This window comes from Mycetocola reblochoni REB411 (genome assembly GCF_900163835.1).
In the GTDB taxonomy this organism is placed as follows: Bacteria; Actinomycetota; Actinomycetes; order Actinomycetales; family Microbacteriaceae; genus Mycetocola_B; species Mycetocola_B reblochoni.
On the sequence record NZ_FUKR01000036.1, the window covers coordinates 169,431 to 225,319 of the forward strand.

Sequence of the window (55,889 nt, forward strand, 5' to 3'; positions counted from 1 at the left end):
AGCCATCCCGCACCGAGTCCTCCGCCGTGCCCTCTCCCTCCGACACCGGCGAGGCGGATCCCGAGGCGCTCGCACGTGCGGACGTGCGGGTGGGGGAGCTCACCGAGCGCATCGTGTCGCTCAGGGACGCCTACTACAACCACGACTCCTCGCTCGTCGCCGACGCCGACTACGACGCCCTCGTCGTCGAGCTGGAGGAGCTGGAGGACCGTTTTCCCCTGCTGAGACGTCAGGACAGCCCCACTCAGACCGTCGGGGGGCAGGCCCAGCAGCTGTTCGCCCCGGTTCGCCACGCCGAGCGGATGCTCAGCCTCGACAACGTGTTCGGCCCCGAGGAGTTCCTCGCCTGGGCGGCGCGCACCCGCGAGGCCGTCGGCGGCCCGCTCCGCTGGCTCTGCGAGCTCAAGATCGACGGGCTCGCGATCAACCTCCGCTACGAGCGCGGCGTCCTGGTGAGCGCGGCGACGCGCGGCGACGGCGTCGTCGGGGAAGACGTCACCGAGAACGTCCGCCTCATCCCGTCGATCCCCGCAGTCCTGCACGGCGAGGGCCTGCCCGAGCTCGTCGAGGTCAGGGGCGAGATCTTCTTCCCCGTTGCCGCCTTCACCGAGCTGAACGCGCAGCAGCAGCGCGTCGGGGAGCGGGTGTTCGCCAACCCGCGCAACGCGGCGAGCGGGTCCCTGCGGCAGAAGGCCGAGTCGAAGACCCCCGCGCAGCTCGAGCAGATGCGCAGCCGGCTGGGGGCGCTGCAGATGCTCGTCCACGGGATCGGAGCCTGGCCCGACCCGCCCGTCGCCACCCAGTCCGAGGTCTACGGCTTGCTGCACGCCTGGGGTCTGCCGACCTCGACGCATACCGCCGTCCTCGAGAAGGACGATGACGTCGTCGCGTTCATCGAGCGCTACGGTCGCGAGCGAGGCAGCGTCGAGCACGAGATCGACGGGATCGTGATCAAGGTCGACTCGCTGGCGGCGCACGAGGAACTCGGTGCCACCAGCAGGGCACCGCGCTGGGCGATCGCCTACAAGTACCCGCCGGAGCAGGTGACGACGGTGCTCCGCGACATCGAGGTCGGCGTCGGCCGGACCGGCAGGGCCACGCCCTTCGCGATGATGGACCCGGTCCGCGTGGCCGGAAGCGTCGTGCGCCAGGCGACGCTGCACAATCGCGAGGTGGTGCAGGCCAAGGGCGTGCTGATCGGCGACACCATCATCATCCGCAAGGCCGGCGACGTGATCCCCGAGGTGCTCGGGCCGGTCGTGGAGCTGCGCACGGGCACGGAGCGCGCTTTCGTCATGCCGGAGGACTGCCCGGAGTGCGGCACGCCCCTGCGGGCGATGAAGGAGGGCGACATCGACCTCCGCTGCCCGAACGCGCGCAGCTGCCCCGCGCAGGTGCGCGGAAGGGTCGAGCACCTGGCGTCCCGCGGCGCGCTCGACATCGAGGGACTGGGCGAGGTGTCGGCCGCGGCACTGACCCAGCCCGAGGTCCCCGACACCCCTCCGCTGGTGACCGAGGCGCGCCTGTTCGAGCTGTCCATGGATGAGCTGCTGCCGATCGAGGTGATCGTCACTGACGCCGAGACGGGTCTCCCGCGCGAGGACGAGGACGGTGTGGTGCGCAGGCGCATGCCGTTCCAGCGCATCGTCAGGGAGTACCCGGCGGAGGCTGCCGGCCTGGACGCCGCTGAGCGCCGTGCCCGCGGGCTGACGAAGACCCATGCGGTGGCCTACCCCTCCCAGCTCGCCGTCAAGCTGCTCGAGAACATCGAGGCAGCCAAGACCTCGGAGCTCTGGCGGCTGCTCGTGGCGCTGAACATCCGCCACGTCGGCCCCGTCGCGGCTCGCTCGCTGGCGGGGTACTTCGGCTCCCTCGACGCGATCCGCTCGGCCGACCGTGAGGAGCTCGCGGCCGTCGACGGGGTCGGTCCCACGATCGCCGACTCGGTGCTCGAGTGGTTCGAGCACGACTGGCACAGGGAGATCGTCGACCGCTGGAGCACCGCGGGCGTCCGCTTCGCGACGCCGGGTCACCCGGGTCCCGGCGCGCGCAGCGAGGGAGGGGTGCTCAGCGGCCTGACGGTGGTCGCGACCGGGTCGCTCGACGGATTCACCCGCGAGGGCGCGCAGGAGGCCATCATCTCGGCCGGCGGCAAGGCGGCGTCGAGCGTGTCGAAGAAGACCGACTTCGTCGCCGCGGGTCCCGGCGCGGGGTCCAAGCTGGCGAAGGCGGAGCAGCTCGGCGTGCGGGTCATCGACGCCGAGCAGTTCGCCGTGCTCGTCAGCGTCGGCCCCGAAGGGCTCTCCGGCGACGGGCGCGACGATGAAGCGGAGTCCGCGGAGCCGTCCGCGTCCGCGGATCCCGCGGACGACCCGGCGGGGGCGTAGCCGAGCGGTCGGTGTCGTCCGCCCGGCCACCGCGCGCGGCGTCCGGTCGTCGCGGTCAGGACCTGCGCGCTGAGGACCGCAACGGTCACCGCCGTCGCGATCAGGGCCGTCGGCGTCGTCCGGCCACTCGCCGGCGGGCGGTTCCCCGCGTCACGAGCGCTCGAGCAGCTGCTCCCTGACGCGGCGCCGGAGCACCTTGCCGATCAGCGACAACGGGAGCTCGTCGACCACGACGACGCGCCGGGGCACCTTGTAGGGGGTGAGGCGTTCCCTGACGTAGGCGCGCAGCTCCTCGCCGTCGACGACCGCACCGGGGGCGGCGACGACGGCGGCGACGACGTCCTCGCCGGAGTGCTCGCTCGGCAGCCCGACGACGGCCGCGTTGTCGACCGACGGGTGGGACCTCAGCACGTCCTCGACCTCGCTCGGGGCAACGTTGAAGCCGCCGGTGATGATGAGCTCCTTGATGCGGTCGACGATCGTCACGAAGCCGCCGTCGAGGATGCGGGCGATGTCGCCGGTACGGAACCAGCCGTCGGCGGTGAACGCCGCCGCGGTCTCGTCCGGGTGGCCGACGTAGCCGGAGAACACCTGCGGGCCCCTCGCCTGCAGCTCGCCCTCCTCGCCGAGCGGGAGCACCCGCTCGGGGGACTCGGGGACGGCGATGCGCAGATCGGTCCCGGGCAGAGGCAGGCCGACGGTCCCGGCCCTGCGGTTCGGAGCGACCGGGTTGGCCATGAGGACGGGGGAGCACTCGCTCAGGCCGTAGCCCTCGACGAGGTAGCCGCCCGTCGCCTCCTCCCACGGCGTGACCAGGCTCTCTCGCAGTGGCATGGCACCGGAGATGGCGATCTCGATGTCGGCGAGCGACACGTGCTTCTCCGTGGCGGCGGCGAGCAGCCGTTCGGCGATGGGAGGCACGAGCGGCAGGAACGTCGGCGGGTGGGACCGGATCGCGGTGAGGACCAGCTCGGGGTCGAACTTGGGGAACAGCACCAGGCGCGCACCCATGCTCATGGCGAAGGTCAGGCACAGCGTCAGCCCGTAGGCGTGGAACATCGGCAGCACGGCGTAGACGACGCAGTCGCCGCGGGAGATGTCGGGGACCCAGGCCTGGGCCTGGTCCGCGTTGGCCAGCAGGTTGGCGTGCGTGAGGATCGCGCCCTTGGGGGCACCCGTCGTCCCCGAGGTGTACTGCAGAACGGCGACGTCGTCGCGGGAGGGGAGCGGGTGCGCGGGGTCGATGGCCCCCGACGACAGCAGGCGCTCCCACGTCAGCGTGCCGGACACGGGCGTGGTGAGCGCGGCGCGCCCCTCGCGGGCCCGGCGGACAGGCAGGCGGAGGGCGGCGCGCATGCGCAGCGGCAGGGCGGGGACGAGGTCGACGGAGACGAGGTGCTCGACGGCGAGGTCGGAGGGGAACTCCTGCACCGTCGAGACGACGTTGTTCCACACGATCGCGACGGTGGCTCCGTGGTCCTCGAACTGGTGACGGAGCTCCCGCGGCGTGTACAGCGGGTTGTGCTCGACGACGACGGCGCCCAGGCGGAGCACCGCGTAGAAGGCGACGATGTGCTGCGGGCAGTTGGGCAGCACGATCGCGACGACGTCCCCCGCCGTGACGCCGAGCCGGCGCAGCCCCTCGGCCGCACGGTCGATCTGCTCGGTCAGCTCCCGGTAGCGGGTCTCCCTGCCGAAGAAGTCGAGCGCGACGGACTCGGGGTGCGCCGCCGCCGTGTTCTGGACGATGGTGAGCAGGGAGCCGGTCACGGGGCCGAGCTCGAGCGGAACGCGGTCGGCGTAGCTGGCGAGCCAGGGACGGTCGGCTGGCGAGGGGCTCGGGTTTTCAGTCACGGCGACAGTCTAGGTGCGGCCCGTCGGGGCGCAGGCGACCCGCGCCGTCGGCGGGCGGCCGGGCCGTAGAATGGTCGCATCCCGCTAACGACCCACTGGAGTGATATGTCTGACATCACGCCGGAGCTGGTGCGCCACCTCGCGTCCCTGTCCCGGATCGACCTGCACGACGAGGAGGTCACCTCGCTGACGAGCGAACTCGGCCAGATCGTCGAGTCCATCGCCAAGGTGCAGGAGGTGGCCACCGACGACGTCGTCGCGACGAGCCACCCGATCCCGCTGCAGAACGTCTCCCGACCCGACGAGGTCGGCGAGACCCTGACGCAGGAGCAGGCGCTGAGCAACGCGCCCGACAGCGCGGACGGCCGGTTCCGTGTCCCCGCCATCCTGGGGGGAGAGCAGTGAGCGGCATCGTCGGCCTGACCGCCGCGCAGCTGGCGGAGCGTCTGGGCGCGGGCGAGGTCTCCTCGGTGGAGGCGACGAGCGCTCACCTGGACCGCATCGCGGCGGTCGACGGCGACGTCAACGCGTTCCTCCACGTCTCGGACCACGCCCTCGAGGTCGCCCGGTCCATCGACGACCGCCGGGCGGCGGGCGAGGAGCTGGGTCCGCTGGCCGGGGTCCCGCTCGCGATCAAGGACGTCCTGGTGACGACGGACATGCCCTCGACCTCGGGCAGCCGGATCCTGGAGGGCTACATGTCGCCCTACGACGCCACCGTCGTCGCACGGTCGCGGGCGGCCGGCCTGGTGCCGCTGGGCAAGACCAACATGGACGAGTTCGCCATGGGCTCCTCGACGGAGCACTCGGCCTTCGGCCCGACGCGCAACCCCTGGGACCTCAGCCGGATCCCCGGTGGCTCGGGCGGCGGCTCGGCGGCGGCGGTCGCCGCGTTCGAGGCGCCTCTCGCCCTCGGCTCCGACACGGGGGGCTCGATCCGACAGCCCGCGCACGTGACGGGCACCGTCGGCGTCAAGCCGACGTACGGTGCGGTCAGCCGCTACGGCTCGATCGCGCTGGCGTCGTCCCTCGACCAGGTGGGCCCGGTGAGCCGGACGGTGCTCGACGCCGGTCTCCTCCAGGACATCGTCCAGGGGCACGACCGCTTCGACTCGACGTCGTTGACCACCCAGTGGCCGTCGATGGCCGAGGCCGCGCGCGAGGGGGCACGGGGCGACGTGCTCGACGGCCTGCGTGTCGGCATCGTCCGCCAGCTCGGCGGCGAGGGCTTCCAGGCCGGTGTGCGGCAGCGTTTCACCGAGACGGTCGAGATGCTCCAGGCGGCGGGTGCCGAGGTCGTCGAGGTCGACGCCCCGCACTTCGAGTACGCGGTCGCGGCGTACTACCTGATCCTCCCCGCCGAGGCGTCAAGCAACCTGGCGAAGTTCGACTCGGTGCGCTTCGGCCTCCGCGTCGAGCCGGCGGGCGCCACGAGCGAGCAGATGATGTCGGCCACGCGCGAGGCCGGCTTCGGCCCCGAGGTCAAGCGTCGCATCATCCTGGGCACCTACGCGCTCAGCTCCGGCTACTACGCCGCGTACTACGGCAGCGCTCAGAAGGTCCGCACGCTGATCCAGCGGGACTTCTCGGCCGCGTTCGCCCAGGTTGATGTCCTGGTCAGCCCGACGGCTCCGACCACGGCGTTCCCGCTCGGCGAGCGGGTGAACGACCCGCTGGCGATGTACCTGAACGACGTGACGACGATCCCCGCGAACCTCGCGGGCATTCCCGGCATCAGCGTTCCGATCGGGCTCGCACCCGAGGACTCGCTGCCCGTCGGGCTGCAGATCATGGCCCCGGCCTACCGGGACGACAGACTGTACCGGGTCGGCGCCGCGGTCGAGGCGCTGGTCGAGAACGCACTGGGGGGCACGCTCATCTCGCGGGCGCCCGCGCTGGGAGGAGCACGCTGATGGCCGCGGACAAGCTGATGGACTACGACGCGGCCCTCGAGCTGTTCGAGCCGGTGCTCGGGTTCGAGGTGCACGTCGAGCTGGGGACGAAGACGAAGATGTTCTCGCACGCACCGAACGTCTTCGGCTCGGAGCCGAACACGAACGTCACCCCGGTGTGCCTGGGGCTGCCGGGCTCGCTGCCGGTGGTGAACGAGCAGGCCGTGCGCTACTCGATCAGCCTCGGGCTCGCGCTCGGCTGCCAGATCGCCGCGTCGAGCCGCTTCGCGCGGAAGAACTACTTCTACCCCGACAACCCGAAGAACTACCAGATCTCGCAGTACGACGAGCCGATCGCCTTCGAGGGCAGCGTCGAGATCGAGCTGCCGGACGGCTCGCTGCGCACGATCCCGATCGAGCGCGCGCACATGGAGGAGGACGCGGGCAAGCTCACCCACCTCGGCGGGTCGGGCGGCCGGATCCAGGGCGCCAGCTCCTCTCTCGTCGACTACAACAGGGCCGGCGTGCCGCTGGTGGAGATCGTCACCCACCCGATCTTCGGCACCGAGGCCCTCGCGCCGGAGGTCGGCCGCGCCTACGTCGGCGCGATCAGGGACATCGTGCTCTCGCTCGGCATCTCCGAGGCGAAGATGGAGCGTGGCAACCTCCGCTGCGACGCCAACGTCTCGCTCCGCCCGCGCGGTCAGGAGAAGCTCGGCACCCGCACGGAGACCAAGAACGTCAACTCGCTCCGCTCGGTCGAGCGCGCCGTGCGGTACGAGATCCAGCGCCAGGCCGCGATCCTCGCCGAGGGGGGGACCATCACGCAGGAGACGAGGCACTGGCACGAGGACACAGGGGTGACCTCCTCCGGCAGGCCGAAGTCGGATGCGGACGACTACCGCTACTTCCCCGAGCCGGACCTGCTGCCCGTCGTGCCGTCGGCCGAGCTGGTCGAGCAGTTGCGGAGCGAGCTGCCCGAGCAGCCGCTGGCGCGCCGCCGCCGGCTGAAGGCGGACTGGGGCTTCACCGACCTGGAGTTCCAGGACGTCGCCAACGGTGGTCTCGTCGACGTCGTCGAGGCGACCATCGCGGCGGGCTCGAGCCCCGCGGCGGCGCGCAAGTGGTGGACGGGCGAGATCAGCCGCAGGGCGAACGCCGACGGCGTCGAGGTCACCGAGGTCATCCAGCCGGAGCGGGTCGCGGAGATCGCCGCGCTCGTCGAGGCGGGAACCCTCACCGACAAGCTGGCCCGACAGGTCCTCGAGGGCGTCATCGCGGGTGAGGGGACCGCCCAGGAGGTCGTCGACGCCAGGGGGCTCGCCGTGGTCTCCGACGACGGGGCGCTCATCGCCGCGGTCGACGAGGCGCTCGCGGCGCAGCCGGACGTGCTCGCCAAGATCCGCGACGGCAAGGTCCAGGCGGCCGGAGCCATCATCGGATCCGTGATGAAGGCGATGCGCGGCCAGGCCGACGCTGCCCGTGTCCGTGAGCTCGTGCTGGAGCGCGCGGCCGCCGAGTGATCGACGGCTGTCGGCGGGGAGCCGGCCGACACCGCACGCAGGCCGCCCACCCGTCGAGGGTGGGCGGCCTGCGTCGTTGGTGGGGTGCGCCCTGACGGCGTCCCCGTGGTCGCGGAGCGCCGGTCCGGCCGGCCCGGCCCGAGCTCACCGCAGTGGTCGGGGGTCCCGTCCCGTCAGCGCCAGGATCCGGTCCTGCATGCCCGCGTCCTCGCCGAGCGGAACGGCGGCCGCGAACAGGCCCGACGCCTCGAGGGTCTCGCCGAGTGGCGCGAGCTGATCCCGGACGGCCTCGACGAGCTCCGGGGCGATCGTCTCGTCCGCCCCGATGGCCCTGGCCAGGTCCCAGCCGTGCACGGTGAGCTCGATGACCTGCCCGCCGAGGTACTCGGACATCGGCACCCGTCCCCTCCCCGTGTCGACGAGGGCCGTCGGGGGCGTGCGAGCGATGGCCGCCTCGGCGTCGGCGACGGCGTTCCGCCAGCGTGCGGCGAGGTCCGCCCCGGCGGGCCCGTCCGTGGCGGGCGCGGGGTCGCCGGTCGTCGCGCGCCGTTTGCGCTCGCTTGCCCTGTGCCCGGCGAGGGTCGGCGGCAGCGCCGTCTCGGAGGCGACGACGTGGGACACGAGCTCCGCGACGTTCCAGCCCTCGTCGGGCGTGGGTGCGCTCCAGTCGAGGACGGAGCCGATCAGGGCGTCCAGGTGCACGGCGGCCTGGCGGTGCAGCGTGATCCAGTCGTGGTCCATTCGGGGTCCTTCCGTGCGGGGGTGCCGGGCCCGTGCCGGCCGGTCCTGAACTCAACGCCCGGAGGTGCCCCGCATTCCCGTGAGGCGCGATGTCGGTGGCGGCGTGGACAATGGGAGAGTGTCACATCAGGACGGTCGATCCCGCCAGGTCAGCGACGCCGGCGTCGACGACCCCGGTGCGCACATCCTGCACGTCGACATGGATGCGTTCTACGTCAACGTCGAGCTGCTCGACAGGCCGGAGCTGCGGGGCCGGCCCGTGATCATCGGCCACGACACCGGGCGCTCGGTGGTGTCGAGCGCGAGCTACGAGGCGCGACGTTTCGGGGTCTCCAGCGCGATGCCGGTCGCCAGGGCGCTGTCGCTGTGCCCGTCCGCCGTCGTCATTCCGCCGCGGCACGAGCGCTATGCGGAGGAGTCGGCACGCGTCATGCGCGTCTTCGGCCAGTTCACCCCGCTGGTCGAGCCGCTGAGCATCGACGAGGCCTTCCTCGACGTCGCCGGCGCACGGCGACTGTGGGGCACGCCCGGCACGATCGCCCGGCGGGTGAAGACCGCGGTCGAATCCGAGACGGGGCTGCCCTGCTCGGTCGGCGCCGCCGGAACCAAGTTCGTCGCCAAGCTCGCCTCAGGACTGGCCAAGCCGAGCGGGGTGCTTCTCGTTCCGGTCGATGAGACCCTTGCCCTGCTCCGCCCCCTGCCGATCCGGCGGCTCTGGGGGGTCGGCCAGCGCACGGCCGAGCAGTTGGAGTCCCGCGCGATCAGGACCGTCGGCGACGTCGCGGCCGCCCCCGTCGAGGTGCTCAGCCGGATCGTCGGCCCGGCGGCGGCGCAGAAGCTCTCCGAGCTGGCACGGGGCATCGACCCGCGCCCGATCCAGCTGAGCCGGGAGGAGAAGAGCATCGGGCACGAGACGACCTTCGCCTCCGACGTCGCCGACCCCGCCGTCGTCCGACGAACCGTCCTCGGCCTCGCGGACAGGGTCGCCGCGCGGCTCCGCTCCGCGGGACTCTCCGCCGGAGGGGTCGCGGTCAAGCTGCGCTACGGCGACTTCCGCACCGTCAGCCGCTCCCGCGTCCTCGTCGAGCCGAGCGACGTCGCCCAGCGCATCGCCGACGTCGCCAGGGGGCTCGTCGACGAGTGCTGGGACAGCTCCCAGCCCGTGCGCCTGCTCGGCGTCAGGGCGGAACGGCTCGACGGCGCCGGCTCGACAATGCAGCTCTGGAACCCGGACGAGAGCTGGCGCGATACGGAGAGCACGATGGACGAGCTCCGCAGCCGCTTCGGCGCCTCGGCCATCTCCCGTGCCTCCCTGCTGCGCCCCCGCTCCGCCGAATGAGCCGCGCGTTCTCGCGCCGCCCTGGTGAACGGCGGCGGGGCCGACTACCGTTGGCCCCATGACTGAGCTGATTCTTCCCCTGGCCGACTCCATGCAGAAGGTCGGCGTGTCCACCGCCTACGGCGACCCCGTCGAGCTCGGCGACACCACCCTGATCCCCGTCGCGCTCGGCGGCTTCGGCTTCGGCGCGGGCGAGGGCGACGGCGCCAAGTCGGACGACGGGGAGGTCTCCGGCTCGGGCGGCGGCGGCGGAAGCTGGAGCGTTCCGCTCGGTGCGTACGTCTCGGACGAGCGCGGCGTGCGCTACGAGCCGAACATCATCGCCCTCGCCGCGGTCGCCATCCCGCTCGTGTGCGTCGCGGGCAAGGCCTTCTCCCGCATCATCCGCGCCCTCAAGCGCTGATCGTCTCGTCCGTGCCGGGGGCGGCGCCGTGACCCGCATGGCGGGTGACGGCGCCGCTTCGCTATAGTCGTGACATCACGGGAGTCCGGTGAACCGGACTGAGAGGAGGGCTTCGAGCCCTCGACCGTCTGAACCTGATCTGGGTCATGCCAGCGCAGGGAGACAGCATCATCTCAATACCCGTGCCCTCTATCCCACAACAGGAAGGGCACGAACAGTGCACACCACAGCCGCGCCGCAGAGCGCACCCGTCCGCAGCCGTTACAGCTGGCGCGTCGTCGACATCGTCGTCGCCGCCGTCCTCGGCGTCGCCTGCGGACTCATCTTCTGGATCTGGAACAGCATCGGAATGGTGTGGTTCACCGCCGCCGACGCGCTCACGCCAGGGCTCGGCGGCATGGCGACCGGCGTCTGGTTCCTCGGCGCCACGATCGGAGCGCTCGTGATCCGCAAGCCGGGGGCCGCGCTGTTCGTCGAGGTCGTCGCCGCGACGGTGTCCGCGCTCATCGGCAACGTCTGGGGGATCGAGACGCTGTACTCCGGCCTCGTGCAGGGGCTGGGGGCCGAGCTCGTCTTCGCGCTGCTGCTGTACCGTTCCTGGGGTCTCGGCGCCGCCGCCCTCGCGGGTGCGGGGGCGGGGCTCGGCGCCATCGTGTTCGAGTTTTTCACCGGCAACATCGCCAAGAGCGTCGAGTTCAACCTGATCTACACGGGAACCGTCGTCGCCTCCGGCGTGGTCCTGGCCGGCGTGCTCGGCTGGCTGCTCGTGCGTGCGCTCGCGGCGACCGGGGCGCTGTCGAGCTTCGCGGCGGGGCGCGAGGCGCGTAGGGAGGTCTAGTCGTGGCCTCCGGCGCACGGGTGACGGTTGAGGGGTGGGGCTGGCGGCACGCCGGACGTCGCCTCCCCGCCGTCAGCGACCTCGACCTGACCATCGAGCCGGGCCAGCGGGTTCTCCTCGTCGGGGCGTCCGGTGCGGGGAAGTCCACGACCCTCGCCGGGATCGCGGGCCTGCTCGGCGGCAGCGACGAGGGGGACCAGACCGGCCGCATCCTCGTGGACGGGCGGCCCCCCGAGCTCCAGCGCGGGCGGATCGGCATGGTCCTGCAAGACCCGGATGCGCAGCTCGTGATGTCCACGGTCGGGGACGACGCGGCCTTCGGCTGCGAGAACCTGGGCCTGCCGCGCGAGGAGATCTGGGCGCGGGTGCGGCGTGGCCTGGCGCAGGTCGGGCTCGAGCTGGGGCTGGACCACCCGACCACCCGGCTCTCCGGCGGTCAGAAGCAGCGCCTCGCCCTCGCCGGGGTACTCGCGATGGGCCCCGGCCTCATCATCCTCGACGAGCCGACGGCGAACCTCGACCCGGACGGCATTGCCGAGGTCAGGGCCGCCGTCGAGCACGTGCTCGAGGTGACGGGGGCCACGCTCATCGTCGTCGAGCACCGCACCACCGTGTGGAGCGGCCTGGTCGATCGCGTCGTCGCCCTCGGCGTGGGGGGCGAGGGAGTCGTCGCCGACGGTCCGCCCGCTCGCGTGTTCGCCGAGGACGGCGCGGCCCTCGAGGCCGCGGGGCTCTGGATCCCTGGCTCCGTCTCTCCGTGCCCCCGCGCCGACGCCGTCGACCTCGGCGGACCCGCTCTGCGGCTGGACGATCTGGCCGTCGCCCGCGAGCGCCGCGGACCCGTGGTCCGTTCGGGCATCACCCGGAGCGTGCGCTTCGGCGAGGCCGTTGGCATCACCGGGGCGAACGGCACGGGCAAGTCGACGCTCGCGCTCACCCTCGCCGGTCTCCTCCCTGAGGCCGCCGGGGCGGTCCTCGCCTCCGACGAGCTCAGGGCAGGGGCCGGCCCTCGCCCGTCACGGTGGCGATCGACCCAACTGCTCACCCGGATCGGCACGGTCTTCCAGGACCCCGAGCACCAGTTCGTGACGTCGAGGGTGCGCGACGAGCTCGCCGTCGGTCTGCGCGCGCTCGCGATCGACAGGGTGCGGGTCGACGAGAGGGTCGACGAGCTGCTCGCGCGGCTCCGGCTCGACGCCCTCGCCGACGCCAACCCCTTCACGCTGTCGGGCGGGCAGAAGCGGCGACTGTCGGTGGCGACGCTGCTGGCGACGTCGCCGCGGATCATCGTGCTCGACGAGCCGACGTTCGGGCAGGACCGGCGCAGCTGGGGCGACCTCGTGACGCTGCTTCAGCAGATGCGTGCCGAGGGGGGCACGATCGTCTCCGTCACCCACGATGCCGAGTACCTTCAGGCCCTCGGCGACACGGTGTGGCACCTGGGGTCCGTCTCGGAACGGAGTGCGGCGTGAGCGCGGGCGCGGGCGCGGGCGTCGGAGCGAACACGGACGCCGCCGCGGGTACCGCCGCGGACGCCGGCGCGCCGACCGCGGGGAGGGACGAGTCGGCGGCCGGCAGGCACGATCCGGCGCCTGCGCGCGTCGCGCCGCTGCGCAGGGTCAACCCGGTCACGCTCCTGGTGATCGCCGTGATCCTCTCCGTACCGATGCTGGCGACCCTCGACCCGGTCAGTGCGGGGGTGGCCGTCGCTCTGGAGCTCGCCCTCGTCCCCGCCACGGGCGTTCCGTGGCGGACCCTCGGACGTCGGCTGGTGCCCGTGGTCGTGTTCATCCCCGTCGCCGCGCTGAGCATGCTCCTGTACGGCACGCCGGGCGGTCAGGAGTACTGGCATTTCGGCATCGCGGTGGTGACCGAGAACTCGGTCAACCAGTCGGTGGCGATCTCCGTCAGGGTGCTCGCGCTCGGTCTGCCGACCATCCTGCTGTTCTCGGGCGTCGACCCCACCCGGCTGGCGGACGGGCTTGCGCAGGTCGCGCGGCTCCCGTCCCGTTTCGTCATCGGCGCCCTCGCCGGTGTGCGCATGATGTCGCTGTTCGTCGACGACTGGCGCAGCATGACGCTCGCGCGCAGGGCGAGAGGGCTCGGCGACCACGGCGTGCTTCGCCGGAGCCTGTCCATGGCCTTCGTTCTGCTCGTGTTCGCGGTCAGACGGGGGACGAAGCTGGCGACGGCGATGGAGGCCAGGGGGTTCGGCGCCTTCCCCACGCGGAGCTGGGCCCGCTCGTCACGGCTGGGGGTGGCCGATCCGGTGGCGGTGGCGGTGGCGCTGGCGATCATGGCCGTGTCCCTCGGCGCGTCGATCGCCCTCGGCACCTTCCGCTTCGTGGGATCGTGACGACACCGGGGGAGGAGTCGGCCCGTCGCCGCGCGCTCTGGCTCGTGGACCTCGTCCGGGAGACGCCCGTCACGCGGCGGTCGACTCCGCCGACGGTCCTCATCGACGGGCCGAGCGGGGCGGGCAAGAGCGGGCTGGCGCTGGCGCTCCACCGGCTGCTGCCCGGCGCCGAGCTCGTGCGACTGGACGATGTCTACCCCGGCTGGTCGGGCTTGAGCGCGGGCGTCGGTGCGATCGGCAGGGATCTGCTGCGGCCGCGCGCGGCGGGTGCGGCCGGCCGCTGGCGCCGGTGGGACTGGGCGGCGTCTGCACCGGCGGGGCTGGTCACGGTCCGGCCGGATCGTGCGCTCATCGTCGAGGGCTGCGGAACGCTCAGCGCCGACGGTGCGCCCCCTCACGCGGTGAGGGTGTGGCTCGACGCGGACGACGCGGTGCGGCGCGAGCGAGCGCTCCGACGTGATGCGGGCGCCTTCGACGCGCACTGGGACATGTGGGACGAGCAGTGGTCTCTGCTGCGGCGATCGCGGCGTCCCGAGCTGACCGCGACGGTCGTGATGGGGGAGCGGCTGCGCGTCCTGCGCTGACCCGGACCGTCCGCGGTCAGGCCCAGCCGAGCCGGTGGAGCTCCTCGTCGTCGATGCCGTAGTAGTGCGCGATCTCGTGGACGAGGGTGACGTGCACCTGGTCGTGGAGCTCCTCGATGCTCGCGCAGTAGTCGAGCAGGGGCTCGCGGTAGAGCGTGATGGTGTCGGGGAGCTCACCGAAGCCGTACTGGTCCCGGTCGGTCAGCGCGACGCCCTCGTAGAGGCCGAGCAGCGAGAGCGTGCCGTCCTCTGGCCGGTCCTCGACGCGGAAGTGCACGTTCTCCAGACCGTCGACCATGTCGTCGGGGAGGGCGTCGAGCTCGTCGACGACGAGGGCCTCGAACTCCTCGGCGGTCATCTGCAGAGAGAGGGCCTCCCCGTCGGCGGGGGGTTGTCCCTCTGGTGCTGCCGGGGCGGCCGTGTCGGGCCCGGCCGTCGGCGCGGGGTCGGGTTCGGTCTCGGGGAAGGGCGATACGGCCATGAGCCGATTATCGCGCGCGCCGCGCGGCACGCCCGTCGACGCACCGGCGAGTACTGCTCGCGGCCCGGCCGCGCCCGGACGCGCCCGCCGCCGCGTCACGTGACGGGGGTCGCGCTCCCGGAGACGACCTGCCACCGTCCGTCGATGATCGACCAGCTGCGGTCGTCGTCGAGCACCGCCTCGATCCGTGCACCGTTGTCGACCACGACGACCTCGGCGCGCGTGGACGTCCGGGCGTGTCCACCGGTGTCGTGCGTGAGATCCGGTTCGGCGCTTCGAAACTGGTCGTCCCCGAACGGTGCGTCGACCGCCGGTGCCCGGCCTCGGCGGCGGCAGCCTTCTTGGGGTGAGTAACGGGGCTTGAACCCGCGACCTCCTGGACCACAACCAGGCGCTCTACCGACTGAGCTATACCCACCATGCGCCTCGCGGACGAGGCAACTGCTCCAGTGTATTACACCTTCGGAGCAAAAATGTTCACCACCGCGTCAGAGGCCGCTTTCGCCTCCTCCGTCGACGGCCCCGGCTCGGGAACGAACACGATCGAGCGGTAGTACGCCAGCTCGCGGATCGACTCGAGGATGTCGGCGAGGGCGCGGTGCCCGCCGTTCTTCGCCGGGGCGTTGAAGTAGGCCCGCGGGTACCAGCGGCGCGCGAGCTCCTTGATCGACGACACGTCCACGTTGCGGTAGTGCAGGTACGCGTCGACACCCGGAAGGTCCTTGACGATGAAGCTGCGGTCGGTGCCGATGGTGTTGCCCGCGAGGGGCGCCTTGCCGGCCTCGGGCACGAAGCGGGCGATGTACTCGAGTGTGGCCGCCTCCGCCTCGGCGAGCGTTACACCGTCGTCGAGCTCCGTGATCAGCCCGGAGGTGGTGTGCATCTGGGTGACGAACTCGCCCATGTTCTTCCTAGCGGCGTCGCTCGGCCTGATGACGATCTGGAACCCGGGGTCCACAGGGACGAGGTCGTAGTCGGTGATGACGACGGCGACCTCGACGATCTCGTCGACCGACAGGTCCAGGCCGGTCATCTCGCAGTCGATCCAGACAAGTCGTTCGTTCTTCGCGCTCATACCCCGAGCCTATCGCTCGGCACGGGCGATAGAATCTCCCGGTGACCCTCGCTCTCAGCATCCTGCTTCTCTGCAACGCCGTCTGGAACGTGGTCGTGTGGCCCCGCTTCTTCGCCCGGGTCGCCGCCGACCCGCGTGCGCGAGCAGAGGACGGCTCGACGACCGCGTTCTGGCGCGTCCACGCCGTGCTCGTGGGGATCGCGTTGCTGCTCGCGGCCCTCTCCGCGGTCGCCGGCGTGTGGGGACTCGTCGCGGGCGCGTGAGCGTTCGACCGGAGGCCCAGGGGCCGGCGGGGGACTGGCGGTCAGGGCTCGAGGCGCTGCTCCGCGACGACGCCCCGCCCCGGACGGGGGCGGGCGCGGGGGCGGGGGACTCCGCACCGGCCGCGCGCCTGGCGCTGTCCTTCGAGCTGCGGGAGCTGACGCCGCGAACGAGTGAGCGCTGGAACGGGCCGACCTCCCGGCCGGCGGGCCGTGCCGACGGCGCGACGGGCCCGAAGGGGAACGGCGTCCTACGACTCGGCGTCCGTCCGGCGCAGGCGAGCACGGGCGGGTGGTCGCGGTCGGGGCTCGGCTGGTCGACGATCGCGCACCAGCTGCACCGACGCAACCTGTCACCGGCCCAGCACGGCTGGTTCGCTCGCTTCCAGGCGCTGCACCGCGCCGCGAATCCGCCGACCGCGGGCAGGGACGTCGACTGGATCTTCCTCGACGACATCGAGAGCCCCGTGCTGTGGCCCCTCCTGGACGAGGCCAGGGCGCTGGGGATCGCCTTCGTCGGTCCGCGGCGCGCGGCGGACGTCGTCCTCGCCGGAGGGGCGCTGCTCGGCATCGACCTCTCCCGCGACGCCGGCGCGCTCCACGTGCGTCCGCGCGCCGAGCTCGACGGAGAGGCCTTCCCGCTGTCGGAGCTCCATCCGATCGCCGGCCACGGTGTGTACGTCGTCTCGGGATCCCCCTCCGCCCCGCGGTACCTGCTCGCGCCCGTCTCCTCGGCGGAGGACGCGCGAAGGCTGCTGCGGAACGAGGGCGCGACTCTGCGGGCGCTCCGCATCCCTGCGGAGCAGGAGGCCGAGTTCGTCCGGGAGTACCTGCGCCCGCTCGCGCGGCGATTCGAGCTCACCAGCGACGACGGCAGTGTCGAGGTCCCGGCGCCGGAGCCGGTCCGCGCGCGTCTCGACGTCGTGCACGCGCGCGGACGCCGTCTGGAGCTGAACTGGTCCTGGGAACGGTCGACCCCCTCGCAGCAGGCCCCCGCGTTCGCGGACCGCGTGCCGGAGGGGCTGCTCCCGGACGCCCTCGCGCCCGGCGCCGGTGCGGAGCCGAGCGACTCCGGGCTGCCCGGCCGCGTCACGCTCACGGGTGAGGACGCCGCGGACTTCGTCCTCACGGTGCAGCCGAGGCTGCAGAGCCTGCCCGACGTCATCGTGCACATCACCGGTGCGGTGCCGCCGTACCGTCTGCTCGAGGGAGAGCCGACGCTGAGCGTCAGCGTCGTGCCCAGCCAGAGGACGGACTGGTTCGACCTCGGGGTCGAGGTGCGCGTCGGAGACGTGACGATCCCGTTCGAGCCGCTGTTTCGCGCCCTCGCGGCGGGCCGGACCCGTCTGCTCCTGGTCGACGGCAGCTACCTGTCCCTGCGGCAGCCGCTCTTCGCACCGCTCGCCGAGCTCATCGCCGAGGCGGCCGAGATGCCGGAGTGGGAGCCGGAGCACCCGACCCTGCGACCGGAGCAGCTCGCGCTGTGGCACGAGCTCGAGGAGCTCGCCGATGAGGCGACGGCCGCCGCGGAGTGGCGGAGCCTCGTCGACGCGCTCGGGGTCGAGCTCACGGACGAGGACCGCCGGCCGGCGGACGGCCTGACCGCGGCGCTGCGGCCGTACCAGGCAGACGGTGCGGCGTGGATGCTCCGGCACTGGCGGCACGGTGTCGGCGGGGTCCTCGCCGACGACATGGGGCTCGGCAAGACGCTGCAGTGCATCGCGTTCCTGCTCGCGGCCAGGGAGCGGCACGGCGCCGAGCGGATGCTCGTGGTCGCCCCGACGAGCGTCGTTCCCGTGTGGCTCGCCGAGGCGGAGCGCTTCGCCCCCGGTCTGGACGTCGAGGCGGTGACGACGTCGCGCACCGCCTCGGGCGAGGAGGCCGCACGTCGGCGACGCGCCCAGGTCATCGTCACGAGCTATGCGGTGTTGCGGCGCTCGCCTGAACTCTTCGATGCGCTGCTCGCGGAGGCCGACAGGCCGGCGTGGGACGCGGTCATCGTGGACGAGGCGCAGGCGGTGAAGAACCGCGCGACTCTCGCGCATCGTGTTCTCGCGGAGGTGCGGACGCGCGCCCTGTTCGCCGTGACCGGGACGCCGATCGAGAATTCGCTCGGCGAGCTGCACGCGATCCTTTCGCTGACGACCCCCGGCCTGCTCGGCAGTGCCGCGCGGTTCCGCGAACGGTACGTTGTCCCGATCGAGCGCGCCCAGCCGGGCATCTCCGAGGGCAGGGGAGCGGGCTCAGGTCCGGCGGAGCATGCCGCGGAGCGGGCGCGGCTGCTGCGCCGGCTGCGCAGGCGGATCCGACCCGTCCTGCTCCGGCGGACGAAGGACGAGGTCGCCCCCGAGCTTCCGGAACGCCAGGAGCAGGTGGTGCGGGTGCCCCTTGATCCCTGGCACCGCCGCCGGTACACGGTCGCGCTTCAGCGGGAACGGCAGAAGCTGCTCGGGCTGCTGGAGGACCTCGACCGCAACCGCTTCACGGTGTTCCGCTCGCTCACCCTGCTGCGGCTCCTCGCTCTCGACGGGCGCCTCGTCGACGACGAGGCCGGACACGACGACGGCCGGCCGGGCGCGGGGGGCGACAGCGGGTCGGCGAAGCTCGACGCGCTCGTCGAGCGCCTTCGCCAGCTGGTCGGGGAAGGGCATCGGGCTCTCGTGTTCAGCCAGTTCACGCGGTACCTCGCGCTGGTCGAGCGCGCGCTGGACTCGGCCGGCATCGAGACGGCGTACCTGGACGGCGCGACGCGCGACAGGGCGGGGGCGGTCGCCGGCTTCCGCGACGGTGACGGGCCGGCCGTCTTCCTCATCAGCCTCAAGGCCGGCGGGGTGGGACTCACCCTGACCGAGGCCGACTACGTCTTCCTGCTCGACCCGTGGTGGAACCCCGCCGTCGAGAACCAGGCCATCGACCGCGCGCACCGGATCGGTCAGACTCGGCCGGTCATGGTGTACCGGATGATCGCCGAGGACACCATCGAGGAGAAGGTGCTCGCGCTCCAGGCCCGCAAGGCGCGGCTGTTCGACGAGGCCATCGACGACCACGGCGAGTTCGCCGAGCTGCTCGACGCCGATGCGATCCGTTCGCTGCTCGGCTGAGCGGCTGAGCGGCGACGGGGCGGTGAAGCCGGGTCCCGCCCTGCGTTAAGATGGTCCGGTGCGCCTCCGTAGCTCAGGGGATAGAGCAGGAGCCTTCTAATCTCTTGGTCGCAGGTTCGAATCCTGCCGGGGGCACCGGGGTGCAGCCCCCGTTCGCGTGCTAGCCTGGCGGCGAGCCGCGGACGCGGCTGCGGACGAGGGAGCAGTACCCGCACAGCGACAAGACTGACCGTTTCTGGAGGTCAGCCATGCTTGTTCACTGGTCCGTACTCGTCGCCTCGGGACTGCTCGAGGCCGTCTGGGCGCTCGCCCTGGCTCGCGCCAAAGGATTCACTCGGCTCGGCCCGACGATCGTCTTCCTCGTCGCCCTCGTCGTGTCTATGGCGGGGCTGGCGTTCGCGATGACCGGTCTTCCCACCGGGACGGCGTATGCGGTGTGGGTGGGGATCGGAGCGGTCGTGACGGTCGGCGTGTCCATGCTGCGGCGCGAGGAGGACGTCTCCGTCGCGCGCGTGCTGCTGCTCGTGCTGTTGGTCGGATGCGTCGTCGGCCTGAAGGCGGTGAGCTAGATGCCGTGGATCGTCCTGATGCTCAGCGCGGTGCTCGAGGCCGTGTGGGCGACCGCCCTGGGGCTCTCCGAGGGATTCAGCGAGGTGGGCCCGACGATCGTCTTCGTTGTCGCCCTGATCGGAAGCATGCTCGGTCTCGGATATGCCGCGAGGAGCATATCGATCGGGACCGCGTACGCCGTCTGGACGGGACTCGGTGCGGCACTCACGGTCGGCTACGCGCTTCTGTCCGGCACCGAGAGTGCGTCGCCGCTCAAGGTGCTCTTCCTGCTCGGCATCGTGGGCGCGGTCATCGGCCTCAAACTGGTGGGGACGCGCCGAGGGACCGGCGGGCCTGGCCGGGGTGCCGCGAGCGATGCCGACCGGAGCTCGCCCGGCCCGGTTGTCTGATCGCCGGGGGCCTGATCCGTGGGGCTAGGCTTGTCCCGTGCGCCTGATTTTCGTCCGCCACGGACAGACCCCCGCCAACGTTCTCGGTTCCCTCGACACCGACGCCCCCGGCCCGGGACTCACCGATCTGGGGCACGAGCAGGCGCTTGCGGTCGTGGATGAGCTCGGCGGCTACGACATCGATCGGCTGGTCGTCTCGACGCTGCAGCGGACGCACCTCACCGCGGCACCCTTCGTTGAAGCGTCGGGGCTCGCTCCGGTCGAGCGGCCCGGCATCAGGGAGATCGCCGCCGGCAGCTGGGAGAAGCGCAACGACGCAGCGTCCGTGCAGGGCTACATGGACGCCGTCTTCGGTTGGGTCGGTGGGGCGCTGGAGCGGCGCATCCCCGGTGCGGAGTCCGGCCACGAGGTGTTCTCCCGTGTGAACGCGGTCGTCGACGAGTTCAGCGGTGACGAGACCGTGGCGATGTTCAGCCACGGTGCGCTGATCCGGGCGTGGGTCGGGGCGAACGCCCCCGAGGCGGGCGTCGACTACGTCAGGGCCAGACCCCTGGCCAACACCGGTGTCGTGTCCCTGGTGGGGGACCCCGCCGCGGGCTGGCGGCTGGAGCGCTGGGAGTCTGAACGCCTGATCTGAGGCGCCACGGCCGGGGTCCGGCGATAACATGGGGTCATGCGTAGCGCTCAAGAAGTCATCATCTCCGAGCTGCAGGTGCAGCCCACGATCGATCCGGCGGCGGAGGTCGACCGTCGTGTCGGCTTTCTGACCGACTACCTCGCGGCCACGGGGGCGCGGGCACTGGTCCTCGGCATCAGCGGTGGCCAGGACTCCTCGCTCGCCGGGAGGATCGCCCAGCTGGCCGTGGAGCGGCGCCGGGCCTCGGGGGCGGCGGCGGAGTTCACGGCGGTGCGGCTGCCCTACCGGGTCCAGCACGATGAGGACGACGCGCAGCTCGCCCTCGACTTCATCCGGCCGGACCGGCGCCTGGTGTTCAACATCGCCGCGGCCGTCGACGGCTTCAGCGAGGAGTTCCGCCAGTCGACGGGCGAGGCGCTGCTCGACTTCACCAAGGGCAACGTCAAGGCGAGGGCGCGCATGATCGCGCAGTACGCGGTCGCGGGCCAGAGCGGCGCCCTCGTGATCGGGACGGACCACGCGGCCGAGGCGGTCACCGGGTTCTTCACGAAGTTCGGCGACGGGGCGGCCGACGTGCTCCCGCTCAGCGGCCTGTCCAAGCGTCAGGGTCGTGCCCTGCTGGAGTTCTTGGACGCCCCCGCCCGCATCTATGAGAAGACGCCCACGGCGGACCTCCTCGACGACAACCCCGGTCAGACGGACGAGGCCAACCTGGGTCTCAGCTACCGCGAGATCGACGACTACCTCGAAGGGCTCGACGTTCCCGAGGACGTCGCCGAGGCGATCGAGGCGCGCTATCGCGCGACCGCGCACAAGCGCGCTCTCCCGGTGACACCGGGGGACGACTGGTGGCGCCCCCGCTCGGCCACCGGCGCGGTCTGACCCGGTTCGGTGGGCCAGACCAGCGAGGGGCCGGACGGAGTTTCTTCCGTCCGGCCCCTCGCCGGTCTCGTGCCTGTCGGGATGGCGGCCCTGCTGCCGCCCCTGCTCAGAGCGGGTCGGGCTTGCTGTCGTCGCGTTCGGGGAGGGTGCCCTCGAGCGCGGCCACATCATCGAGCAGCCGCTGGGGGGAGTCGGTCTCGCGCGCCGCGAGGGTCTCGGTCGCCGCAGTGGCTTCGGTCGCCGTGGTGGAGGCGGGGGCGGCAGTCTCCTCGGTCTGGGACGCCGAGCGGGTATCGGTCACGACCGTCGTTGCAGCGGAGTCGCTGCGGGTGCTCTCCTCGACCGGCGTCGTGTGCGTGGCAGCCGTCGCCGGCGCACTCCCGGGGAGTACCTGGGTCGCGGTCGGCGCGGGCGCGGCCGTCGGGAACACGGAGGCGGCCGAGGCGTCGCCCGTGCGGTCGAACTGCCAGCGCTCGAGGTCGTCCTCGAAGATCTTGCGGGCGCGGCCCGGCTTCGCCTGCCACTCGAGAAGGCGGTCCCTGAACTCGTGCACCACCGGCCCGAGGTCGGAGCCGTAGGTGGCGGAGTGTCGTTTGAGCTCGGCCAGCTGGTGCGCCGCCCAGTCCGCGGCGAGTTGCGCTCCCTTGACCGGCAACAGACGCACGTGGATGTCAGCCTGGCCGATCGCCCTGTCCACCAGGACCTGCTCCGGCTGGGTGAGCGAGTTCCAAACCGCCGCCTCGGTCGAGGCGTCGATGAGGGTTCCGATGGCCGCCGCGCGCTGCTCACGCTCGCGCTGTGCCAGCAGACGCTTCACCGAGCGACGGGTCAGCGCGGTAGCCAGGACCGCGGCGACGACGATCGAGACGAACAGGACCGCCGCCGTGAACACGGCTGTCCTGGCCTCGGGGGACACGAGCCAACTGACGAAAGAATTCCACCACTCCATGCCGCGAACACTACCCGGAGAGTCACCGTGGAGTGCCCAGGCTGCGCGCCGTGTCGTGATGCGACCGATCCGATCACGCAGACGGTGTCGGACGCGGCCGGCCTCGGGGCCGTGCCGGAACGGTTCCGATCCAGGGGGCACGCTCGACGGGCAGGAGCGCCCCGCGTTCGGTGACGCTCGTGGTCACGCCGAGCGGAGGCAGTCCACGGCGTCGCTCAGCGAGCGGAAGTCGCCGAGGTCACGAAACGAGCGCTGCGCGGGAACGAAACGCTTGGCCAGGTACCCCTCCGACCCGCCGCGCTGGAGACGCTCGACATGACCGATGATCGCACCGTCCGTGTTGACGACCCGTGCCAGTGCCGCGTTGACGCTGATCATCCTCAGATCGCGGTGCCGGGGGGCGAGCTTGTCCATGAGCGTTTCCTTCCTGTCCGATCGCTGTCGAGTCCGACGATAGATCGCGCCACCGACAGTCCTGGAATAGCGTGGTCGGGTCATCGGTTCTCGCCGGTGACGGGATCGTAGAGAGGTGTTTTCATGGAGTCCTTCATCCTGGCCGGCGGGTGCTTCTGGTGTCTTGACGCCGTCTACCGCTCGCTCAACGGCGTTCAGGACGTCGTATCCGGGTACATCGGCGGGACCACACCCGCGCCGAACTACGAACAGGTCTGCACCGGCACGACCGGTCACGCCGAGGCGGTCCGCGTCGTGTTCGACCCGTCCGTGATCCCCGCCGACGTCATCCTCGACGCGTTCTTCACCCTGCACGACCCGCGCCAGCTCAACCGTCAGGGAAACGATGTCGGCACGCAGTACCGCAGCGCGATGTTCCCCCAGGACGAGCCGCAGCGGGAGCAGTTCATCGCGGCGCGCGACCGGGCCGACGAGCTGTGGGGTGGCGGAGTCGTCACGACCATCGAGGGGCCGGCCGAGTTCCACCCCGCAGAGGAGTACCACCAGGACTTCTTCGCCAAGAACCCGGGCCAGGGCTACTGCATGATGGTGGCGCTGCCGAAGGTGGCCAAGGTGCGGGCGCGGTTCCAGGAGTACGCGCGCGGCTGAGGCGCGGCGTTCCCGGCGCGTTCGTGCGCCGGGACCGGGCACTGCCGGGACACCGGGTAGCTCGTCGACTCGTCGCGACGGCCGGCTGGACCCCTCCCTCCACAGACGGTGTCGACATTCGGCTCGCCGCAGCGGTCACGCGCGTGGAGCGGTGATCACCGTCGGGTGGCACCGTTGCCGTTCCAGATAGATAACTGAACGGAAGGGCGGCGCAGCAATGGACGAGAGAATTACGGTCACGGGGATCGTCGCGACGGACCCCCGGCACGTCGTGACGCAGGACGGGCTGGCGATCACGAGCTTCCGGCTCGCGGCTCAGCAGCGCCGGTACGACAGGGAGCGTTCCCGATGGGTGTCGGGTGAGACGCACTGGTACTCGGTCTCCGCGTTCCGCCGTCTGGCGCTCAACTGCGAGCAGAGCCTGAACAAGGGAGACCGCATCGTGGTCGCCGGGCGCCTCCGCTTTCGTCAGTGGCAGAGCGACGCCGGCGGCGGGACGAACGCCGAGATCGACGCGGCGGCGATCGGGCACGACCTGTCCTGGGGGACAAGCGCTTTCAGCCGAGTGCTGACCGCTCCCGAGGGCTCGGGCCCCGTTCCGGTCCCGGCGCCTGCGCCGTCGCCGGAGAGCGGTCACGACCGATCCGGTTCCGGTGGCGATCGCGCTCTAGACTGGTCGGCATGACCACTGCATCCCCCGCCTCGGCGGGTCGACTGCTCGCGATCGTCGGCATCGTCGGAGCGCTCGCGGCGACGAGTGGATGCTCGTTCTTCGCAGAGTCCGAGCCCTCGCCCACGCCGAGTTCGTCGGCCAGCGATGCAGCCGAACCGGCGGCGCTGCAGCCGGATGGCGACGCGGCCGACAACCGGCCCTTCTTCGACGAGGTGAACGCACGCACCGCCGACGGGGAGGTCGCCGACGGCCGGCACTTCGTCGATGCGCTCGTCGACGCCGGCTTCGACAGGGAGGCGATGTCGCTCACCTCCGACACGACGAGCATCGGACTCGAGGCCGATGCGATCGAGTTCGCTGTTCGGTGGGGCGACGAGTGCCTGATCGGGCAGTTCAGCGACTCCGCCGGGTACCACTCGACGGTGTCACCGACGATGGCGGGCGAGCGGTGCCTGGTCGGCACCACGCGCCCCATAGACTGGGAGTGATATGGCTGAATACATCTATTCAATGGTCCGCGCGCGCAAGGCCGTGGGCGACAAGGTCATCCTCGATGACGTCACAATGGCTTTCCTCCCGGGTGCGAAGATCGGTGTCGTCGGCCCCAACGGGGCCGGCAAGTCGACGATCCTGAAGATCATGGCCGGGCTCGACACCCCGAGTAACGGTGAGGCAAAGCTCACCCCTGGCTTCACCGTCGGGATCCTCATGCAGGAGCCCGAGCTCGACGAGGACAAGACGGTTCTCGAGAACGTCCAGCAGGGCGTGGGCGAGATCAAGGCGAAGGTTGATCGTTTCAACGAGATCTCGGCGCTCCTGGCAGAACCGGACGCCGACTTCGACGCGCTCCTGGCCGAGATGGGCACCCTGCAGGAAGAGATCGACGCGGCTGACGCCTGGGACCTTGACTCGCAGCTCGAGCAGGCGATGGATGCGCTTCGCTGCCCGCCGGGCGACGCGGTGATCAGTAACCTCTCGGGTGGCGAGAAGCGCCGGGTCGCCCTGTGCAAGCTGCTCCTGCAGAAGCCCGATCTGCTCCTCCTGGACGAGCCGACCAACCACCTCGACGCCGAGAGCGTGCTCTGGCTCGAACAGCACCTCTCCAAGTACCCCGGTGCCGTCATGGCGGTCACCCACGACCGGTACTTCCTCGACCACGTCGCGGGCTGGATCTGTGAGGTCGACCGCGGGCGGCTGTACCCCTACGAGGGCAACTACTCCACCTACCTCGAGAAGAAGGCCGAACGTCTGGAGGTCCAGGGCAAGAAGGACGCCAAGCTCGCCAAGCGCCTCACCGAAGAGCTCGCCTGGGTGCGAAGCAACACGAAGGGGCGCCAGGCCAAGTCCAAGGCGAGGCTGGCGCGCTATGAGGAGATGGCGGCGGAGGCCGAGCGGACCAAGAAGCTCGACTTCGAAGAGATCGTGATCCCCGCCGGTCCCCGTCTGGGCCAGCAGGTCATCGAGGTCAGGGACCTGTCGAAGGGCTTCGGCGATCGTGTCCTCATCGACGGTCTCTCCTTCACCCTGCCGCGCAACGGCATCGTCGGCATCATCGGGCCGAACGGCGTCGGCAAGTCGACGCTGTTCAAGACCATCGTCGGGCTGGAGCCGGTGGACAGTGGTGAGATCAAGATCGGTGAGACCGTCAAGATCTCCTACGTCGATCAGAGCCGCTCCGGAATCGACCCGAACAAGACCCTGTGGGAGGTCGTCTCCGACGGTCTCGACTACATCCAGGTGGGCAACACCGAGATCCCGTCCAGGGCGTACGTGTCGACGTTCGGGTTCAAGGGGCCCGACCAGCAGAAGAAGGCCGGCGTGCTCTCGGGTGGTGAGCGCAACCGGCTCAACCTCGCGCTGACGCTCAAGCAGGGGGGCAACCTCCTGCTGCTCGACGAGCCGACCAACGACCTGGACGTCGAGACGCTGTCCAGCCTGGAGAACGCGCTCCTGGAGTTCCCCGGCTGTGCCGTGGTCATCACGCACGACCGGTGGTTCCTCGACCGGATCGCGACCCACATCCTCGCCTACGAGGGCACCGATGAGAACCCGGCCAACTGGCACTGGTTCGAGGGTAACTTCGAGGCCTACGAGGAGAACAAGATCGAGCGCCTCGGTCCCGACGCCGCCAAGCCGAGCCGTGCGAGTTATCGCAAGCTGACCAGGGACTGACGCTGTGCGTCTGCACCTTCCCGTCGCCTTGCGCTGGGGGGACCTCGACGCGTTCAACCACGTCAACAACGTCTCGCTCCTCAAGATCCTCGAGGAAGCCAGGGTCCGTGCACTCTGGTCACCGACCACCGCGGGGGAGGACGCGCCATCCACCGCAGTGATCGGGGCGGGGACGTCCGGCGACGATCGGGGTGGGGCGACGCTCACGCTCATCGCACGGCAGGAGATCGAGTACCTCGCGCCGATCGAGTATCGCCGCGCACCGCTCGACATCCAGCTCTGGTTCGGTGCCCTCGGCGGTGCCAGTTTCGATCTCTGCTACGACGTCGTCGACGGTCCAGGGACGATCGAGGGCGCCGAGTCCGCGGGCCACACGGACGCCGATGTGAATCGCCGCGTCCCCGATGGCCCGAACGGTGCGATCGGAAGACAGGCCGGTGCGGTCGCCGCCGAACCACGGAGCTACGCCAGGGCGATGGCGACGGTCGTGCTCGTCGACTCGCTGACCATGCGGCCGCGGCGGATCGACGCACGTGAACGGGCGGCCTGGGAGCCCTACCTCGGCGAGCCGATCACGTTCCGGCGACGCTGAGCCGTTCCGCGAGCCGGTGACCGCGCAGTTAGCGCCGGATGCTGCGCGGTCAGCGCCGGATGCTGCGCGGTCAGCGACGGATGCTGCGCGGTCAGCGACGGATGCCGTGCCGTCGAACGACGCACGGCATCCGGTGTCAGTCGTCGGCGTCTCGGCGCAGCTCGGGGATCCGGGTCATGCCCTCCTGCGCGACACTCGCGACCAGTCGGCCCTGACGATCGTAGATCCGCCCGTGGGTGAGCCCGCGCCCGCCGTGGGCGTTGGTCGACTCCTGAACGTACAGCAGCCAGTCGTCCACTCGCGCGTCACGGTGCCACCACATCGCGTGGTCGAGGCTGGCGACGCGGATCCCCGGCGTCGCCCAGCTGACGCCATGGGCACGCATCACGGGCTCGAGCATCGTGTAGTCGCTCACATAGGCGAGAGCGGCGCGGTGCAGGGCCGGATCGTCGGGAAGCGGCCCGGTCGAGCGTAGCCACACCGCCTGGTGCGGGGTGGGCTGGTCCACGCTCAGGTAGATACCGCCGTCGACGTGCCTGATGTCGAAGGGGCGGCCGAGGGCCCAGGCGGCCTCAGGCAGCTCGGCCACACGACCGAGAGACTCCAGCGCCGTCGGCAGGCTGTCGGGGTCCGGCAGATCGGCCGGCATCGGAAGCTGGTGGTCCACACCGTCGTCCTCGCTCTGGAACGATGCGATCAGCGACAGGATCGGCCGACCGTGCTGGTACGCCTGGGTTCGCCGTGTGCTGAACGAGCGTCCGTCGTGGATCCTGTCGACGGAGAACGTGATCGGGGCGTCGACATCGCCCGGGCGCAAGAAGTACCCGTGCATGGAGTGGACGGGTCGCTCGTCCTCGATCGTCCTCGTCGCGGCCATGATCGACTGCGCGAGCACCTGTCCGCCGAAGACCCGACCCAGCGGGGACCACTGCGAGGGACCCGTGAAGATGTCCTCGCTGGTGCGTGCACCGGTGTCGACGAGATCGAGGACGCGAAGAAGGTCGTGAACGGGGTCGGGAGTCATGCCCCCATTGTCCCGCAGAGCAGCCGTCGTCGCGTGCCAGGGCGGGCGTGTTGGTCTTGGTCTCGGTTAGCGTTGAGACCGTGCCCGACGCCCTGCTCCTCACCGACTCGCACGCCGTCTCGGATCTGTCCGTGTTCCTGGGTCGAGCGCTCCGCCTCACGCCCGACGCGGTGCGACTCGCCGCGACCGAGGGGGTCCTGACGGTGACCGTTCCGGTGCTCGTGCCGAAGGGGATCCTGGACCGGTCGCCGACCGTGCTGGGCATGAGGGCGATGCGCGAGCACTCCGGCGCACGAAGCGACCGGGTCGTGGACGTCAGGGCCGTCACGGAGCGGATCGCGCGCCCGGCCCAGCTGACCGAGGACGGCCACGTCCTGCTTCGGCTGCCGGACGCGGAGCAACACGTCTCGTGGGCCGGCACTGTCGTGCCGCGCGGGGACTGGCGGCTCCTCGATGAACTGCCTGCAGCGGTCGTGGCCCGCGTGGCGACGGACGGCATCGCCGCCGTCGCCACGGCGCTTCCGCAGTCACCGGGAGAAGCCGTCGTCGACCGGGTGCGCGCCGAGGTGTGGGCGCCGGCGGACGACCGGTTAGGGGGCGCTCCGGCTGCGGCGGCACTCGCGGCTGACAGCCTCGGCTTCATCCCCGACGAGGCGGAGACGCTCCGGCTGTTTGGCTCCGGGCGTTGGCTGCGCCTCAGCTCCAGGGCCGGGCATGTCCTCGTCCGTCACGCTCCCGGCGCCTGACGACGCGGACCGCTCGCGGGAGCCGCGTCGCGGTGCTCACTCCGAGCGGTTCACCATGGCGGTGGCCGCGCGCTCCAGGTAGTCCCACAGCTCCGCCTCGTGCAACGGAGAGATGTCGACGGAATCGAGGGCGCGGCGCATGTGCCGGAGCCAGCGCTCACGCGCATCGGGGGTCACGGGGAACGGTGCGTGTCGCATTCGCAGCCGCGGATGGCCGCGTTCCTGGCTGTAGTCGGTCGGGCCGCCCCAGTACTGCTCGAGGAACATCAGCATCCGGCGCTCCGCCGGGCCGAGGTCCTCCTCCGGGTACATCGGACGGAGCACCTCGTCCTCGGCGACACCGCGGTAGAACTCCGCGACCAGCGCGGCGAAGAAGTCGTGTCCGCCGACCTGATCGAAAAACGACGGGCCGAGGGGGGACGCGCCGTTCCCCATCAGGTTGCCGCCCTGGCTCACTGTCGCTTGCCCTTGCGCGGCTTGACGATCCGGGGCGCCTCGTTCACGACCGAGACGGGGCGGGTGCGGGGCGGGTGCGCACCGGTGACGCTGTGCACGTCCTCAATGCCGGCCAACGCGACCGCGGCGAGCGACGGGGGCTGGACGCCGAGCTCGTCGAGGGTGTGCTTGAGCCGGGACCTCAGCTCGCGGGAAGCATCGTCCTTGGCGCTGGTTCTGGTGCGCATCACCAGGCGGAGGACGATGTTGTCCTCCGAGATCGACTGGATCCCCCACAGCTCGGGCTTGTCGATGACGCGGTTACGCCACTTCGGCTCCTTGCTCATCCCCACGGCGGTGGCGAGCATCTTCTCCTGGACGTCGTCGACGTCGGCCGAGTACGGAATCGCAGTGTCGATGATGATGCGTGTCCAGCCCTGCGACATGTTGCCGAGGCGGATCACCTCACCGTTGCGGATGTACCAGAGCGTCCCGTTCACGTCCCTGATCTGGGAGACGCGGACACCGACGCGCTCCACGACACCGGCGACCTCGCTGCCGGTCACGTTGACGTTGACGACGTCGCCGACGCCGAGCTGGTCCTCCATGACCATGAACAGTCCGTTGAAGACGTCCTTGACGATGTTCTGGGCTCCGAAACCGAGGCCGGCGCCGACCGCCGCGGTCAGCAGTGAGAGCGAGCCGAGCAGGTTCGGTGCAAGGAGTTCGGTGATGTACGCCACCGCGACAACGACGACGACCACGTTGACGATGTTGGTCAGCACGGAGCCGATGGTGCGCGTGCGCTGCACCACCCTGACCGTCGCCAACGGCGACGCGTTCAGCGCCTGCGTGTCCTCGGCGCCCTGGGTCTTCTTCACCCCGTTGACGATCTGATCGACGACGCGCTGGATCACGAAGTGCAGCAGCCAGATCAGGACGACGGTGGCGACGATCGCGATGGCGACGTGGACGGCGATGCCGAGGGGGGAGTCGAAGAAGCCGGTGACGGCGTCGGCTACGTCCTTTTCATCCATGCCGCAAGTCTACCGACGGCCCACTGGGTGAGCGCTTGACGCCGCCGGTGACCGGGCTGTGTGCCGGCGGCGCGCGGCGGCAACGCCAGACGGCCCGCGCACTCCTGTGCACGGGCCGTCCGGATGTCGCCGTTCGAGGTGAGACGTCAGCCCCTGGCGTCGCGCTCCCTGGCCGCGAGCGCCCTCTCGACCACGGCGAGGTGCTCGCTCAGGAGACGGCGGAGCGCCGTCGCTTCGGGGTGGGCGCTCAGCCACGACCGGGTCGCCTCGACGAGCGCATCGTCGAGGAGCGGAAGCGGGTAGAACCCCAGCACGATGTACTCGGCGATCTTGTAGCTGCGCTCGTTCCAGAGCCGCTCGATCTCGGCGAAGTAGCGGTCGACGTAGGGGGCGAGGTCCTCCGGATCGTGTGCCCGGAGGAAGCCGAGACCCGTCGAACGGACCTGGCTGTTGGGAAGGGTGTCGAGGTCGACGACCGACGCCCACGCCCTGGCCTTCGCCTCCGCCCCCGGCAAAGCGGCCCGAGCCTGCGCGGCGGACGACTGACCGGTCGCCGTGTTGTCCTCCGCCAGGGCGGCGTCGATGACCGCGTCGTCGACGCGTCCCCCCGCCGCGAGCGCGGTCAGCAGAACCCAGGCCAGGTCGGTGTCGACGGTGAGACCGTCGAGGACCTCACGGCCCTCCCTCAGCGCGGCGACGGCGTCCAGCTGCGCCTCGGTGTGCGCGACCTGCGCGAAGGCGGTCGTGAACTGGAACTGCGCGTCGCTTCCCGGTGCCGCCTCGCGGGCGAGGTCGAGCAACGCGTCGCCGACGCGATCGAGCTGCGCCTGCCGGTGCTCGGGGGCGACGTAGCTGCTGGCCGCGGTCTGGAGCTGGGCGAGCTGGATGCGCAGCGTCGTCGACTCGGTCTCCGCCGCGATGTTGCCGAGCACCAGGTCGATGTACTCGCTCGCGGGCGTCTCGGCGTCCCTCACCGCGTCCCAGACCGCACCCCACACCAGCGCCCTGGCGAGCGGGTCGGTGATCCGGGAGAGGTTCTCCGTCGCGGTGCTCTGCGATCGCTCATCGAGCCGGATCTTCGCGTACGCGAGGTCGTCGTCGTTGATGAGGATGAGAGCGGGACGCGCACGGCCGGCCAGCTCGGGGATCTCGGTCCTCTCGCCGGAGATGTCGGTCTCGATCCGGTCGACCCGGACGAGCGAGCCCTCGACCAGATCGTAGAGCCCGATCGCGAGCCGGTGCGGACGCAGAGTGGGGTAGTCCTCCGGTGCGCTCTGCAGAATCGCGAACGACGCGATGGTGCCGTCGGGGGCGTCGGAGATCTCGGGCCGGAGCGTGTTCACCCCCGCCGTCTCCAGCCAGGCCGTGGACCAGCCGGAGAGGTCGCGCCCGCTCGCCTTCTCGAGCTCGACGAGCAGGTCGGACAGCTGAGTGTTGCCGAAGGCGTGCGCGGCGAAGTAGGCGGCGACGCCGCGGAAGAACGCGTCCTCGCCGACCCAGGCGACGAGCTGCTTGAGCACCGAGCCGCCCTTGGCGTAGGTGATGCCGTCGAAGTTGACCTGGACGTCCTCGAGGTCGCGGATGTTCGCCACGATCGGGTGGGTGCTCGGCAGCTGGTCCTGGCGGTACGCCCAGCTCTTCTCCATCGCCTGGAACGTCGTCCACGCCTCGGTCCACTCGGTCGCCTCGGCGGTCGCGATCGTCGAGGCCCACTCGGCGAAGGACTCGTTGAGCCACAGGTCGTTCCACCAGGTCATCGTGACCAGGTCTCCGAACCACATGTGCGCGAGCTCGTGGAGGATGGTGACGACGCGTCGCTCCTTGACCGCGTCAGTGACCTTGGAGCGGAAGACGTAGGCCTCGGTGAACGTGACGGCTCCGGCGTTCTCCATCGCCCCGGCGTTGTACTCGGGGACGAAGAGCTGGTCGTACTTCTCGAAGGGGTACGGGTAGTCGAAGCGCTCCTCGAAGTACGCGAAGCCCTGACGGGTCTTCTCGAGGATGTAGTCGGTGTCCAGGTGCTCCGCGAGGCTGCGCCTGGCGAAGACGCCGAGCGGGATGGTCCGACCGTCCGAGCTGGTCAGCTCGCCGCGCTCCACGGCGTAGGGGCCGGCGATGAGGGCGGTGATGTAGCTGGAGATCCGCTGCGTCGGGGCGAACTCCCACCGGGATCGCTCGTCGTCGACGGCGACGGGCTCGGGGGTGGGGGAGTTGGACACGACCTGCCAGGCGCTCGGCGCCGTAACCGTGAAGCGGAACGCGGCCTTGAGGTCCGGCTGCTCGAAGACGGCGAACACCCGGCGGGAGTCGGGCACCTCGAACTGGCTGTACAGGTACACCTCACCGTCGACGGGGTCAACGAAACGGTGCAGGCCCTCGCCGGTGTTGGTGTAGCGGTAGTCGGCATCGACGACGAGCGTGTTGTCCTCGGCGAGCCCGGTCAGGTCGATGCGCACCCCGTCGGCGACGGCTGCCGCGTCGAGCTCGACGCCGTTCAGCTCGACACGGTGGACCCGGTCGGTCAGGGCGTCGATGAAGGTCGAGGCGCCGGGGGTGGCGCGGAATCGCACGGTGGTGATGCTGTGGAAGGTCTCCGGCCCCGTGGTGAGGTCGAGGGCGATGTCGTAGCTGTCGGTGCTGACGACGGCGCGGCGGGCGACCGCCTCGTCGCGGGTGAGGTTTTCTCCTGGCACGGTGCGTACTCCTGACGTTTCGGGGATCGTGTCCGTGTCCAAGCGTAGACCCGGCCGGCCCCGCGGCCGGATGATGACGGAGTGTGCTGGAGCCGAGGGGCGGTGCCGCCTGACATCGCTCGCGGACGGGCCGGAGATGTGGTGTGGTTGTCTCATGACTGCCGAACGCGTTGACTTCTGGTTCGATCCCGTGTGCCCCTGGGCGTGGATGACTTCCCGCTGGGTGGACGAGGTCTCGGCGCACCGGGATCTGGACGTCCACTGGCACATCATGAGCCTCGCGGTGCTCAACGAGAACCGTGAGGTCGACGACGAGCACGCGGCGGCGTTCGCCAGGGCGATCCGCTTCGCCCGTGTCGTGGCGGCGGCGGAGCAGCTCCAGGGCGAGCAGATCGTGAAGCCGCTCTACGATGCGCTCGGCCGGCGGATCCACCTGGACTCCCGCACCGACACGGACGCGATCATCGCCGAGTCGCTCGCGGAGGCCGGTGCCGACGCCGCGCTGGCGTCCGCCGCCGAGGACGATGACGAGACGGCGCTGCGCCGCTCGCACCACGAGGGAATCTCCCGCGTGGGGGAGGACGTGGGCACGCCGATCGTCGCCGTCGCGGGGACCGCGTTCTTCGGGCCCGTCGTGTCCCCGACGCCGCGCGGAGACGACGCGGTCCGGCTCTGGGACGGGGTGCTGGCGGCCGCGTCGTACCCCGGGTTCTTCGAGCTGAAGCGCACACGGACGGTCGGCCCGATCTTCGACTGAGCGACGGGGCCCCGGCGTCGGCCAGAATGGGGGCATGCGAATCCACATTGCGACCGACCATGCCGGTCTGGACCTCTCCCGTCGCCTTCAGGACCACCTTCGCGCCAACGGTCACGACGTCGTCGACCACGGCCCGGAGGAGTACGACGCGCTCGACGACTACCCCTCGTTCTGCATCAACGCGGCCAGGGCGACCGTGCGCGATCAGCAGGACGGCGTCGATGCGCTCGGCGTCGTCTTCGGCGGCTCGGGGAACGGCGAGCAGATCGCCGCGAACAAGGTGGTCGGGGCGCGCGCCGCGCTCGTCTGGAACCACTCGACGGCCGTGCTCGCCCGGCAGCACAACGACGCGAACGTGATCTCCATCGGGGCCAGGCAGCACAGCGAGGACGAGGCGATCGCCTTCATCGACGCGTTCATCGCGGAACCGTTCAGCGGTGAGGAGCGCCACGCGCGTCGTATCGCACAGCTGCGGGAGTACGAGCAGACCGGTCACATCGCCGGCAAGCGCATCGATGCCTGAGGGGCACTCCGTCCACCGCATCGCCCGGCAGTTCGACGCGAACTTCGTCGGCAAGCGGATCGCCGTCTCCTCGCCGCAGGGGCGCTTCGCGGCGGGCGCCGCGGAGCTGGACGGGAGGACGCTCAACCGTGTCTTCGCGGTCGGCAAGCAGATGTTCGCCGAGTTCGACGGCGACCGCTGGCTGCGCGTGCATCTCGGACTCTACGGGGCGTGGGACTTCGCCGGTCGTATCCTCACCGATCCGACGATCGCCTCGGCGCAGGGACGGATGGGTCAGACGAACCAGCGCGGGACCCAGCTTCCCGAGCCGACCGACGTGGGAGGGGAAGACTCGGTGTCCAGCATCGGGGCGCCCCGCGTGAGCCGTCTGCGGATGTCCGAGCAGACCAGGGCCCTCGATGCGGCGGGGGAGAGCTTCCCTCCCGTACCGGTCGGTCAGGTCAGGGCCCGGCTGCTCACCGATGAGCAGCTCGCGGACCTGCGCGGTCCCACCGCCTGCGTGGTGACAGACGGCGCGGGCGTGCAGGCCGTCATCGATCGGCTGGGCCCCGACCCCCTCCACGACGACGGACCGCGGGCGCAGGAGGCGTTCGTCGCGGCCGTCCGTCGGCGAAGGACGGCGATCGCACTGCTCCTGATGGACCAGAGCGTGGTCAGCGGGATCGGGAACGTCTATCGCGCGGAGCTGCTGTTCCGGGCCAGGCTGAACCCGCACACGCCCGGACGGGCGCTGAGCGAGGACACCGCCGCGGCACTCTGGCAGGACTGGTCGCGACTGCTGCGCATCGGCGTCGAGACGGGGCAGATGATGACGATGGACGGGCTCTCGCCGGAGGAGAATCGTCGTGCGATGGCCACGCTGGCTGACCGGCACTGGGTCTACAAGCGCGAGGGGCTTCCCTGCCGGGTGTGCGGGACGAACATCGTCCTCGAGGAGCTCGGCGCGCGCAAGCTGTACTGGTGCCCGTCGTGCCAGCGCTGACGCGGGGCCGAACGCGGTGAGGGCGGGAGACCCGGATGGGTCTCCCGCCCTCACCGGCGAGACGGGCCGTCCTCAGACGGGACGGGTCGTCAGGCGCTGACGTGCGCCGACAGGAACCAGCGGTCCTTGTCGAGGCCTCGAGCGATCTCGATGGCGACGTCCTGGCTGCTCGGGTCGATCTCGTCGAGCTCGGCGACCGCGGTGTTGACGCTCACGAGGATCGCGTCGATCTGGGCGACGACCTCGGCGATCGTGTTGCCGATCTGGCTGAATCCTGCCGTCAGCTCCGGGGTCGTGGTCTTCGCCGCGACGGTGGAGAGCCGAGCGTCGACGGGGAGCCCGAGGGCGACGATGCGCTCCGCGGCGAGGTCCGCCCACTCCTGAGCGTGAGCCACGACGTCGTCGAGGAGCTCGTGCACGCCGATGAAGCTGCTGCCGCGCACGTGCCAGTGCGCCTGCTTTCCGTTCACGACGAGGGCGGTCAGATCGATGACGACGGGGGCGAGGAACTGCGCGACGCCGGAGGCGACGTCAGGGTCGACGCTGGACTGGATTGTGGTGGTGGTGGTGGTGGTGTCTGCCATGAGTGCTCCCTGTCGTTTGTGTGTCTCTGTGGTGTCAACGCTACTCAGCTTCGGGCATTCCGCAAGGAAGAGCAGGCTGGGCTAACGCCGGTTTTACCTGGTGTTTCTCGGGTGGTGGTGAGGTTCATCGTCGTCGCATGTTTCCGCGAACGCGCCGTGCCGTGGCGCGGGTCGCGGAGGCGAAGAGGGCCGCACCGAGCGCGCAGACGACGATCCCCGCGGTGTAGCGGCCGCTCGCCGCCAGGATCAGCCCAAGCAGGAGCACCGCAACCGCGATGGATGCGCGGACGCGCACACGGAGGCTGGGCGTCCCGGATGGGGCGGGGGGAGTGTCGTCGCGGCCGGTCACGGTGTGACGATACATGTCCGGTGCGGGCCGAGGCGGGGTGGAGGGGATGACGGGAATCGAACCCGCACCATCAGTTTGGAAGACTGAGGCTCTACCATTGAGCTACATCCCCGTGTCGTGACGACCTTCCGATCATAGCCGTCGCGCGGGGGCAAAGGAAAATCGGCTCGATGGGCTGTGCCGCCCGCGGCGTGCACTAGACTTGCCGAGGCTCTGCCGTGCATTCGTGTGCGTGGAGCCGGCATCCGGTTGTGTGATCATTCGGGGCGTAGCTCAGCTTGGTAGAGCACCCGCTTTGGGAGCGGGAAGTCGCAGGTTCAAATCCTGTCGCCCCGACCACACTTCCCACGAACGAGGGAACGTCCCCGATTTACAGGAGATCCAACGAGTGAAGTCCACCGTCGAACAGCTGAGCCCGACGCGAGTCAAGATCGCGATCACGGTCACCCCGGATGATCTGAAGCCGGCCATCGCGCACGCGTACGAGCACATCGCTGAACAGGTCAACATCCCCGGCTTCCGCAAGGGCAAGGTGCCGCCGCCCATCATCGACCAGCGCGTGGGCAAGGGTGCTGTGCTCGAGCACGCCGTCAACGAGGGGCTCGACGGGTTCTTCCGCCAGGCCGTCTCCGACAACAGCATCCGCGTGCTGGGCCGGCCCGAGGCCGACATCACCACGTGGCCGAGTGACAAGGACTTCTCCGGCGACCTCGTCGTCGAGGTCGAGGTCGACGTGCGCCCCGAGGTCACCCTCCCCGACTACGCCGCGATCACCGTTCAGGTGGACCCCGTCGAGACCGCCGAGAGCGACGTCGACGAGGAGCTCGAGCGTCTTCGCGCCCGCTTCGGCACCCTTGTCTCGGTCGACCGTCCCGCCACCACGGGCGACTTCGTCCAGCTCGATCTGGTCGCATCGATCGACGGCGCCGAGGTTGACCGTGCGGAGGGCATCTCCCACGAGGTCGGCTCGGGAGAGCTGATCAAGGGCCTCGACGAGGCGGTCGACACGCTGACCGCCGGCGAGACGACCACCTTCACCGCGCCCCTGATGGGCGGGGAGCACGAGGGCGAGGACGCTGAGATCAGCGTCACCGTCACCGCTGTCAAGGAGCGCGAGCTGGCCGAGGCGAACGACGACTTCGCGCAGATCGCGAGCGAGTTCGACACTCTCGACGAGCTGCGTGCCAGCCTCTCGGAGCAGGTCGCCCAGCGTGCCGCGTTCGGCCAGGGCAACCAGGCGCGCGAGAAGCTCGTCGAGGCGCTGCTCGAGGCCGTCGAGGTGCCCGTCCCGGCCAAGCTGGTCGAGGACGAGGTGCACCGTCACCTGGAGGGCGAGAAGCGTCTCGAGGACGACGAGCACCGCGCCGAGGTCACCGAGGCCAGCGAGAAGGCGTTCGCGCAGCAGATCCTGCTGGACACCGTCGTCGAGGCGGAGAACATCCAGGTCAACCAGGACGAGCTGACCCAGTACCTCATCCAGGGTGCGTCGCAGTACGGCATGGAGCCGGGCGAGTTCATCAAGATCCTCGACGAGAACAACCAGATCCCGTCCATGGTCGGCGAGGTCGCGCGCAACAAGGCGCTCGCGGTCGTGCTCGGGAAGGTCACGGTCACGGACACCAACGGTGCCGCGGTCGACCTCAGCGGTTTCGTGCCGTCCGAGGACGAGGCCCCCGCCGAGGAGAGCACGCAAACAGAGGCCGACGCCGCGGACAACGCGAAGTAGGCATCGTCCCTTCACGCTGGGCCGTCCCGATCATCGGGGCGGCCCAGCGTCGTTCCGTGTCGGTGCGGGGTCGTTCGTCCCGGTTTCCCACGGGCCGGTGGGTGCCTGCGCACGCCGTGGGCGAACACGACCGCGGGGCGCTGTTGCAGCCGATAGATTCGAACACGAAGCGACAAGTGAAACGGAGCTCGATATGGCCGAACCGACACTGACCCCCAGTGTTTTTGACCGACTGCTGAAGGATCGCATCATCTGGCTCGGCTCAGAGGTGCGGGACGACAACGCGAACGAGATCGCGGCCAAGCTTCTGCTGCTCGCAGCGGAGGACTCTGAGCGTGACATCTACCTCTACATCAACTCTCCCGGTGGCTCGATCACCGCGGGCATGGCGATCTACGACACCATGCAGTTCGTGCCGAACGACATCGTCACGGTCGGGATCGGGATGGCGGCCTCGATGGGCCAGCTCCTGCTGACCGCAGGGACCAAGGGCAAGCGCTACATCACGCCGAACGCGCGTGTGCTGCTGCACCAGCCGCACGGTGGCTTCGGCGGAACGGCCAGTGACATCCAGACCCAGGCGCAGCTCATCCTGTCGATGAAGCAGCGGCTGGCGGAGATCACCGCGGCGCAGACGGGCAAGAGCGTCGAGCAGATCAACCAGGACGGCGACCGGGACCGCTGGTTCACCGCGCAGGAGGCGCTCGACTACGGCTTCGTCGACCACATCCGTGAGTCGGCCGTCGACGTCGCCGGCGGTGGCGGAACCCAGGCCGAGTGACCACGCGAGACAGATCGAAGGACAGAACAATGGAATCACCCCTGATCAGCGCGTCCGGCGCTCGCGCCCAGTCGCCCTCGTCGCGCTACATCCTGCCGAGCTTCGAAGAGCGCACCGCTTACGGCTACAAGCGGCAGGACCCCTACGCCAAGCTGTTCGAGGACCGCATCATCTTCCTCGGCGTGCAGGTGGACGACGCCTCGGCCGACGACATCATGGCGCAGCTGCTCGTCCTGGAGAGCATGGACCCGGATCGCGACATCCAGATGTACATCAACTCTCCCGGTGGATCGTTCACCGCGATGACGGCGATCTACGACACGATGCAGTACATCCGTCCCGAGGTTCAGACGATCGTGCTCGGGCAGGCGGCCTCCGCGGCGGCCGTGCTGATGGCCGCCGGTGCTCCGGGCAAGCGTCTGGCCCTCCCGAACGCGCGTATCCTCATCCACCAGCCGGCTGTTCAGCAGGGCGGTGGTCAGGCCTCGGACATCGAGATCCAGGCCGCCGAGATGCTCCGCATGCGCAGCTGGCTTGAGGAGACCCTCGCCCGGCACTCGAAGCGGAACGTCGACGAGGTGAACCGCGACATCGATCGCGACAAGATCCTGTCCGCGCAGGAGGCTCTCGACTACGGCCTGATCGACCAGGTCCTGACGAGCAGGAAGAACGTCCCCGCAGCGATCGAGTCCTGATTGTGGCGGCTCCGGGGCGGTGGCGAGTTTCTCGCCACCGCCCCGAGGCCTGTCGTGACGGGATGTGTCCGGTGTTGTCGGTGGCCTGGGTTAGGCTCGAGGTCAGAGCCGATGGTCGGAGAGGGAGTGGTTCAGCATGGCCCGAATCGGGGAGAGCGCGGATCTGCTCAAGTGTTCGTTCTGCGGCAAGAGCCAGAAGCAGGTGCAGCAGCTGATCGCCGGTCCCGGCGTGTACATCTGTGACGAGTGCGTCGAGCTCTGCAATGAGATCATCGAGGAGCGCCTCGCCGAGGCCAGCGAGGGCACGGAGACCGAGTTCGTCCTGCCCAAGCCGAAGGAGATCTTCTCCTACCTCAGCGAGTACGTCATCGGGCAGGAGCTCGCCAAGCGGTCGCTCGCCGTCGCCGTCTACAACCACTACAAGCGGGTCCGTTCCCTTCAGACCCTGGCCAGTGCCGATGCGATCACGACCGACGTCGAGATCGCGAAGAGCAACATCCTCATGATCGGTCCGACCGGGTGCGGTAAGACCTACCTCGCGCAGACCCTGGCCAAGCAGTTGAACGTCCCGTTCGCCGTCGCGGACGCGACGGCTCTGACCGAGGCCGGCTACGTCGGCGAAGACGTCGAGAACATCCTGCTCAAGCTCCTTCAGGCGGCCGACTACGACGTCAAACGGGCGGAGACCGGCATCATCTACATCGACGAGATCGACAAGGTGGCCCGCAAGGCGGAGAACCCGTCGATCACGAGGGACGTCTCCGGTGAGGGCGTTCAGCAGGCGCTGCTGAAGATCCTCGAGGGCACCGTCGCATCGGTGCCGCCGCAGGGCGGGCGGAAGCACCCGCACCAGGAGTTCATCCAGGTGGACACGACGAACGTTCTCTTCATCGTCGCCGGGGCCTTCGCGGGGCTTGAGGACATCATCTCCTCGCGCTCCGGCAAGAAGGGCATCGGCTTCGGCGCCCCGCTGAACATCCAGGACGACAGCGCCGACGCCTTCAGCGAGGTGCTCCCAGAGGATCTGCACAAGTTCGGCCTGATCCCCGAGTTCATCGGTCGGCTTCCCGTCGTCACGACGGTGACCCCGCTCGACGCCGAGGCGCTCATGGACATCCTCACCGAGCCGAAGAACGCGCTCGTCAAGCAGTACCAGCGCATGTTCGAGCTGGAAGGGGTCGAGCTCGAGTTCACTCCCGACGCCTTGCAGGCGATCGCCGACCTCGCCGTGCTGCGCAAGACCGGTGCCAGGGGTCTGCGCGCGATCATGGAGGAGGTGCTGGGTCCGATCATGTTCGAGGTCCCGTCGAGCGACGACGTCGCACGCGTGGTCGTGACCCGCGAGTCCGTGGTCGAGAACGCCGCGCCCACCATCGTTCCGATCGAGCAGGGACGCGAGTCGAAGTCCGCATGAGCGTCCTCGTCGCTTTCGCTCCTGGACGGTCCGACCCGGTCGGCGGCGCCGGAACACCAGCGACGACGACTGCCGCGGTCGACGCGTAGGCACGTGCGATGAGCGAGGAGCGGTACACCCTGGGGCACCACGACAGCGTGCTCCGATCGCACCGCTGGAGGACGGTCCAGAACTCGGCGGCCTACCTGGTCCCCTTCCTCCGCGAGGGACAGCGGATCCTCGACGTCGGGTCGGGGCCGGGCACCATCAGCATCGGACTGGCCGACGCGGTCGGTCCCCGCGGAGAGGTCGTGGGCATCGATGCCGACCCCGACGTGGTGCACGAGGCCAGGCAACGTGCCATCGACCGCGAGGCCGCGAACGTGGTCTTCCACGTCGGTGACGCCTACGCGACGGGACTGCCGGATGCGAGCGTCGACATCGTGCACGCCCACCAGCTGCTGCAGCACCTCGCCGACCCGGTGCGGGCGCTCGTCGAGTTCGCGCGAGTGCTCACACCGGGAGGGATCGTCGCGGTCAGGGACGTGGTCTACGGGTCCGCGAGCTGGTTCCCGCGCCTCGACGGGCTCGAGGAGTGGATGACGCTCTACCACCGTCTCGCCGAACGCAACGGCGGTGATCCGGACGCCGGTGCGTCGCTCAAGGCCTGGGCCATGGAGGCCGGGCTCGAGGTGCAGTACTCGGGCGCCTCCGTGTGGTCGTTCGCCTCGGATGCGGACCGCGAGTGGTGGGGGAACGGGTGGGCGGAGCGTCTCCTCGAGTCCGACATCGCCGTCCAGGCGATCGAGAGCGGGCTGGCGGACCTCGACGGTCTGCGCCGCATCAGCGCCGCCTGGCGGGATTGGGCCACGGATGAGCGCGGCTGGTTCGCCGTGCCGCACGGTGAACTGATCGCACGCCGCCGGCCCTGACCCGGCTGTCCGTGCCGGGGCTGGCGATCAGATGTCGATGATCGTCACGACATCACCCTGCGGGGTGCTGCTGACCACCGTGCCGTCCTCCAGCTCGAGCACGGCGCGACCCTCGAGCCAGCTCAGCGTCCACACGTAGCTGTCGGCGTCGTCGACACGGCGTCTGAGCCTGTCCTCGGCGGCGTCGACCTCCGCGAGGTAGCGCTCGTCGAGGCGGACCGGGATCGGGGCGCCCACCCTCCACCGCGTGCCGATCTGCATCAGTGCCCGCTCCGCCGGCGTGCCGTCGGGGTCGCCGACCGTGCGGAGCGCACAGCCCGACCGCGCCGACCCGCGAGAGTCCGCGGGGCACGCGACCGCTCGTGTTCGCGGTTGGTCACAGCGGGAGCTCGCGCCAGAGGTCCTCGACCAGCTCGCCCGCGTCGCCGAGCTCCGCCACGTCGTCCTGCCAGCGGACCGTCGTGTATCCGCCGTCTCGCGCCTCGGTGGTGACCGCGTCGAACAGCGCGATCGTCGCCGCCGTGTCCGACGGGTCCGCGGCGAAGAGGTCGTCGATGACCAGCGACCGTGTCGCCGTCGTCGTGACGGGGACCGAGCGGACGTGAGCCACGGCACGAACGTCGCCGTCCTCGCCGAGGAGGAGCCTGCCCTGGATCGCCTCGGCGTCGGTGGTCAGCCACTGCCACAGCTGTACGGCGATGCGATCGCTCACGGGTGCCTCGTCCGTGCCGCCCGCGTGCCGGGAGAACAGCGGATACCAGAGGAAGAAGTCCCGCTCGCTGACGGGCCTGACGGTGTCGATGCTCATGCTGTGGCCTCCTCGTTGTCGACGACGATGTCGCTCACGGCGAGCTCCTCGCCCTCGGTGAAGTGGATCTCGGCGATGCGGCCGACGGCGCGGAGGTCGGCCTCCACGCTCCGCAGCGCCGCCAGCTCGGCCGCGGGAGCGGTGATGACGGCACGGCGCACGCCGGTCTTCTGAGAGACCTTGGCGTCGGTCTTCGCCCGCCGGATCCGGGTCAGTGCCTGACTGGTGGCGACCAGGGTCGCCGGCTCACCCGAGGCGACGGCGTCGAGCTCCTCCGGCGTCGGCCAGCTGGCGGTGTGCACCGAGCCCTCGTGCCACCACGACCAGACCTCCTCGGTGGCGAAGGGGACGACCGGGGCGAACAGGCGAAGCAGCACGTCGAGCGCGTGCCGCAACGCCGCGACGGCTGAGGACTGCGCGGCGGTGTCGCCGGAGTAGGCGCGCTCCTTGACCAGTTCCAGGTAGTCGTCGCAGAACGTCCAGAAGAACGTCTCCGTCGTCTCCAGGGCGCGCGCGTGGTCGTAGGCCTCGAGCGCGTCGGTCGCGTCGGCGACGATGCGGCGCAGGGTCGCGAGCATGCTGATGTCCAGCGCCTCGGTCACGCGGGCGTCGGGAGCGGCCTCGAAACCGAGGATGAACTTCGACGCGTTGAGGATCTTGATCGCCAGGCGGCGGCCGATCTTCATCTGCGTCGGGTTCTGCGGGTCGAACGCGGCGTCGGTGCCCAGCCTGCTCGACGCCGCCCAGTAGCGGACGGCGTCCGAGCCGTGGCGCTCGAGGATGTCGGCAGGGGTGACCACGTTGCCCTTCGACTTGGACATCTTCTTGCGGTCGGGGTCGACGATGAAACCGGAGATCGCGGCGTCGCTCCAGGGGCTCCGGCCGTCCTCGAGCTGCGAGCGCAGCACGGTCGAGAACAGCCAGGTGCGGATGATGTCCTGCCCCTGGGGGCGGAGCGAGAAGGGCGCGGTGAGTGCCCAGAGCTTGGGGTCGCGCTCCCAGCCACCGGCCAGCTGAGGGGTGAGTGAGGAGGTGGCCCAGGTGTCCATCACGTCCAGCTCGCCGACGAAACCGCCGGGGACACCACGCTGGGACTCGTCGTAGCCGGGGGCCGGGTCGCTGCTCGGATCGACGGGGAGCTGGTCCTCGCTCGGAACGATCGGGGAGTCGAAGTCGGTCTCGCCGTCGGCCGAGACCGGATACCACAGCGGGAAGGGGACGCCGAAGAACCGCTGGCGGGAGATGAGCCAGTCGCCGCTCAGGCCGCCGACCCAGTTGTCGTACCTGACCCGCATGAAGTCGGGGTGCCAGTTCAGCTCCGCGCCGCGCTCGAGCAGCGCCTCGGAGAGGGCGGGGTCCTTCGCGCCGTTGCTGATGTACCACTGACGGGTGGAGACGATCTCGAGCGGCCGGTCGCCCTTCTCGAAGAACTTCACCGGGTGCGTGATCGGCTTCGGCTCGCCGATGAGGTCTCCGGAGGCGGTGAGCAGCTCGACGACCTGCTTCTTCGCGCTGAACACGGTCTTGCCTGCGAGCTCCGCGTAGGCGGCGATGCCCTGCTCGCTCGTGATGGCGGAGGGCGCCTCGGGCAGCACACGGCCGTCCGTGCCGATGATGGTGCGGTTGGGCAGGTCGAGCTCGCGCCACCAGATGACGTCGGTGAGGTCGCCGAAGGTGCAGACCATGGCGATTCCCGCCCCCTTGTCCTTCTGGGCGAGGTGGTGGGCGAGGACGGGCACCTCGACGCCGAAGACCGGGCTGGTCACCGTGGTACCGACGTACTCGCGGTAGCGCTCGTCATCCGGGTGGGCGACGAGGGCGACGCAGGCGGGCAGCAGCTCGGGGCGGGTCGTCTCGATCTCGATGGTGCCGCCGTCGGGGCGGTGGAAGCTCAGCCGGTGGTAGGCACCCGGCTGCTCCTTGTCCTCGAGCTCGGCCTGGGCGACGGCGGTGCGGAAGGTGACGTCCCAGAGGGTGGGGGCGAGCGCCTGGTACGCCTCGCCCCTGTGCAGGTTGCGGAGGAAGGCGAGCTGGCTGGTGCGCAGCGACTCGTCGCTGATCGTGCGGTAGCTGTGGTTCCAGTCGACGGACAGGCCGATGCGGCGGTAGAGGTCCTCGAACTGCTTCTCATCCTCGATGGTGAGCGTCTCGCAGAGCTCGATGAAGTTGCGCCGAGAGATGGGCTTCTGGTCGGCGGCCTTGACGCTTTTGCCCTCCCCGCCGCTGAACGGCGGGACGAAGTCGGGGTCGTACGGCAGCGTCGGGTCACAGCGGACGCCGTAGTAGTTCTGCACGCGTCGCTCGGTGGGCAGGCCGTTGTCGTCCCAGCCGAGCGGGTAGAACACGTCCTTGCCCCGCATGCGCTGGAAACGTGCCATCACGTCGGTGTGCGTGTAGCTGAAGACGTGGCCGATGTGGAGCGAGCCCGAGGCGGTCGGCGGGGGAGTGTCGATGGAGAACACGCGTGAGCGTTCGGCGTTCTCGCGGTCGAACCGGTAGGTGCCGGCGGCCGACCACGTTCCGTCCCACTTGCTCTCGAGACCCTCGAGGGCGGGCTTGTCGGGAACGGGGGAGAAAGTCATGTGGGCTCCTGTTGTGGTGGCACCGTGTGTGCGTGCCGAGAAGGTGAACCTGCCAAGCCTATCCCAGTGAGGTTGCACGACGCGGCGGTCGCGCACCGGCGACGGCGTCGGCCGCGCTGCGTCACCACGCGCGGGCTGCGCGGCGCCTCACCCGGCCGCCCCTCGGCGGAGCGGGCGGGGCTCGGCGGCCAGCAGCCGGCGGGTCGCGCCGTGGCTGGCATCCTCGTCGAACCGCTCGACGGGGTGGCGGTCGACGATGCGGCCCTCGTCGAGGACGGCGATCTCGTGGGCGAGGCGCCGGACGACGGAGAGGTCGTGGCCGATCAGAAGGATCGCCATTCCCGTGCGGGTCTGGATGTCGGCGAGCAGGGTGAGCACGCCCTCCCGGACGGTCGCGTCGAGGGCGGTGACGGCCTCGTCGCAGATGAGGACCTCCGGGTCCCCCGCGAGCGCGCAGGCGATGGCGACGCGTTGGCGCTGGCCGCCGGAGAGTCGCGCGGGGTGGGCGGAGGCGAGCTCGGGCGGAAGGGCGACCTCGTCGAGCAGGCGCGACGCGCGGCGGTGGCCGGGGTCCCTGCCGGGGATCGCCGCGGACAGGAGCCGTCCGACGGTGAGGCGAGGGTCGAACGTCGACACCGGATCCTGGGCGATGGCGGCGACACGTCGACGGTACGGTCGGCGGTCGCGTTCGGGGGCGGGGACCCACCGGTGGCCGTCGAGGGTGACCGTGCCCTGCTCGACGGGCATGAGGCCGAGAAGGATGCGTGCGAGCGTGCTTTTGCCCGAGCCGGACGCACCGACCAGGCCGAGGGTCCTGCCGTGGTCGAGCGTCAGTGAGAGATCGTGGATGGTCGCCACGCCCCCGTGCGTGTGGCGTGCGGTGAGCCCCGTCGCCTCCAGCACGGGGCGGGACGGCTCCGCGGCCGGCGGTGCCAGCCTGGCTGCGCCGGCCGCACGCAGGAGCGCCCTGGTCGTCGCCCGGCGGGGCTCCTCGAGCACCCGGCGCGTGCTGCCGGTCTCGACCACCCGCCCGCGCTCCATCACGGCGACACGGTCGGCCAGCTCCGCGACGACGGCGAGGTCGTGGGAGACGAGAACGACGGCGGTGCCCTCGGCCATCGCCGCGGCGAGGGCGTCGAGCACCTGGCGCTGTGACACCGTGTCGAGCGCCGTCGTGGCCTCGTCGGCGATGATCACCTCGGGGCGGGCGAGCAGGGCGGCGGCGAGCAGCACCCGCTGGCGTTGTCCCCCGGAGAGGGACCCGGAACGGCGCTCCAGAAGGGTGTCGTCGCCGTGCAGGCCGAGCCGGGCGAGCTCGGCCAGGAGTCGCTCCGGCGTCGCATCGCCCTCTCGTCCGTGCAGACGCAGGACGTCGGCGAGCTCGCGGCCGATCGGGCGGAGCGGGTCGAGGCCGCCGAGCGCGTCCTGACCGATGTACGCGATCGTGCGGCCCCTCAGCCCGCTCAGCACACGGTCGGATGCCCCCTCGAGCGCCGTTCCGGCGATGCGCCAGCGGCGGCGCCGGTAGTGAACGCCCTCGGGGGGCAGGCCGATCGCGGCGCGGACGAGCAGGCTCTTTCCGGAACCGGACGAGCCGACCACGCCCAGGCAGCGACCGCGTTCGACGACCAGGTCGGCATCGTCGACGAGCAGCTCGCCGACGGGCCCGCGGGCGGTGACCCCGCGCAGCTCGAGCACGATGCGTGCTGGCTCGGGGGCGGTCTCGGTGTCCGTGGTCAGAGCGTCGTCTCGGACGCGCGCGGACCGGCGCCGCCGGCCGATCATCGCCGCCCCCTGGCGCGGCGCCCGAGCACGGTGGTGGCGACGGCGAGGACGACGATCGCCAGGCCGGGCGCGATGGTGAGCCACGGTGCCGTGGGGATATAGATCCGACCCGCGGACAGCATGGCCCCCCACTCCGCTGCGGGCGGCTGCATACCGAGCCCGAGGAAGCTCAGGGCGGAGGCCCAGACCACGGCCTGGCCCACGCCGAGGGTGATGAGCGGCCGCAGCGGCGTCGCCGCGTTCGGAAGCAGGGTGCGCGCGAGCAGCCGTGCGGGCGAGTCGCCCTTGAGGACGGCGCTCTCCCAGTACGCGGAGGCGAGGACGCCACGGATCTGTTCACGGAGGATGCGCGCGTAGCCGGGAGCGGTCGACAGACCGACCGCGACAGCCGTCGGCACCGCGCCCGGACCCGTCACGACGATCACGAGCAGTGCGAGAAGGACGGTGGGGAACGCGAACGCCGTCTCGATGAGCCGGTCCACCGCGAGCCGGACCGGTCGCGGGGACAGCGTGGACAGGACCGCGAGCGCGACGCCGAGCACCGCGGCGAGCGCCGTCGAGGCGAGGCCGAGCAGCAGCGATGGGCGCGCACCCCAGACGATCCGGCTGAGCACGTCGCGTCCGGACTCGTCGGTGCCCAGCGGGTGGCCGGGCGAGCCGGGGGGCTGCAAGGCCTCGGTGGGCGCGATCGCCGTCGGTGAGAACGGGGCGACGAGATCGGGCACGAGCACCGCGAGGCCGATCGCCGCGATAGCGGCCCAGGCGAGAAGCCCGGGCGCGCGGGAGGCCAGTCGCCGGAGGGGGACGGCGCGCGTGGGGGAGGCGGTGGTGGTCATCGGGAGGTGGCCTCCCGTCCCCGCGGGTCGACCCAGCGCGCCGCGGCGTCGCCGAGGAAGCCGAGGACGATGAAGACCACGGCCGTGACGACGACGACCGCGACGATCACCGGCGCGTCCCGCTGCGTCACGGCGGAGAGCAGGACCCGGCCGAGGCCCGGCCGGGCGAACACGGTCTCCACCACGACCGCCCCGCCGATCAGCGTGCCCGCAGCCCAGGACGACAACGCGACCGCCGGCAGGACCGCGTGGCGCAGCGTGTGACGCCAGAGCAGTCCGCCGCGGCGCTCACCCCTCGCCCTGGCGCTGAGCGCGAAGGCCGTCGCCTCGGCGTCCGCCACCCCGTCCAGCATGGTCTGGGCGAGGTAGCCGCCGAGAGGCAGCGCGAGCGTCAGGACGGGCAGGACCAGTCCCGCGCCCCCTCCGTCCGACACCGCGGGCAGCCAGCCCAGACCCGTCGCGAACACCGCGACCAGGACCAGGCCCAGCCAGAAGTGCGGAAGCGACGCCGCGACCATCCCCACCGCGGAGGTGACCAGCCGCCCGCGCCTGCCGCCGAGGGCGGCGAGCACGGTGAGCGTGAGCGCGATCGCCCACGCCGCCAGCAGCGCCGCCACGGCGAGCACCGCCGTGGCCGGCAGCGCCTGGCCGATCACCTCCGCGACCGGGATCCTCTGCGCATAGGAGTCCCCCCACTGGCCGGTCGCCATGCGCAGAAGCTGTGAAAAATACTGGACGATCAGCGGTCGGTCGAGGCCGAGCCGTTCCCTCGTCGCCTCGACGGTCGCCGCCGAGGCCTGCGAGCCCGGACCGCCGAGCGCCGCCTCGACCGGGTCCCCGGGGATCAGCGACACCGCGACGAACACCGCTGTCGCCGCGGCCCACATCACGATCACGGCGTTGCCGAGCCGGCCGAGAAGCCACCGTGCCGTTCCGGTTCCGCCGCGCGCTGCTACCCGACGAGCCACGCGTCGCCGAGCCACACCGTCGACACCGTGTCGGTCGCGCGCACCCCTGCGACGTCGTCCGAGACGAGGAAGTGGTTCTGCTGGTCGTAGAGCGGCAGGATGTACGAGCCCTCGAGGATGGTCCGCTGCGCCGCGGTGTACAGCTCGGAGCGCTCATCCGCGTCCTGGCTGCGCGAAGCACGGTCGAGCACGTCGTCGAGCTCGGGGTCGTCGATCTGCGCGTGGTTGGCGAAGTAGCCGCTCGGCGCGGGGACGATGCCGTCGGAGTGGTACAGGATCCGTAGCACGTCGGGCCCGAGCTTGGTGTAGGGGGCACTGACGAGCTCATACTCGTTGGCGCCGAGCGCCGCGTACCAGCTGGACAGGTCGAGCTGGTCGATCGTCACCTCGAAGCCGACCTCGGCCGCCTGGGCCTGGATCTGCTCGAACAGCGAGACCTCGGCGGGGATCGACTGGTTGGTCGACACCGGAAGGCGGAGCGTCAGACGCTGGCCGTCGCGGGACCTGACGCCGTCCGAACCGACCTCGTCCCAGCCCGCCTCGTCCAGCAGCTCGGCCGCACGCTCCACGTCGACCGCGAACGGGGCCTCGTCGGAGTACGCGGCCGTCTCCGCGCTGGACAGCGGCGAGTAGGAGCGGGCGGCGGTCCCGGCGAACAGGCTCTCGATGCCCGGGTTCACGTCGACGGCGGCGAGGAACGCCTGGCGCACGCGCTCGTCGTCGAACGGGGCCTGGCCGGAGTTCAGCTCCAGTCGGTTGACGGAGCCGGGCCTCGGGGCGTCGATGTCGCTGATGCCGCCATCGGACTCCGCCCGGGCGACCGCGTCGGGCTGGGCGTTGTCGATCACGTCGACGTCGCCGGCCTCGAGCGCCGCGTACCGCGTCGTCGCGTCGGGCAGGAAACGCCAGATGATGCCCTCCAGGTGGGCGGGGCCGTCGTGGTCGGCGTCCGCGGGCGCCGAGGCGTAGTCGTCGTTGCGGACGAGCGAGATGTGATCCTGCTTGACCCAGTCGTCGATGATGAAGGGGCCGGTGCCGATCGGGGCGAGGCAGTTCTCGTCGGTCCCCCTGTCCAATCCCGCCGGCGACTGGATCGCCAGCCACGGCTGCGCGAGCGACTCGAGCAGGGCGCTGTCCGGCTCGCTGAGCACGAAGCGGGCGACGGTGTCCGACACCGCCTCCACGCGCTCCACCCGCTCAAGCGCCAGGTAGCCCGTCGACGAGCCCGTGTCCGGGTCCTGCAGGTGTGCGATGTTGCGCGCGACCGCCTCGGCATCGAGCGGGGTGCCGTCGGTGAAGCTCACCCCCGGCTTGAGGGTGACGTCCATGCTCAGGCCGTCCTCGGCGAGCTCCCACCCCTCGGCGAGCCAGGGCACGATGGTGCCCTCGGCGTCCCGCGACACCAGCTGCTCCAGCACCTGGGTCGCCAGCAGCGCCTGCGGGTAGTTGCCGCCGACGTGCGGGTCGAGGCAGTCCGGTTCGGCATCACCACTGGCGTACACGAGCGTGCCCCCGTCGACGGGGGTGGCCGAGGCGTCGGGCTCCACGGTCGAGCCGCTGCACGCACTGAGCGCGAGGACGGCGACGAGCGACAGGGCGCCCGCCGCGAGCAGGCGGGGACGGGGGTGTGCGATCACAGGGGGCTCCGAAGGGTCGATGGCTGTTCGCCGCGGACCAGCTTATCTGGTCTCCGTCCCGAAAGTCGCGCCCTCGGCTCGCTAGGCTCGACGTGGAGGTACAGATGACACGCGCAGGACGCCCCCGGCTTTCGTCCCGCCCCATGCTCGAGGACGCGGCACACGAGCTGTTCCTGGAACAGGGCTACGCGGCGACGACCGTCGACCAGATCGCCCAGAGGGCCGGCGTCGGACGCAACACCTTCTTCAACTACTTCGGGGCCAAGAGCGACGTGCTCTGGGCCGACGTCGACGACGCGCTCGCTGCCCTCCCGCCCTCCGCCGAGCTCCGCGGCGACGATGACCCGATCGACGCCGTCCGAACGGCGCTCCTCGAGGCCGCCGACACGATGCCCGCCCACCGGGTGCCCTGGGCTGTGAGCCAGTCCGAGCTGCTTGGCCTCGGAGCGGAGCTCGCCTCCTCCGGTGTGCACCGGCTCGCCCGGCTCACCGAGTGGCTCGGCTCCGTCCTCAGCTCCCGGCCCGAGCGCCCGAGCGTCACCGAGCGCGCCGCTGCGCACGCGCTCGCCGGGGCTGCGCTCGCGGGCGCCATCGACTGGGTACGGGCCGGCAGGGGGCGCTCCGCGCTCCGCGACCACCTCGCGCCCGCACTGGAACCCGTCTGCACGGGATTCTCCGCCGGAAGCGGCTGTCGGACGGCCTGAATCCGCGTAGAATCATCGGAGGCAGTGATCCGTCATCAGCGGGGAGTCTCCGGAAGAACGCCGTTCGCGGTCAGTAGAACCGGACGGGTGGCCCGTCACAGCCGAAACGAGCGGCCGCGCGAGCGGCAAGCGAGGTGGTACCGCGGCCAGAGCCGTCCTCGCAGGAGACACAGATCACCTGGAGAGACATGGCCTACCCCAAGAACAGCCCCTCGGACGGCGCCGCGTTCGGCGTCACCGCGAGCCCTCGCTTCCCCGCCATCGAGGAGGGCGTCCTCGCCTTCTGGGCGGAGGACGACACCTTCGCCGCCTCGGTCGCGCAGCGCGACGGCGCACCGGAGTGGGTCTTCTACGACGGGCCGCCGTTCGCCAACGGGCTGCCGCACTACGGCCACCTCCTCACGGGCTACGCGAAGGACGTCTTCCCCCGCTTCCAGACGATGCGCGGCAAGCAGGTCCAGCGTCGCTTCGGCTGGGACACGCACGGCCTGCCCGCCGAGCTCGAGGCCGAGCGCCAGCTCGGGATCACCGACAAGAGCCAGATCGAGGAGATGGGCCTGGCAGCCTTCAACGCGGCCGCCCGCAGCTCGGTGCTGCGCTACACGGACGAGTGGCGCGAGTACGTCACCCGGCAGGCCAGGTGGGTGGACTTCGACGGCGGGTACAAGACCCTCGACGTCACCTACATGGAGAGCGTCATCTGGGCCTTCAAGCAGCTGCATGAGAAGGGCCTCGCCTACGAGGGTTACCGGGTGCTGCCGTACTGCTGGCGAGACCAGACGCCGCTGAGCAACCACGAGCTGCGCATGGACGACGACGTCTACAAGATGCGGCAGGACCAGACCGTCACCGTGACGTTCCCCCTGGTGGGCGAGCGCGCCGCCGGGCTCGGGCTGGAGGGCGTGTCCGCGCTGGCGTGGACCACGACGCCGTGGACGCTGCCGACGAACGCGGCCCTCGCCGTCGGGCCCGACATCTCCTACGTCGTCGTGCCTGAGGGGCCGCGGGGGGCTGCCGACGTCGCCGCGGGAGGCGAGCGCGACGGCTCGCGCGGGAACCGCTACCTGATCGCCGCCGAGCTGCTCGGCGCCTACGCCACCGACCTCGGCTACGCGGACGCCGCGGAGGCGACGGACGCGGTCGTCGCGCGCGTGACGGGGAGCGAGCTGGCCGGGGTCCGCTACGAGCCGCTCTTCGACTACTACACCGATGCGGACGAGTACAACGTCGCCGCCTCGTGGCAGTTCCTCGTCGGCGACTACGTCACCACCACGGACGGAACCGGAATCGTCCACCAGGCACCCGCCTACGGCGAGGAGGACCAGAAGCTCTGCGAGGCCGCCGGCATCCCCGTGATCCTGTCGCTCGACGAGGGCGGGCGTTTCACCTCCGCCGTCACCGACGTCGCCGGGGAGCTGTGGCTCGACGCGAACAAGCCGCTCACCCGCTTGGTGCGGGACCGGGGGCGTCTGCTGCGCCAGGCCAGCTACGAGCACTCCTACCCGCACTGCTGGCGCTGCCGCAACCCGCTCATCTACAAGGCGGTGTCGAGCTGGTTCGTCCGGGTCCCCGAGTTCCGCGACCGCATGGAGGAGCTCAACCAGGAGATCACCTGGGTTCCGGAGAACGTCAAGGACGGCCAGTTCGGCAAGTGGCTCTCCGGCGCGCGCGACTGGTCGATCAGCCGCAACCGCTACTGGGGCTCGCCGATCCCGGTCTGGAAGAGCGACAACCCGGACTTCCCGCGCATCGACGTGTACGGCTCGCTCGCCGAGCTGGAGCGCGACTTCGGCCGTCTGCCGCTGAACGCCGACGGCGAGCCGGACCTGCACCGGCCGTACATCGACGAGCTGACCAGGCCCAACCCGGACGACCCGAGCGGGGCGTCAACGATGCGACGCATCACGGACGTGCTCGACGTGTGGTTCGACTCCGGATCGATGCCGTTCGCCCAGGTGCACTACCCCTTCGAGAACCAGGAGTGGTTCGACACCCACAACCCGGCGGACTTCATCGTCGAGTACATCGGGCAGACGCGCGGCTGGTTCTACCTGCTGCACGTGCTGTCGACGGCGCTGTTCGACCGCCCGGCCTTCCGCAACGTGATCAGCCACGGCATCGTCCTGGGCAGTGACGGGCAGAAGATGTCGAAGTCGCTGCGCAACTACCCCGACGTCTCCGAGGTCCTCGACCGCGACGGCTCCGACGCGATGCGCTGGTTCCTCATGGCTAGCCCGGTGCTCCGCGGGGGCAACCTCGTCGTCACCGAGGAGGGCATCCGCGAGGGCGTGCGTCAGGTGCTGCTGCCGCTGTGGAACACCTGGTACTTCTTCTCCGTCTACGCCAACCTCGCCCGCGATGGCGGCTACGAGGCGTCGTGGTCGACCGCGTCGGAGGAGGTGCTGGACCGCTACATCCTCGCCAAGACCCGTGAGCTCGTCGTCGAGGTCACGGACCGCCTGGAGGCGCTCGACTCGACCACCGCCGCCGCGAGCCTCCGCGACTTCGCCGACGTGCTCACCAACTGGTACGTGCGCCGATCGCGCGACCGGTTCTGGGACGGCGTCGCGGCTGACGGCTCCGGCTCGGCCGCGTTCGACACGCTCTACACGGTGCTCGAGACGGTGTCCCGCGTCGCGGCGCCGCTGCTGCCGCTGGCGACGGAGAGCATCTGGAAGGGCCTGACCGGCGGGCGCAGCGTGCACCTCACCGACTGGCCCGACCCGGCGTCGTTCCCCGAGGACGGTGCCCTCGTCGACGCGATGGACAGGGTCAGGACGCTGACCGGCGTCGTGCAGGCGCTGCGCAAGCGCGCCGGGCGTCGGGTGCGTCAGCCGCTCAGCCTCGTCACGGTGGTCGCCCCCGGCGCGGCCGCGCTCGCGCCCTTCGCGGAGATCCTCCGGGACGAGCTCAACGTCAAGCGCGTCGAGTTCCTCGAGTTCGACGAGGGGGCGACGGCCAGGCACGGCATCACGCAGAGACTGACCGTGAACGCCAGGGCCGCGGGCCCGCGGCTCGGCCGGACCGTCCAGCAGGCGATCGCCGCGGCGAAGTCGGGCGACTGGTCCGAGTCCGACGGTATCGTCGTCGCCGGTGGGCTGGCGCTGGAGCCGGGGGAGTACGAGCTTGTTCTCGAGACGGCGGACGCCGGCGAAGCGAGCAGGGAGACCGGTCTGCTTCCCGGCGGCGGCTTCGTCCTGCTCGACACCGCGCTCACCCCCGAGCTCGAGGCGGAGGGTCTGGCTCGTGACCTCATCCGTGCTGTCCAGGACGCGCGCAAGCGCGCCGACTTCGACATGTCCGACCGGATCGCGCTGACGGTCGTCTTCGCCGACGAGGAGGACGCGGCGGCCATCCGGGGCGCCGACGCGGTCGATGTGGCGGCGGAGACGCTCGCCCTCGACGCGGACGGCGCCCCGGGGTTCCGCATCCTTTCCCCCTCGACGGGTGTCCCCGCCGAGGCGGCCGACGCTCCGCTGGACGCCTGGCTGGCCGCGGTGGACGCGGACCCCTCCGAGCACGACCAGGACGTCGCCGCCGTACAGTACGCGAACGTCGGGCGATTCGTCGTCCGCGTGAGCCGCCGGACGGAGCACGCCGATGTCTGATCTCAGGGACGAGGCCGACGCCATCTACCGTGCGCTCCTGGAGCGGACGGGGGAGGGGACGCCGCGTCCGGGCCTGGCCCCGACGCGGAGCGCCCTGCAGCTGCTCGGCGATCCGCAGCGCGCCTATCCGGTGATCCAGCTGACGGGGACCAACGGCAAGACCAGCACCGCCCGGATGATCGACGCCCTGCTGCGCGCCCACGGGCTGCGCACCGGACGCTTCACGAGCCCGCACATCGACCGCTTCACCGAGCGGATCGCGATCGATGGCGAGCCGATCAGCGACGAGGACCTCGTCCGCAACTGGGAGGAGATCGAGCCGTTCATCGCGATGGCCGACCGCGCGCTGGTCGAGCAGGGCGCGCACCGGCTGACGTACTTCGAGGTGCTCACCGTTCTCGCCTTCGCCGCCTTCGCCGATGCGCCCGTCGACGTCGCCGTGGTCGAGGTGGGCATGGGGGGTGAGTGGGACTCGACGAACACCGCGGACGCGGAGGTCGCCGTCTTCACCCCCATCGACCTGGATCACACCGACCGGCTCGGCCGCACCATCGCCCAGATCGCGACGACCAAGTCCGGGATCATCAAGCCGGGAGCCCGCGTGGTCAGCGCCGCCCAGCCGCCCGAGGCTGCCGCGGTGCTGCGCGCCGCAGCCGAACGCTTCGAGGCCACGCTGAACGAGGAGGGCGCGGAGTTCGACCTCGTCGAGGACCGCGTCGCCGTCGGCGGCCAGCTGATCACGGTGAGGGGCCGGGCGGCCCGCTACGCCGACGTCTTCCTCCCGCTGCTCGGCGCGCACCAGGGGCAGAACGCGGCGACCGCGATCGCCGCCGTCGAGACGTTCCTCGGCGACGGCACCCAGCCGCTGACGGCCGAGCTCGTCGAGGAGGGGCTCGCCGCTGCGAGCTCGCCCGGGCGGCTTCAGCCGGTCGCCACGGGGCCGAGCATCGTCGTCGACGCCGCCCACAACCCGCACGGCGCGCGAGCCCTGGCGGCGGCGATCGGTGAGTTCTTCGACTTCGACGGTGTCGCGCTGGTCATCGGCGTGCTCGCCGACAAGGACGCCGAGGGGATCCTGCGCGCGCTCCAGCCGGTCGTGGACAGGGTGTACCTCACCCGGTCCGAGTCGGAGCGCGCGCTCGACGTGGAGGAGCTCGACCGGATCGCCCAGCGCGTGTTCCCCGTCGACACCGTCTTCGTCCAGGACCACCTCGAGGACGCCCTCAGCGCTGCCCGTGACTGGGCGGCGGAGGGCGACAGGCGCGGTGTGCTCGTGACGGGGTCGATCACGCTGATCGGCGAGGTCAACGGGATCGTCGAGGACAGGGGGTGGAGGGAGTGAGGGGGCGAAGCATCACCCAGATGCTCGGTGCCGTCGTCGTGACCTTCGAACTCCTGGTCATCTTCCTCGGCTCGCTCGTCGCGTTCGGGCTCAAGGCCGTGCCGCCGGCGACCGCGTTCATCGGCGGAGGGGCGATCTGCCTGGCGCTCATCGTCAGCGCCGTGCTGCTTCCCCGTCGGGTGGGGGTGGTCGTCGGGACGGT

At 70.8% G+C, this 55,889-nt stretch carries 53 protein-coding genes, 4 tRNA genes and 2 riboswitches (1 of these 59 only partly in view); of the genes, 36 read left to right on the forward strand and 21 right to left on the reverse strand.

The annotated features are described in order from the left end of the window. The first annotated feature begins 83 nt into the window (after nt 1–83). Complete coding sequence (ligA, locus tag FM119_RS06755) at nt 84–2,387, forward strand: NAD-dependent DNA ligase LigA (protein WP_087137003.1); 2,304 nt, start codon at nt 84–86, stop codon at nt 2,385–2,387. Nucleotides 2,388–2,537: 150 nt separating this feature from the next. On the opposite strand, the gene FM119_RS06760 is transcribed toward ligA, so the two are convergent. After that, on the reverse strand, nt 2,538–4,241 hold the full coding sequence (locus tag FM119_RS06760) for a long-chain-fatty-acid--CoA ligase (RefSeq protein WP_087136911.1): 1,704 nt from the start codon (nt 4,239–4,241) through the stop codon (nt 2,538–2,540). 105 nt (nt 4,242–4,346) lie between these two features. Here FM119_RS06760 and gatC point away from each other — a divergent pair, with 105 nt between their 5' ends. The 3 genes from gatC to gatB are packed head-to-tail and all read left to right on the forward strand — an operon-like array spanning nt 4,347 to nt 7,656. After that, nucleotides 4,347–4,646, forward strand: coding sequence for an Asp-tRNA(Asn)/Glu-tRNA(Gln) amidotransferase subunit GatC (gatC, locus tag FM119_RS06765; protein WP_087136912.1), 300 nt, complete (start codon nt 4,347–4,349; stop codon nt 4,644–4,646). After that, complete coding sequence (gene gatA / locus FM119_RS06770; protein ID WP_087136913.1) at nt 4,643–6,154, forward strand: Asp-tRNA(Asn)/Glu-tRNA(Gln) amidotransferase subunit GatA; 1,512 nt, start codon at nt 4,643–4,645, stop codon at nt 6,152–6,154. Before gatC ends, gatA begins: the two co-directional genes overlap by 4 nt. After that, nucleotides 6,154–7,656, forward strand: a complete 1,503-nt coding sequence (gene gatB / locus FM119_RS06775; RefSeq protein WP_087136914.1) for an Asp-tRNA(Asn)/Glu-tRNA(Gln) amidotransferase subunit GatB — start codon at nt 6,154–6,156, stop codon at nt 7,654–7,656. The genes gatA and gatB overlap by 1 nt, the downstream gene beginning before the upstream one ends. Nucleotides 7,657–7,800: 144 nt before the next feature. Here the strand turns inward: gatB and FM119_RS06780 are convergent, their stop codons facing one another. Then, the gene (locus tag FM119_RS06780; protein WP_087136915.1) at nt 7,801–8,397 is read right to left on the reverse strand and encodes a TIGR03086 family metal-binding protein; all 597 of its coding nucleotides are present in this window, start codon (nt 8,395–8,397) and stop codon (nt 7,801–7,803) included. Between the two features lie 118 nt (nt 8,398–8,515). On the opposite strand from FM119_RS06780, the gene dinB reads away from it, so the two are divergent. From dinB to FM119_RS06810, 6 genes are all read left to right on the forward strand, one after another. Further along, on the forward strand, nt 8,516–9,736 hold the full coding sequence (gene dinB, locus FM119_RS06785; RefSeq protein WP_087136916.1) for a DNA polymerase IV: 1,221 nt from the start codon (nt 8,516–8,518) through the stop codon (nt 9,734–9,736). 58 nt (nt 9,737–9,794) lie between these two features. Further along, nucleotides 9,795–10,139 carry a spore germination protein GerW family protein gene (locus FM119_RS06790; RefSeq protein ID WP_087136917.1) on the forward strand — a complete coding sequence of 115 codons (345 nt, stop codon included), beginning with the start codon at nt 9,795–9,797 and terminating at the stop codon, nt 10,137–10,139. Between the two features lie 67 nt (nt 10,140–10,206). Beyond that, a riboswitch (TPP riboswitch) is annotated at nt 10,207–10,317 on the forward strand. Nucleotides 10,318–10,356: 39 nt separating this feature from the next. Next, complete coding sequence (locus tag FM119_RS06795) at nt 10,357–10,977, forward strand: ECF transporter S component (protein ID WP_087136918.1); 621 nt, start codon at nt 10,357–10,359, stop codon at nt 10,975–10,977. 2 nt (nt 10,978–10,979) lie between these two features. Continuing rightward, nucleotides 10,980–12,449, forward strand: coding sequence for an ABC transporter ATP-binding protein (locus FM119_RS06800; RefSeq protein ID WP_087136919.1), 1,470 nt, complete (start codon nt 10,980–10,982; stop codon nt 12,447–12,449). Then, complete coding sequence (locus FM119_RS06805; RefSeq protein WP_338065665.1) at nt 12,446–13,333, forward strand: energy-coupling factor transporter transmembrane component T family protein; 888 nt, start codon at nt 12,446–12,448, stop codon at nt 13,331–13,333. Before FM119_RS06800 ends, FM119_RS06805 begins: the two co-directional genes overlap by 4 nt. Continuing rightward, entirely contained in the window at nt 13,330–13,917 is a 588-nt protein-coding gene (locus tag FM119_RS06810) for a nucleoside/nucleotide kinase family protein (protein WP_087136920.1), read from the forward strand. The genes FM119_RS06805 and FM119_RS06810 overlap by 4 nt, the downstream gene beginning before the upstream one ends. 16 nt (nt 13,918–13,933) lie before the next feature. On the opposite strand, the gene FM119_RS06815 is transcribed toward FM119_RS06810, so the two are convergent. The 3 genes from FM119_RS06815 to orn form a co-directional block, all read right to left on the reverse strand. Then, nucleotides 13,934–14,275, reverse strand: coding sequence for a metallopeptidase family protein (locus FM119_RS06815; protein WP_087137005.1), 342 nt, complete (start codon nt 14,273–14,275; stop codon nt 13,934–13,936). A 465-nt stretch (nt 14,276–14,740) separates the two neighbouring features. Beyond that, nucleotides 14,741–14,816: transfer RNA gene (locus FM119_RS06820), tRNA-His, on the reverse strand. A 36-nt stretch (nt 14,817–14,852) separates the two neighbouring features. Next, complete coding sequence (gene orn / locus FM119_RS06825) at nt 14,853–15,473, reverse strand: oligoribonuclease (RefSeq protein WP_087136921.1); 621 nt, start codon at nt 15,471–15,473, stop codon at nt 14,853–14,855. 41 nt (nt 15,474–15,514) lie between these two features. Between orn and FM119_RS06830 the strand changes: the two genes are divergently transcribed. The 7 genes from FM119_RS06830 (at nt 15,515) to nadE (ending at nt 21,312) form a co-directional block, all read left to right on the forward strand. Next, nucleotides 15,515–15,736, forward strand: coding sequence for an SCO4848 family membrane protein (locus FM119_RS06830; RefSeq protein ID WP_087136922.1), 222 nt, complete (start codon nt 15,515–15,517; stop codon nt 15,734–15,736). Beyond that, nucleotides 15,733–18,834: a DEAD/DEAH box helicase gene (locus FM119_RS06835; RefSeq protein WP_087136923.1), complete on the forward strand. Its 3,102-nt coding sequence runs from the start codon at nt 15,733–15,735 to the stop codon at nt 18,832–18,834. The genes FM119_RS06830 and FM119_RS06835 overlap by 4 nt, the downstream gene beginning before the upstream one ends. A 62-nt stretch (nt 18,835–18,896) precedes the next feature. After that, nucleotides 18,897–18,969: transfer RNA gene (locus tag FM119_RS06840), tRNA-Arg, on the forward strand. 35 nt (nt 18,970–19,004) lie between these two features. Beyond that, nucleotides 19,005–19,068: riboswitch (guanidine-III (ykkC-III) riboswitch) on the forward strand. Between the two features lie 14 nt (nt 19,069–19,082). Continuing rightward, on the forward strand, nt 19,083–19,403 hold the full coding sequence (locus FM119_RS06845) for a DMT family transporter (RefSeq protein ID WP_087136924.1): 321 nt from the start codon (nt 19,083–19,085) through the stop codon (nt 19,401–19,403). Beyond that, the gene (locus FM119_RS06850) at nt 19,404–19,793 is read left to right on the forward strand and encodes a DMT family transporter (protein WP_087136925.1); all 390 of its coding nucleotides are present in this window, start codon (nt 19,404–19,406) and stop codon (nt 19,791–19,793) included. A 37-nt stretch (nt 19,794–19,830) separates the two neighbouring features. Beyond that, nucleotides 19,831–20,430: a histidine phosphatase family protein gene (locus FM119_RS06855; protein ID WP_087136926.1), complete on the forward strand. Its 600-nt coding sequence runs from the start codon at nt 19,831–19,833 to the stop codon at nt 20,428–20,430. 36 nt (nt 20,431–20,466) lie between these two features. Beyond that, complete coding sequence (nadE, locus tag FM119_RS06860) at nt 20,467–21,312, forward strand: ammonia-dependent NAD(+) synthetase (RefSeq protein ID WP_087136927.1); 846 nt, start codon at nt 20,467–20,469, stop codon at nt 21,310–21,312. Between the two features lie 106 nt (nt 21,313–21,418). Here nadE and FM119_RS06865 read toward each other — a convergent pair whose 3' ends face one another. Together FM119_RS06865 and FM119_RS06870 are read right to left on the reverse strand one after the other, a co-directional pair. Continuing rightward, entirely contained in the window at nt 21,419–22,261 is an 843-nt protein-coding gene (locus FM119_RS06865) for a hypothetical protein (RefSeq protein WP_143822642.1), read from the reverse strand. A 183-nt stretch (nt 22,262–22,444) separates the two neighbouring features. Further along, nucleotides 22,445–22,675 (reverse strand): hypothetical protein, encoded by a 231-nt coding sequence (locus tag FM119_RS06870; RefSeq protein ID WP_087136929.1) that lies wholly within the window; start codon nt 22,673–22,675, stop codon nt 22,445–22,447. A gap of 123 nt (nt 22,676–22,798) precedes the next feature. Between FM119_RS06870 and msrA the strand changes: the two genes are divergently transcribed. From msrA to FM119_RS06895, 5 genes are all read left to right on the forward strand, one after another. Then, nucleotides 22,799–23,323, forward strand: coding sequence for a peptide-methionine (S)-S-oxide reductase MsrA (gene msrA, locus FM119_RS06875; protein WP_087136930.1), 525 nt, complete (start codon nt 22,799–22,801; stop codon nt 23,321–23,323). A gap of 217 nt (nt 23,324–23,540) precedes the next feature. Further along, nucleotides 23,541–24,008 carry a single-stranded DNA-binding protein gene (locus FM119_RS06880; protein WP_087136931.1) on the forward strand — a complete coding sequence of 156 codons (468 nt, stop codon included), beginning with the start codon at nt 23,541–23,543 and terminating at the stop codon, nt 24,006–24,008. Next, nucleotides 24,005–24,484 (forward strand): DUF6993 domain-containing protein, encoded by a 480-nt coding sequence (locus FM119_RS06885; RefSeq protein ID WP_087136932.1) that lies wholly within the window; start codon nt 24,005–24,007, stop codon nt 24,482–24,484. Before FM119_RS06880 ends, FM119_RS06885 begins: the two co-directional genes overlap by 4 nt. 1 nt (nt 24,485) lies before the next feature. Then, nucleotides 24,486–26,168 (forward strand): energy-dependent translational throttle protein EttA, encoded by a 1,683-nt coding sequence (gene ettA, locus FM119_RS06890; RefSeq protein ID WP_087136933.1) that lies wholly within the window; start codon nt 24,486–24,488, stop codon nt 26,166–26,168. Nucleotides 26,169–26,172: 4 nt separating this feature from the next. Then, nucleotides 26,173–26,760, forward strand: coding sequence for an acyl-CoA thioesterase (locus FM119_RS06895; RefSeq protein WP_087136934.1), 588 nt, complete (start codon nt 26,173–26,175; stop codon nt 26,758–26,760). Between the two features lie 136 nt (nt 26,761–26,896). Here the strand turns inward: FM119_RS06895 and FM119_RS06900 are convergent, their stop codons facing one another. Further along, nucleotides 26,897–27,784 carry an acyl-CoA thioesterase gene (locus FM119_RS06900; RefSeq protein ID WP_087136935.1) on the reverse strand — a complete coding sequence of 296 codons (888 nt, stop codon included), beginning with the start codon at nt 27,782–27,784 and terminating at the stop codon, nt 26,897–26,899. An 80-nt stretch (nt 27,785–27,864) separates the two neighbouring features. On the opposite strand from FM119_RS06900, the gene FM119_RS06905 reads away from it, so the two are divergent. Further along, on the forward strand, nt 27,865–28,530 hold the full coding sequence (locus FM119_RS06905; RefSeq protein ID WP_087136936.1) for a DUF8185 domain-containing protein: 666 nt from the start codon (nt 27,865–27,867) through the stop codon (nt 28,528–28,530). A gap of 36 nt (nt 28,531–28,566) precedes the next feature. Here FM119_RS06905 and FM119_RS06910 read toward each other — a convergent pair whose 3' ends face one another. The 3 genes from FM119_RS06910 to pepN all read right to left on the reverse strand — a co-directional run bounded on the left by FM119_RS06910 (nt 28,567) and on the right by pepN (nt 32,695). Further along, nucleotides 28,567–28,965: a globin gene (locus FM119_RS06910; protein ID WP_087137006.1), complete on the reverse strand. Its 399-nt coding sequence runs from the start codon at nt 28,963–28,965 to the stop codon at nt 28,567–28,569. A 17-nt stretch (nt 28,966–28,982) separates the two neighbouring features. Continuing rightward, complete coding sequence (locus FM119_RS06915) at nt 28,983–30,002, reverse strand: mechanosensitive ion channel family protein (protein WP_087136937.1); 1,020 nt, start codon at nt 30,000–30,002, stop codon at nt 28,983–28,985. A 146-nt stretch (nt 30,003–30,148) separates the two neighbouring features. Next, the gene (pepN, locus tag FM119_RS06920) at nt 30,149–32,695 is read right to left on the reverse strand and encodes an aminopeptidase N (protein WP_087136938.1); all 2,547 of its coding nucleotides are present in this window, start codon (nt 32,693–32,695) and stop codon (nt 30,149–30,151) included. Between the two features lie 154 nt (nt 32,696–32,849). On the opposite strand from pepN, the gene FM119_RS06925 reads away from it, so the two are divergent. From FM119_RS06925 to FM119_RS06935, 3 genes are read left to right on the forward strand one after another with little or no spacing between them, the layout of a single operon-like run. After that, complete coding sequence (locus tag FM119_RS06925) at nt 32,850–33,452, forward strand: mycothiol-dependent nitroreductase Rv2466c family protein (RefSeq protein ID WP_087136939.1); 603 nt, start codon at nt 32,850–32,852, stop codon at nt 33,450–33,452. Nucleotides 33,453–33,486: 34 nt separating this feature from the next. Further along, entirely contained in the window at nt 33,487–33,975 is a 489-nt protein-coding gene (locus FM119_RS06930) for a ribose-5-phosphate isomerase (RefSeq protein ID WP_087136940.1), read from the forward strand. Next, complete coding sequence (locus tag FM119_RS06935; RefSeq protein WP_087136941.1) at nt 33,968–34,957, forward strand: Fpg/Nei family DNA glycosylase; 990 nt, start codon at nt 33,968–33,970, stop codon at nt 34,955–34,957. Before FM119_RS06930 ends, FM119_RS06935 begins: the two co-directional genes overlap by 8 nt. 89 nt (nt 34,958–35,046) lie before the next feature. Here FM119_RS06935 and FM119_RS06940 read toward each other — a convergent pair whose 3' ends face one another. The 3 genes from FM119_RS06940 to FM119_RS06945 form a co-directional block, all read right to left on the reverse strand. Then, complete coding sequence (locus FM119_RS06940) at nt 35,047–35,541, reverse strand: Dps family protein (RefSeq protein ID WP_087136942.1); 495 nt, start codon at nt 35,539–35,541, stop codon at nt 35,047–35,049. A gap of 124 nt (nt 35,542–35,665) precedes the next feature. Continuing rightward, nucleotides 35,666–35,890, reverse strand: a complete 225-nt coding sequence (locus FM119_RS13580) for a hypothetical protein (protein WP_143822643.1) — start codon at nt 35,888–35,890, stop codon at nt 35,666–35,668. 38 nt (nt 35,891–35,928) lie between these two features. Continuing rightward, nucleotides 35,929–36,002 (reverse strand) — tRNA-Gly (locus tag FM119_RS06945). A gap of 150 nt (nt 36,003–36,152) precedes the next feature. Here FM119_RS06945 and FM119_RS06950 point away from each other — a divergent pair. The 6 genes from FM119_RS06950 to FM119_RS06975 all read left to right on the forward strand — a co-directional run bounded on the left by FM119_RS06950 (nt 36,153) and on the right by FM119_RS06975 (nt 41,417). Continuing rightward, nucleotides 36,153–36,229, forward strand: a tRNA-Pro gene (locus FM119_RS06950). Nucleotides 36,230–36,278: 49 nt separating this feature from the next. After that, on the forward strand, nt 36,279–37,616 hold the full coding sequence (tig, locus tag FM119_RS06955) for a trigger factor (protein WP_179205247.1): 1,338 nt from the start codon (nt 36,279–36,281) through the stop codon (nt 37,614–37,616). Nucleotides 37,617–37,809: 193 nt separating this feature from the next. After that, complete coding sequence (locus tag FM119_RS06960; RefSeq protein WP_087136944.1) at nt 37,810–38,397, forward strand: ATP-dependent Clp protease proteolytic subunit; 588 nt, start codon at nt 37,810–37,812, stop codon at nt 38,395–38,397. Nucleotides 38,398–38,426: 29 nt separating this feature from the next. Continuing rightward, complete coding sequence (locus tag FM119_RS06965; RefSeq protein WP_087136945.1) at nt 38,427–39,092, forward strand: ATP-dependent Clp protease proteolytic subunit; 666 nt, start codon at nt 38,427–38,429, stop codon at nt 39,090–39,092. 136 nt (nt 39,093–39,228) lie between these two features. Continuing rightward, a complete protein-coding gene (clpX, locus tag FM119_RS06970) occupies nt 39,229–40,506 on the forward strand; it encodes an ATP-dependent Clp protease ATP-binding subunit ClpX (RefSeq protein WP_087136946.1) in 1,278 nt (425 codons plus the stop codon). 98 nt (nt 40,507–40,604) lie between these two features. Beyond that, nucleotides 40,605–41,417 carry a class I SAM-dependent methyltransferase gene (locus FM119_RS06975; RefSeq protein ID WP_087136947.1) on the forward strand — a complete coding sequence of 271 codons (813 nt, stop codon included), beginning with the start codon at nt 40,605–40,607 and terminating at the stop codon, nt 41,415–41,417. 27 nt (nt 41,418–41,444) lie between these two features. Here the strand turns inward: FM119_RS06975 and FM119_RS06980 are convergent, their stop codons facing one another. The 7 genes from FM119_RS06980 to FM119_RS07010 form a co-directional block, all read right to left on the reverse strand. After that, the gene (locus FM119_RS06980; protein ID WP_087136948.1) at nt 41,445–41,678 is read right to left on the reverse strand and encodes a hypothetical protein; all 234 of its coding nucleotides are present in this window, start codon (nt 41,676–41,678) and stop codon (nt 41,445–41,447) included. A 115-nt stretch (nt 41,679–41,793) separates the two neighbouring features. Beyond that, the gene (locus tag FM119_RS06985; RefSeq protein ID WP_087136949.1) at nt 41,794–42,225 is read right to left on the reverse strand and encodes a hypothetical protein; all 432 of its coding nucleotides are present in this window, start codon (nt 42,223–42,225) and stop codon (nt 41,794–41,796) included. Next, on the reverse strand, nt 42,222–44,807 hold the full coding sequence (gene valS / locus FM119_RS06990) for a valine--tRNA ligase (RefSeq protein ID WP_087136950.1): 2,586 nt from the start codon (nt 44,805–44,807) through the stop codon (nt 42,222–42,224). Before valS ends, FM119_RS06985 begins: the two co-directional genes overlap by 4 nt. A gap of 147 nt (nt 44,808–44,954) precedes the next feature. Next, on the reverse strand, nt 44,955–46,592 hold the full coding sequence (locus tag FM119_RS06995) for an ABC transporter ATP-binding protein (protein WP_087136951.1): 1,638 nt from the start codon (nt 46,590–46,592) through the stop codon (nt 44,955–44,957). After that, complete coding sequence (locus FM119_RS07000) at nt 46,589–47,428, reverse strand: ABC transporter permease (RefSeq protein WP_087136952.1); 840 nt, start codon at nt 47,426–47,428, stop codon at nt 46,589–46,591. The genes FM119_RS06995 and FM119_RS07000 overlap by 4 nt, the downstream gene beginning before the upstream one ends. Beyond that, nucleotides 47,425–48,396: an ABC transporter permease gene (locus FM119_RS07005; protein ID WP_245827332.1), complete on the reverse strand. Its 972-nt coding sequence runs from the start codon at nt 48,394–48,396 to the stop codon at nt 47,425–47,427. The genes FM119_RS07000 and FM119_RS07005 overlap by 4 nt, the downstream gene beginning before the upstream one ends. Next, nucleotides 48,381–50,033 carry an ABC transporter substrate-binding protein gene (locus tag FM119_RS07010; protein ID WP_087136953.1) on the reverse strand — a complete coding sequence of 551 codons (1,653 nt, stop codon included), beginning with the start codon at nt 50,031–50,033 and terminating at the stop codon, nt 48,381–48,383. Before FM119_RS07010 ends, FM119_RS07005 begins: the two co-directional genes overlap by 16 nt. Nucleotides 50,034–50,137: 104 nt before the next feature. On the opposite strand from FM119_RS07010, the gene FM119_RS07015 reads away from it, so the two are divergent. The 4 genes from FM119_RS07015 to FM119_RS07030 all read left to right on the forward strand — a co-directional run. After that, a complete protein-coding gene (locus tag FM119_RS07015) occupies nt 50,138–50,737 on the forward strand; it encodes a TetR/AcrR family transcriptional regulator (protein WP_087136954.1) in 600 nt (199 codons plus the stop codon). A 188-nt stretch (nt 50,738–50,925) separates the two neighbouring features. After that, nucleotides 50,926–54,345: an isoleucine--tRNA ligase gene (ileS, locus tag FM119_RS07020; protein WP_087136955.1), complete on the forward strand. Its 3,420-nt coding sequence runs from the start codon at nt 50,926–50,928 to the stop codon at nt 54,343–54,345. Next, complete coding sequence (locus FM119_RS07025; RefSeq protein ID WP_087136956.1) at nt 54,338–55,687, forward strand: bifunctional folylpolyglutamate synthase/dihydrofolate synthase; 1,350 nt, start codon at nt 54,338–54,340, stop codon at nt 55,685–55,687. The genes ileS and FM119_RS07025 overlap by 8 nt, the downstream gene beginning before the upstream one ends. Beyond that, nucleotides 55,675–55,889: the 5' portion of a DUF4233 domain-containing protein gene (locus FM119_RS07030; RefSeq protein ID WP_143822644.1), read on the forward strand. Its footprint extends 151 nt past the window's final position; the window shows 215 of its 366 coding nt (coding positions 1–215); it begins with the start codon at nt 55,675–55,677; the stop codon falls past the right edge of the window. The genes FM119_RS07025 and FM119_RS07030 overlap by 13 nt, the downstream gene beginning before the upstream one ends.

Coding starts and splice junctions, on each gene's coding strand:
- gatC (WP_087136912.1), top strand. CDS start 4,347: ATGTCTGACATCACGCCGGAGCTGGTGCGCCACCTCGCGTCCCTGTCC.
- FM119_RS06850 (WP_087136925.1), top strand. CDS start 19,404: ATGCCGTGGATCGTCCTGATGCTCAGCGCGGTGCTCGAGGCCGTGTGG.
- FM119_RS06865 (WP_143822642.1), bottom strand. CDS start 22,261: ATGGAGTGGTGGAATTCTTTCGTCAGTTGGCTCGTGTCCCCCGAGGCC.
- FM119_RS06815 (WP_087137005.1), bottom strand. CDS start 14,275: ATGACCGCCGAGGAGTTCGAGGCCCTCGTCGTCGACGAGCTCGACGCC.
- FM119_RS06935 (WP_087136941.1), top strand. CDS start 33,968: ATGCCTGAGGGGCACTCCGTCCACCGCATCGCCCGGCAGTTCGACGCG.
- nadE (WP_087136927.1), top strand. CDS start 20,467: ATGCGTAGCGCTCAAGAAGTCATCATCTCCGAGCTGCAGGTGCAGCCC.
- FM119_RS07000 (WP_087136952.1), bottom strand. CDS start 47,428: ATGACCACCACCGCCTCCCCCACGCGCGCCGTCCCCCTCCGGCGACTG.
- FM119_RS06780 (WP_087136915.1), bottom strand. CDS start 8,397: ATGGACCACGACTGGATCACGCTGCACCGCCAGGCCGCCGTGCACCTG.
- FM119_RS06960 (WP_087136944.1), top strand. CDS start 37,810: ATGGCCGAACCGACACTGACCCCCAGTGTTTTTGACCGACTGCTGAAG.
- FM119_RS06790 (WP_087136917.1), top strand. CDS start 9,795: ATGACTGAGCTGATTCTTCCCCTGGCCGACTCCATGCAGAAGGTCGGC.
- FM119_RS07015 (WP_087136954.1), top strand. CDS start 50,138: ATGACACGCGCAGGACGCCCCCGGCTTTCGTCCCGCCCCATGCTCGAG.
- FM119_RS06965 (WP_087136945.1), top strand. CDS start 38,427: ATGGAATCACCCCTGATCAGCGCGTCCGGCGCTCGCGCCCAGTCGCCC.
- FM119_RS06980 (WP_087136948.1), bottom strand. CDS start 41,678: ATGCAGATCGGCACGCGGTGGAGGGTGGGCGCCCCGATCCCGGTCCGC.
- orn (WP_087136921.1), bottom strand. CDS start 15,473: ATGAGCGCGAAGAACGAACGACTTGTCTGGATCGACTGCGAGATGACC.
- FM119_RS06930 (WP_087136940.1), top strand. CDS start 33,487: ATGCGAATCCACATTGCGACCGACCATGCCGGTCTGGACCTCTCCCGT.
- FM119_RS07025 (WP_087136956.1), top strand. CDS start 54,338: ATGTCTGATCTCAGGGACGAGGCCGACGCCATCTACCGTGCGCTCCTG.
- FM119_RS06925 (WP_087136939.1), top strand. CDS start 32,850: ATGACTGCCGAACGCGTTGACTTCTGGTTCGATCCCGTGTGCCCCTGG.
- FM119_RS06985 (WP_087136949.1), bottom strand. CDS start 42,225: ATGAGCATCGACACCGTCAGGCCCGTCAGCGAGCGGGACTTCTTCCTC.
- FM119_RS06910 (WP_087137006.1), bottom strand. CDS start 28,965: ATGGGGAACGGCGCGTCCCCCCTCGGCCCGTCGTTTTTCGATCAGGTC.
- valS (WP_087136950.1), bottom strand. CDS start 44,807: ATGACTTTCTCCCCCGTTCCCGACAAGCCCGCCCTCGAGGGTCTCGAG.
- FM119_RS06880 (WP_087136931.1), top strand. CDS start 23,541: ATGGACGAGAGAATTACGGTCACGGGGATCGTCGCGACGGACCCCCGG.
- clpX (WP_087136946.1), top strand. CDS start 39,229: ATGGCCCGAATCGGGGAGAGCGCGGATCTGCTCAAGTGTTCGTTCTGC.
- FM119_RS06845 (WP_087136924.1), top strand. CDS start 19,083: ATGCTTGTTCACTGGTCCGTACTCGTCGCCTCGGGACTGCTCGAGGCC.
- FM119_RS06915 (WP_087136937.1), bottom strand. CDS start 30,002: ATGGATGAAAAGGACGTAGCCGACGCCGTCACCGGCTTCTTCGACTCC.
- FM119_RS06900 (WP_087136935.1), bottom strand. CDS start 27,784: ATGACTCCCGACCCCGTTCACGACCTTCTTCGCGTCCTCGATCTCGTC.
- FM119_RS06870 (WP_087136929.1), bottom strand. CDS start 22,675: ATGGACAAGCTCGCCCCCCGGCACCGCGATCTGAGGATGATCAGCGTC.
- ettA (WP_087136933.1), top strand. CDS start 24,486: ATGGCTGAATACATCTATTCAATGGTCCGCGCGCGCAAGGCCGTGGGC.
- msrA (WP_087136930.1), top strand. CDS start 22,799: ATGGAGTCCTTCATCCTGGCCGGCGGGTGCTTCTGGTGTCTTGACGCC.
- FM119_RS06975 (WP_087136947.1), top strand. CDS start 40,605: ATGAGCGAGGAGCGGTACACCCTGGGGCACCACGACAGCGTGCTCCGA.
- FM119_RS06995 (WP_087136951.1), bottom strand. CDS start 46,592: ATGATCGGCCGGCGGCGCCGGTCCGCGCGCGTCCGAGACGACGCTCTG.
- FM119_RS06885 (WP_087136932.1), top strand. CDS start 24,005: ATGACCACTGCATCCCCCGCCTCGGCGGGTCGACTGCTCGCGATCGTC.
- gatB (WP_087136914.1), top strand. CDS start 6,154: ATGGCCGCGGACAAGCTGATGGACTACGACGCGGCCCTCGAGCTGTTC.
- ileS (WP_087136955.1), top strand. CDS start 50,926: ATGGCCTACCCCAAGAACAGCCCCTCGGACGGCGCCGCGTTCGGCGTC.
- FM119_RS06940 (WP_087136942.1), bottom strand. CDS start 35,541: ATGGCAGACACCACCACCACCACCACCACAATCCAGTCCAGCGTCGAC.